At 34.9% G+C, this 57,671-nt stretch carries 53 protein-coding genes (2 of these 53 cut by a window edge); 27 read left to right on the top strand and 26 right to left on the bottom strand.

Annotated features, from left to right (window positions below):
• Positions 1 to 1,420: the 3' portion of an RICIN domain-containing protein gene (locus CLV33_RS02060; protein WP_170063954.1), read on the top strand. The gene continues 3,068 nt to the left of window position 1, outside the view; 1,420 of the gene's 4,488 nt are visible here — the last part of the coding sequence; its start codon lies beyond the left edge, outside the window; it ends in the stop codon at positions 1,418 to 1,420.
• 415 nt (positions 1,421 to 1,835) lie between these two features.
• Entirely contained in the window at positions 1,836 to 4,343 is a 2,508-nt protein-coding gene (locus CLV33_RS02055; RefSeq protein ID WP_105472500.1) for an Ig-like domain-containing protein, read from the top strand.
• Positions 4,344 to 4,452: 109 nt separating this feature from the next.
• Here the strand turns inward: CLV33_RS02055 and CLV33_RS02050 are convergent, their stop codons facing one another.
• Positions 4,453 to 5,619, bottom strand: a complete 1,167-nt coding sequence (locus CLV33_RS02050) for a fumarylacetoacetate hydrolase family protein (protein ID WP_211297526.1) — start codon at positions 5,617 to 5,619, stop codon at positions 4,453 to 4,455.
• A gap of 15 nt (positions 5,620 to 5,634) precedes the next feature.
• Positions 5,635 to 7,200: an aldehyde dehydrogenase (NADP(+)) gene (locus CLV33_RS02045; protein WP_105472498.1), complete on the bottom strand. Its 1,566-nt coding sequence runs from the start codon at positions 7,198 to 7,200 to the stop codon at positions 5,635 to 5,637.
• A gap of 373 nt (positions 7,201 to 7,573) precedes the next feature.
• On the opposite strand from CLV33_RS02045, the gene CLV33_RS02040 reads away from it, so the two are divergent.
• The 18 genes from CLV33_RS02040 (at position 7,574) to CLV33_RS01950 (ending at position 31,063) form a co-directional block, all read left to right on the top strand.
• On the top strand, positions 7,574 to 8,665 hold the full coding sequence (locus tag CLV33_RS02040) for a mandelate racemase/muconate lactonizing enzyme family protein (RefSeq protein ID WP_105472497.1): 1,092 nt from the start codon (positions 7,574 to 7,576) through the stop codon (positions 8,663 to 8,665).
• 16 nt (positions 8,666 to 8,681) lie between these two features.
• Entirely contained in the window at positions 8,682 to 9,443 is a 762-nt protein-coding gene (locus CLV33_RS02035; protein ID WP_105472496.1) for an SDR family NAD(P)-dependent oxidoreductase, read from the top strand.
• Between the two features lie 26 nt (positions 9,444 to 9,469).
• Entirely contained in the window at positions 9,470 to 10,630 is a 1,161-nt protein-coding gene (locus CLV33_RS02030; RefSeq protein ID WP_105472495.1) for a glycoside hydrolase family 43 protein, read from the top strand.
• A gap of 64 nt (positions 10,631 to 10,694) precedes the next feature.
• Positions 10,695 to 13,826, top strand: a complete 3,132-nt coding sequence (locus CLV33_RS02025; protein WP_105472494.1) for a glycoside hydrolase family 2 TIM barrel-domain containing protein — start codon at positions 10,695 to 10,697, stop codon at positions 13,824 to 13,826.
• 25 nt (positions 13,827 to 13,851) lie between these two features.
• Positions 13,852 to 15,165, top strand: coding sequence for a family 43 glycosylhydrolase (locus CLV33_RS02020; RefSeq protein ID WP_105472493.1), 1,314 nt, complete (start codon positions 13,852 to 13,854; stop codon positions 15,163 to 15,165).
• Positions 15,166 to 15,250: 85 nt separating this feature from the next.
• Positions 15,251 to 16,657: a glucuronate isomerase gene (gene uxaC, locus CLV33_RS02015; protein ID WP_105472492.1), complete on the top strand. Its 1,407-nt coding sequence runs from the start codon at positions 15,251 to 15,253 to the stop codon at positions 16,655 to 16,657.
• A 69-nt stretch (positions 16,658 to 16,726) separates the two neighbouring features.
• Positions 16,727 to 18,025, top strand: a complete 1,299-nt coding sequence (locus tag CLV33_RS02010) for an MFS transporter (RefSeq protein WP_105472491.1) — start codon at positions 16,727 to 16,729, stop codon at positions 18,023 to 18,025.
• 58 nt (positions 18,026 to 18,083) lie between these two features.
• A complete protein-coding gene (locus CLV33_RS02005; RefSeq protein WP_105472490.1) occupies positions 18,084 to 19,562 on the top strand; it encodes a tagaturonate reductase in 1,479 nt (492 codons plus the stop codon).
• A 5-nt stretch (positions 19,563 to 19,567) separates the two neighbouring features.
• Positions 19,568 to 21,175 carry a UxaA family hydrolase gene (locus CLV33_RS02000; RefSeq protein ID WP_105472489.1) on the top strand — a complete coding sequence of 536 codons (1,608 nt, stop codon included), beginning with the start codon at positions 19,568 to 19,570 and terminating at the stop codon, positions 21,173 to 21,175.
• 398 nt (positions 21,176 to 21,573) lie between these two features.
• The gene (locus tag CLV33_RS01995; RefSeq protein ID WP_105472488.1) at positions 21,574 to 22,410 is read left to right on the top strand and encodes a DUF932 domain-containing protein; all 837 of its coding nucleotides are present in this window, start codon (positions 21,574 to 21,576) and stop codon (positions 22,408 to 22,410) included.
• A 254-nt stretch (positions 22,411 to 22,664) separates the two neighbouring features.
• On the top strand, positions 22,665 to 24,461 hold the full coding sequence (locus CLV33_RS01990) for a ParB/RepB/Spo0J family partition protein (RefSeq protein WP_105472487.1): 1,797 nt from the start codon (positions 22,665 to 22,667) through the stop codon (positions 24,459 to 24,461).
• A 728-nt stretch (positions 24,462 to 25,189) separates the two neighbouring features.
• Entirely contained in the window at positions 25,190 to 25,543 is a 354-nt protein-coding gene (locus CLV33_RS01980) for a single-stranded DNA-binding protein (RefSeq protein WP_105472485.1), read from the top strand.
• A 76-nt stretch (positions 25,544 to 25,619) separates the two neighbouring features.
• Complete coding sequence (locus CLV33_RS01975; RefSeq protein ID WP_105472484.1) at positions 25,620 to 26,000, top strand: DUF6876 family protein; 381 nt, start codon at positions 25,620 to 25,622, stop codon at positions 25,998 to 26,000.
• Between the two features lie 4 nt (positions 26,001 to 26,004).
• The gene (locus CLV33_RS01970) at positions 26,005 to 26,202 is read left to right on the top strand and encodes a hypothetical protein (RefSeq protein WP_105472483.1); all 198 of its coding nucleotides are present in this window, start codon (positions 26,005 to 26,007) and stop codon (positions 26,200 to 26,202) included.
• 328 nt (positions 26,203 to 26,530) lie between these two features.
• The gene (locus CLV33_RS01965; RefSeq protein WP_317045147.1) at positions 26,531 to 26,983 is read left to right on the top strand and encodes a BfmA/BtgA family mobilization protein; all 453 of its coding nucleotides are present in this window, start codon (positions 26,531 to 26,533) and stop codon (positions 26,981 to 26,983) included.
• A gap of 4 nt (positions 26,984 to 26,987) precedes the next feature.
• Positions 26,988 to 28,025, top strand: coding sequence for a MobB family relaxase (gene mobB / locus CLV33_RS01960; protein ID WP_105472734.1), 1,038 nt, complete (start codon positions 26,988 to 26,990; stop codon positions 28,023 to 28,025).
• Between the two features lies 1 nt (position 28,026).
• Complete coding sequence (locus tag CLV33_RS01955; RefSeq protein WP_105472482.1) at positions 28,027 to 29,622, top strand: type IV secretory system conjugative DNA transfer family protein; 1,596 nt, start codon at positions 28,027 to 28,029, stop codon at positions 29,620 to 29,622.
• 55 nt (positions 29,623 to 29,677) lie between these two features.
• Entirely contained in the window at positions 29,678 to 31,063 is a 1,386-nt protein-coding gene (locus tag CLV33_RS01950) for an RNA-binding domain-containing protein (protein WP_105472481.1), read from the top strand.
• Positions 31,064 to 31,078: 15 nt separating this feature from the next.
• On the opposite strand, the gene CLV33_RS01945 is transcribed toward CLV33_RS01950, so the two are convergent.
• The 9 genes from CLV33_RS01945 to CLV33_RS01905 are packed head-to-tail and all read right to left on the bottom strand — an operon-like array spanning position 31,079 to position 38,276.
• On the bottom strand, positions 31,079 to 31,441 hold the full coding sequence (locus tag CLV33_RS01945) for a hypothetical protein (protein WP_105472480.1): 363 nt from the start codon (positions 31,439 to 31,441) through the stop codon (positions 31,079 to 31,081).
• 5 nt (positions 31,442 to 31,446) lie between these two features.
• Complete coding sequence (locus CLV33_RS01940; RefSeq protein WP_105472479.1) at positions 31,447 to 32,277, bottom strand: DUF4138 domain-containing protein; 831 nt, start codon at positions 32,275 to 32,277, stop codon at positions 31,447 to 31,449.
• Between the two features lie 4 nt (positions 32,278 to 32,281).
• Positions 32,282 to 33,214 carry a conjugative transposon protein TraM gene (gene traM, locus CLV33_RS01935; protein WP_105472478.1) on the bottom strand — a complete coding sequence of 311 codons (933 nt, stop codon included), beginning with the start codon at positions 33,212 to 33,214 and terminating at the stop codon, positions 32,282 to 32,284.
• Complete coding sequence (locus tag CLV33_RS01930; RefSeq protein ID WP_105472477.1) at positions 33,195 to 33,818, bottom strand: conjugal transfer protein TraK; 624 nt, start codon at positions 33,816 to 33,818, stop codon at positions 33,195 to 33,197. Before CLV33_RS01930 ends, traM begins: the two co-directional genes overlap by 20 nt.
• Positions 33,819 to 33,834: 16 nt before the next feature.
• Positions 33,835 to 34,677: a hypothetical protein gene (locus CLV33_RS01925; RefSeq protein WP_105472476.1), complete on the bottom strand. Its 843-nt coding sequence runs from the start codon at positions 34,675 to 34,677 to the stop codon at positions 33,835 to 33,837.
• Between the two features lie 2 nt (positions 34,678 to 34,679).
• Complete coding sequence (locus CLV33_RS01920) at positions 34,680 to 35,261, bottom strand: conjugal transfer protein (protein WP_105472475.1); 582 nt, start codon at positions 35,259 to 35,261, stop codon at positions 34,680 to 34,682.
• 10 nt (positions 35,262 to 35,271) lie between these two features.
• Positions 35,272 to 37,683 (bottom strand): TraG family conjugative transposon ATPase, encoded by a 2,412-nt coding sequence (locus CLV33_RS01915; RefSeq protein ID WP_105472474.1) that lies wholly within the window; start codon positions 37,681 to 37,683, stop codon positions 35,272 to 35,274.
• Positions 37,670 to 37,954 carry a hypothetical protein gene (locus tag CLV33_RS01910; protein ID WP_105472473.1) on the bottom strand — a complete coding sequence of 95 codons (285 nt, stop codon included), beginning with the start codon at positions 37,952 to 37,954 and terminating at the stop codon, positions 37,670 to 37,672. The genes CLV33_RS01915 and CLV33_RS01910 overlap by 14 nt, the downstream gene beginning before the upstream one ends.
• Before the next feature lie 34 nt (positions 37,955 to 37,988).
• Entirely contained in the window at positions 37,989 to 38,276 is a 288-nt protein-coding gene (locus tag CLV33_RS01905; RefSeq protein WP_105472472.1) for a hypothetical protein, read from the bottom strand.
• Between the two features lie 199 nt (positions 38,277 to 38,475).
• On the opposite strand from CLV33_RS01905, the gene CLV33_RS01900 reads away from it, so the two are divergent.
• A complete protein-coding gene (locus CLV33_RS01900; RefSeq protein WP_105472733.1) occupies positions 38,476 to 39,126 on the top strand; it encodes an N-acetylmuramoyl-L-alanine amidase family protein in 651 nt (216 codons plus the stop codon).
• 75 nt (positions 39,127 to 39,201) lie between these two features.
• Here the strand turns inward: CLV33_RS01900 and CLV33_RS01895 are convergent, their stop codons facing one another.
• From CLV33_RS01895 to CLV33_RS17465, 4 genes are all read right to left on the bottom strand, one after another.
• A complete protein-coding gene (locus CLV33_RS01895) occupies positions 39,202 to 40,227 on the bottom strand; it encodes a CBASS cGAMP-activated phospholipase (protein ID WP_105472471.1) in 1,026 nt (341 codons plus the stop codon).
• The gene (locus tag CLV33_RS01890; protein ID WP_105472470.1) at positions 40,217 to 40,699 is read right to left on the bottom strand and encodes a hypothetical protein; all 483 of its coding nucleotides are present in this window, start codon (positions 40,697 to 40,699) and stop codon (positions 40,217 to 40,219) included. Before CLV33_RS01890 ends, CLV33_RS01895 begins: the two co-directional genes overlap by 11 nt.
• Positions 40,696 to 41,934, bottom strand: a complete 1,239-nt coding sequence (locus CLV33_RS01885) for a nucleotidyltransferase domain-containing protein (RefSeq protein WP_105472469.1) — start codon at positions 41,932 to 41,934, stop codon at positions 40,696 to 40,698. The genes CLV33_RS01890 and CLV33_RS01885 overlap by 4 nt, the downstream gene beginning before the upstream one ends.
• A gap of 115 nt (positions 41,935 to 42,049) precedes the next feature.
• Positions 42,050 to 42,205: a hypothetical protein gene (locus CLV33_RS17465; protein ID WP_170063953.1), complete on the bottom strand. Its 156-nt coding sequence runs from the start codon at positions 42,203 to 42,205 to the stop codon at positions 42,050 to 42,052.
• A 283-nt stretch (positions 42,206 to 42,488) separates the two neighbouring features.
• Here CLV33_RS17465 and CLV33_RS01880 point away from each other — a divergent pair, with 283 nt between their 5' ends.
• The 3 genes from CLV33_RS01880 to CLV33_RS01870 are packed head-to-tail and all read left to right on the top strand — an operon-like array spanning position 42,489 to position 44,198.
• Positions 42,489 to 43,004, top strand: coding sequence for a hypothetical protein (locus tag CLV33_RS01880; protein ID WP_146109700.1), 516 nt, complete (start codon positions 42,489 to 42,491; stop codon positions 43,002 to 43,004).
• Positions 43,001 to 43,402: a hypothetical protein gene (locus CLV33_RS01875; RefSeq protein WP_105472467.1), complete on the top strand. Its 402-nt coding sequence runs from the start codon at positions 43,001 to 43,003 to the stop codon at positions 43,400 to 43,402. The genes CLV33_RS01880 and CLV33_RS01875 overlap by 4 nt, the downstream gene beginning before the upstream one ends.
• Positions 43,389 to 44,198: an ImmA/IrrE family metallo-endopeptidase gene (locus tag CLV33_RS01870; RefSeq protein ID WP_105472466.1), complete on the top strand. Its 810-nt coding sequence runs from the start codon at positions 43,389 to 43,391 to the stop codon at positions 44,196 to 44,198. The genes CLV33_RS01875 and CLV33_RS01870 overlap by 14 nt, the downstream gene beginning before the upstream one ends.
• Position 44,199: 1 nt before the next feature.
• Here CLV33_RS01870 and CLV33_RS01865 read toward each other — a convergent pair whose 3' ends face one another.
• From CLV33_RS01865 to CLV33_RS17460, 6 genes are all read right to left on the bottom strand, one after another.
• Positions 44,200 to 45,318, bottom strand: coding sequence for an exonuclease/endonuclease/phosphatase family protein (locus CLV33_RS01865; protein ID WP_105472465.1), 1,119 nt, complete (start codon positions 45,316 to 45,318; stop codon positions 44,200 to 44,202).
• Between the two features lie 12 nt (positions 45,319 to 45,330).
• On the bottom strand, positions 45,331 to 45,987 hold the full coding sequence (locus CLV33_RS01860) for a P-loop NTPase family protein (protein ID WP_105472464.1): 657 nt from the start codon (positions 45,985 to 45,987) through the stop codon (positions 45,331 to 45,333).
• Positions 45,971 to 46,618 carry a hypothetical protein gene (locus tag CLV33_RS01855; protein WP_105472463.1) on the bottom strand — a complete coding sequence of 216 codons (648 nt, stop codon included), beginning with the start codon at positions 46,616 to 46,618 and terminating at the stop codon, positions 45,971 to 45,973. The genes CLV33_RS01860 and CLV33_RS01855 overlap by 17 nt, the downstream gene beginning before the upstream one ends.
• 6 nt (positions 46,619 to 46,624) lie before the next feature.
• The gene (locus CLV33_RS01850) at positions 46,625 to 46,906 is read right to left on the bottom strand and encodes a helix-turn-helix domain-containing protein (RefSeq protein WP_105472462.1); all 282 of its coding nucleotides are present in this window, start codon (positions 46,904 to 46,906) and stop codon (positions 46,625 to 46,627) included.
• Between the two features lie 267 nt (positions 46,907 to 47,173).
• Entirely contained in the window at positions 47,174 to 48,010 is an 837-nt protein-coding gene (locus CLV33_RS01845; RefSeq protein ID WP_105472461.1) for an RteC domain-containing protein, read from the bottom strand.
• Between the two features lie 265 nt (positions 48,011 to 48,275).
• Positions 48,276 to 48,692 (bottom strand): helix-turn-helix transcriptional regulator, encoded by a 417-nt coding sequence (locus CLV33_RS17460; protein ID WP_170063952.1) that lies wholly within the window; start codon positions 48,690 to 48,692, stop codon positions 48,276 to 48,278.
• 588 nt (positions 48,693 to 49,280) lie between these two features.
• Between CLV33_RS17460 and CLV33_RS01835 the strand changes: the two genes are divergently transcribed.
• Positions 49,281 to 50,261, top strand: coding sequence for a D-cysteine desulfhydrase family protein (locus tag CLV33_RS01835; RefSeq protein ID WP_105472459.1), 981 nt, complete (start codon positions 49,281 to 49,283; stop codon positions 50,259 to 50,261).
• A gap of 1 nt (position 50,262) precedes the next feature.
• Here CLV33_RS01835 and CLV33_RS01830 read toward each other — a convergent pair whose 3' ends face one another.
• The gene (locus CLV33_RS01830) at positions 50,263 to 51,477 is read right to left on the bottom strand and encodes a site-specific integrase (protein ID WP_105472458.1); all 1,215 of its coding nucleotides are present in this window, start codon (positions 51,475 to 51,477) and stop codon (positions 50,263 to 50,265) included.
• A 539-nt stretch (positions 51,478 to 52,016) separates the two neighbouring features.
• Between CLV33_RS01830 and CLV33_RS01825 the strand changes: the two genes are divergently transcribed.
• A complete protein-coding gene (locus CLV33_RS01825; RefSeq protein WP_244906364.1) occupies positions 52,017 to 52,481 on the top strand; it encodes a hypothetical protein in 465 nt (154 codons plus the stop codon).
• Between the two features lie 336 nt (positions 52,482 to 52,817).
• Positions 52,818 to 53,585 carry an SDR family NAD(P)-dependent oxidoreductase gene (locus CLV33_RS01820; RefSeq protein WP_105472457.1) on the top strand — a complete coding sequence of 256 codons (768 nt, stop codon included), beginning with the start codon at positions 52,818 to 52,820 and terminating at the stop codon, positions 53,583 to 53,585.
• A 130-nt stretch (positions 53,586 to 53,715) separates the two neighbouring features.
• Here the strand turns inward: CLV33_RS01820 and CLV33_RS01815 are convergent, their stop codons facing one another.
• The 4 genes from CLV33_RS01815 to CLV33_RS01800 form a co-directional block, all read right to left on the bottom strand.
• On the bottom strand, positions 53,716 to 54,738 hold the full coding sequence (locus tag CLV33_RS01815; RefSeq protein WP_211297525.1) for an HAD family hydrolase: 1,023 nt from the start codon (positions 54,736 to 54,738) through the stop codon (positions 53,716 to 53,718).
• A gap of 75 nt (positions 54,739 to 54,813) precedes the next feature.
• Positions 54,814 to 55,872 carry a PCMD domain-containing protein gene (locus CLV33_RS01810; RefSeq protein WP_105472455.1) on the bottom strand — a complete coding sequence of 353 codons (1,059 nt, stop codon included), beginning with the start codon at positions 55,870 to 55,872 and terminating at the stop codon, positions 54,814 to 54,816.
• Between the two features lie 13 nt (positions 55,873 to 55,885).
• Complete coding sequence (locus CLV33_RS01805; RefSeq protein WP_105472454.1) at positions 55,886 to 56,605, bottom strand: autotransporter outer membrane beta-barrel domain-containing protein; 720 nt, start codon at positions 56,603 to 56,605, stop codon at positions 55,886 to 55,888.
• Positions 56,606 to 56,832: 227 nt separating this feature from the next.
• Positions 56,833 to 57,671, bottom strand: the 3' portion of a protein-coding gene (locus tag CLV33_RS01800; protein ID WP_105472453.1) for a carbohydrate porin. It continues 487 nt past the right edge of the window; the window shows 839 of its 1,326 coding nt (coding positions 488-1,326); its start codon lies off the right edge, out of view — the gene reads right to left on this strand; the stop codon is at positions 56,833 to 56,835.

Raw genomic sequence — 57,671 nt, 5'->3', positions numbered from 1 at the left:
TGTACGCGCTTATAATGAATTCGGGCATTCACTTTACAGTGATGAAGTAACTGCTCAAACACTTTATAGAATTGTGAAAATAACCAATCTTCAAGGTAATTTTGATTTACAAGCTGTAAACGATAATGATGGAGGTAATGTAAACAAAGGAACTGCAGGAAGTAACAACAGACAAACTTGGATTATCAAATCTGAGCCAAATGGTTATATTTCATTTGAAAATGAATCCTCTGGTTTCTTTCTAACTAAGGCTTCAGATAATAATGCCATCCAAAAAGCTTACACAGGTGCCGATAACCAATTATGGAAACTAAGCAATACGGGTGATGGCAGTTCTTATTACATTAGAAATAAAGATGGTAATCAAGCTTTGGAGGGTAATGGATTCACTAGTGGGGCCAATGTGCAAATAGGGGCCATCAACTTTTTTGCGAAACAACGCTGGACATTTAAAGACTTAAATGAACTTGAAGTAGTGACCTTGACGAATGAGCAGGATGGCTTATATGACTTAACGGCGGTAGATAATTCAGATGGCGCCAATGTAAATAAAAAAACACCCGAAGCAAATGAATTGGGGCAATGGAAAATTGCCTATGCTAAAGGAGGGTATTATACCTTGCAAAATATGTCTTCAGGATATTACCTGACTGCAACTGGATTGGTCGACGATTCAAATGCATTTCAAGCAGCTTTTGATGGAACTGATGCGCAGTTGTGGGAAAAATCAGGCTGGAGCAAAATTACATTGAAAAATAAATTAAGTGGATTAGTGTTGGATGCAGACGGCTTTTTCAGCGGTGCCAATACACGTGTGTTTCAACAAAATTATTTCGACCGCCAGAAGTGGGCAAAAAAATCAATTTATGCTAGCAAAATTCCTGAAAATTTAACGGCTAGTAATAATAATGGTTCGGTTAATATGTCTTGGGAAAGCTCAGATTTAAAAACGGTAGGGTACCATGTTTATAGATCTACGGTTTCAGGAGGGCCCTATGTTAAAATTAATAACAGTATTGTAGAGTCCATGGATTTTGTAGATAGCGATATCGAATCAGAAACTACTTATTACTATGTGGTTGTTTCCGTAGATCGTTTGGCAAATGAGTCTGTTTACAGCAATGAAACTTCTGTAAGCACCCCTATTTTAGGAATTGAAGATGCGGATTTGATACAAAAAAATCGAAAGGATTTAAAGATTCTTCCTAATCCTGCAAATGATTATTTTGAAATACTTACAGATGCCAAAATTTTAGATGTGAAAATCATTAATATAAATGGTCAGATTTTGATAGACAAAACCTATTCAAAAAATGATAAAAACACTCGCATTGATGTGAGTGCATTACCTTCAGGTTTATATGTGGTTATGACTCAAACCGATAATGCTGTTTTTAGAAAAAAACTGGTCGTGGAATAGTTGGCCAAGGTATATATATTAAAATCAAAGAGGCTGCATTTTAAGACAGCCTCTTTTTTATTACGCTTTCTATATTATATTTTTTTTAAAAAACAAATCAAAAGGTACATCTAAGATGATTATTACCATAAAAAATTAGGTGCCCAACTAGTACTGTAAACAAAATAGGTCAATTATCTGCCAAGATAATTCTACTTGATTATGGGCTAATATCATAATTTTACGGCTTTAGCTATTGGCGTATGTAAGATGAGGGATTTGTTATGTATGTAATTTCGAAATGAATAGATATCGTGAGCAATACTTACTGTTTTACGTAGGCTTTGAATTAACCTCGAATTGAATTTTTGACAATGCAAATACTGCTAATATGATAGATTCAATAGATTTCTCTTCAATATAAACAAAATTTAAAATGGAAAAAATTTCAAACTTTATTATTTATTCGTTCTTAGTACCTATTGTATTAATTACAATAAACACAGTTTCAGCACAAACAGTACTTCCAGATGTGAGTAATGTTAACGGAGCTTATATTGATGAAAGCGGTATTTCTAATATCATCTATGTCCGTCAGAACGGTGGCAACAATGCAAACAGTGGCAAAAGTTACAATGATGCCAAAAAAACAATCACTGCAGCGTTTGATGTTGCATTAAATGATTTAGATGCTGGCATAAAAACAAAAATCCTTATTCATCCTGGTATTTATCGTGAATCTTTAGGGACTGTAGATTTTTCGTTAAATAATAACCGAAGACATACACCCTTGGTAATAGAGGGAACAAACGAGGCTCAGGTTGTTTGGAGTGGTGCCGATGAATATGCTCCAAACACATGGACTAACCTAGGAAATGGTGTGTATCGACACAATTGGTCTTATGATTTTGGAAATTATACACCAACATTTGGACCAAAAGCAGAGGTTGCAGTTCGTAGGGAATTAGTAGTGGTTAACGGAAATATGATGAGACAAATCCCTCTTGAACGATACAACATCACTGGCGGGGGTAATTTCTTTGGTAATATAGAACCCATATCTTATGAATATTATGGATTTGATGACCCGGCAACAAGTCTGAGTGACTTTTCCTTTGGTGTAGCTGAAAAAGATGAAAATGGAAATTATATATACGTAAAGGTTCCTTCCGGATTCGATTGGTCATCTGCAAATATAGAGGTAGCTACCCGATATACACTCGGCAAGTTTGAGAAGAAAAATGGCTTGGTTTTTAGAAAAATAACTTTTAAGAATTGTGCAAATAATCATGACGATTTTGGAAATGTGGGGGCTTTGCGTTTTGGAGATTCCTATAAATGTATCAATATAAAATTCGAAAATTGCACGTTTACTCAAAATAGTGCCAATGGCCTAAAACCAAATGGAAGCCATTGGACTTTGCGATCATGTAAATTTAATTATAATGGTAACAATGGTATCAGTTCCAGCGTAAGCAAAAACTTGTTGATAGAAAACTGTGAATTCAATTTTAATAATTGGCGAGGGTATGCCTTTGGAGATCGTAAGGGCGGTATTTCTTGGTATCTGGCAGGAGCCAAAATCCACGACTGTGATGGTGTGATTGTAAGAAGTTCCAAGGCTATTGGAAACCATTCCAATGGTCTGTGGTACGACGTACATGTAAAAGACGTTCTAACAGATAATTTTATTTCATTGTATAACCGACATGGTTTAGCAATAGAACTATCTAACGGTCCTTATTTGATTAATCGTTCGATTTTAGCATACCAGTTAAATAACCCGTTGAACTATAGCATCATCGGAGACGCAAACCTTACTAATTCAATACTCTTATCAAACAGTACCCAACGTGGAAACAATGGAAGGGATGGTGCGGCATTGGCTATCCAATGGTATGACAGAACCGATAACCATGCAAGTAAAGAATTGGTTTTGGCAAAGCCATTTATTACAGAAAATAATATTATAGTAAAAGAGAATAGTACCGATCCTGGTCAAACGATTTTTCAGGATATTTGGCCTTCTGGTAGTAAAACTGAAAATTATGAATATAAGGGCATTGAGAATATTTATTATGGTGCAAAATCTAGTACAGCTTTTCACTCTAGTGGTTACGGCTTTAATCCTGGAGGAGATGGTGACCTAGATTGGTGGAAAACTGCCTGGAAAGTAGAATCGGACAATTCTACTTGGCAGGATCCAAAAATTGCAGATGCACCCAACGGAGACTTTACTTTCGAAAACGCAAGTCCTGTAAAGCCTAAAGAATACTATTTTCCTCAATATAAACTACCCGAGGCAGTTGCTAATGAGATTAATGATTTTTTTACATGGACAACTTGGAATGATAAAACAGGATCTATTCCTTCTGGTTTTACTGGTAATATTGCACCTTCTGTAGCAATTGATTTTGAGACTCTTTACCATGACCAGATTGTTGAGAGTGATACAGATTTGAATATCAAAGTAGCTGCTTATGATGATGATGGAACAATATCGCAAGTCGAATTCTATGATGGAGCTACACTATTGGGAACAGATAGTAGTGCTCCCTATGAGTATATCTGGGTATCTCCACCAATTGGTACAAACTCCATCACCGCAAAGGCAATAGATAATAGCGGTGCCTCAAGTAGCCATAGGGTAACTTTTGAAGTCGTAGATAGTTCGTTATCTACTGGTTCTATAAAGCCTCTAAATGATTCATTAAAAATTATTCCAAATCCTACCAGCTATAACGTTGAAATTCTAACCGAAGCAAGAATACTAGAGATTAAAATTGTTAATTTAACAGGAAAAACTTTACTTTATAAAGATTATTTAGAAGGTGTAAAAAAACCTATTCTTGATGTTAGCGAACTCCAAACTGGTTTATATCTTGTTGTTGCTAGAACAAATAGTGGTGTTACCACAAAAAAGCTAATTGTAAACAGTAAATAGGTAGCAAGTGATAGGTGCGCAATAAAAACTATTTTGGTTTATAAATTTAAATAAAAAACCCGATATAGATTATGCTATCATCGGGTTTTCTTTGAATCTAAAAAGGGGGTTAGCGTCTGCTTTTTAAGTATTTGATAAACTCTAACGTCCCATATTCCCATTTAGGAATTTGATGGCAATGATTTACCCAATTTTGCAGTGTTCCTAGATGTTTGGAACGGATAGTTACAGCATCTCCTATGTGATGTGTAAATCCTTGTCCTTTGGCATTTCTGTCTTTAGTTGGCGCAAACATAGTGCCGCAGAATAAGACCAACCCGTCAGGATATTGATGGTTTTTTCCAATGGCTTGGTTTACCAATTTTTGTGGAGACCTGCTTATTTTGGACATATGGGAACTTTGTTTGAGATGAAACGCATCGGTTCCAGAAATCTCTATGTCAATAATTTCATTTTCCAATGTTGATAGCGTGAAGCTTTCATCAAAAAGACGAAACATAGGGCCTATGGCACAAGAGCCATTTTGGTCTTTGGCTTCGCCTAATAAAAGCGCACTTCTGCCTTCATAATCACGTAAATTGACATCATTGCCCAAAGTAGCTCCTATGATTTGTCCATTATTGTTAACCACTAAAACAACTTCTGGTTCTGGGTTATTCCAATTGGAATCTTCCAAAACACCCACTTGAGCGCCATATCCAACAGCAGAAAGTGGTTGGGATTTTGTGAAAATCTCAGCATCTTTTCCGATGCCAACTTCAAGATATTGCGACCAAATGCCTTGATTTTGTAACTCTATCTTTAAAAGCTCGGCAGCTTCTGAGCCTGGAACAATTTTACTTAAATCTGTTCCTATTTTTTTGATGAGCGTTTCTCTAATTTCAAATGCTTTTTCAGGATTTCCTTGTGCTTTTTCTTCAATAACCCTTTCTAATAAACTGTCAATAAAAGTTACGCCACAAGCTTTTATGGCCTGTAAATCGTTGGGTGCTAAAAAGTAGGGAACGTTTTCATCTTTATTTGTATAGATGGAATTTTGTATAATGTCTTCAAGATTACCTATACTATCAAGTGTGTGCGTTTTTTTTAAAATCTGAGGGAAATCAGGGCAATTTATCAATTCTGCTGTGGCATCATAAAAAGGAGATAAGTCATAAACCTTTCCGTCTTTAGCCATCACCACATGAGGGCCAGCTATATTGTTATAGGAATTGGATGAAGGCACAAAACACCTTCCTATCCAAATGCCATCCTTTGCATTATTAGGAATAATCATTTTATTCATTTTAAATTAATCTATAGAATCAGTGGTGTATTTACCATTAATAAGACGCATAATGCCTCTTGTGTTTTTATTTTGAAGTGCTTCAGGCAGGTTTTCTTGAGGTGCAGATTGGTAACAAACCACACGACAAAAGCGTTCAATAGCAGTTGTGCCCACCGAAGTTTCTTTACTGAAAGTAGAAGATGGGTAAGGGCCTCCATGATGCATGGCATGGCAAACTTCTACGCCTGTTGGAAACCCGTTATAAATAATGCGTCCTATACTTTGCTCTAAAATATTCTGAAGTTCAAAAGCATCTTCATCATTATCTGTATGGATGGTTCCAGTTAGGTGTCCCGTAAGATTCTTAGCTGCTTTTTTCATGTCTTCCATATTCTCACATGTAATAACTAATGCGGCAGGACCAAATATTTCTTCCTCAAATTTTGGGTTTTCAATAAAATCGGTAGCTTTAATGGTCAATATGGCTTTTTTGTCAGCTTGAAGCAACGTATTTATTTTCGAATCAGATTGTAAATGAGAAATACTATTTTTAAAACTATCAGCAATATTTTTATTTAAGAAGTTGCCAATTGTGGTCGCTTCCAAAGCAGTATTTAATGCCTCTAAAAAGGGTTTTGTAGATGAGGTTGTGGGAACAAAAATCAATCCGGGTTTGGTACAAAACTGTCCAGTGCCTAAAGTGATGGATGCTGCTAAATTTTGAGCTATTGTTGTGGTGTTTTTTTCTAAAGCATTAGGTAAAACAAACAAAGGGTTCGAACTTCCCATTTCTGCATATACAGGAATTGGTTTTTCTCTGGAAGCTGCTAAGTCATAAAGAATACGTCCCACTCTGGTGCTTCCTGTAAATCCAACGGCTTCTAGTTTTTCTGCCTTAACCAAAAGGGTGCTTAAATCATTTGAAGCGCCTTGTAACATGCTAAAAACACCTAATGGAATATCGCATTTTTTCATAGCTTCTACTACAGCTCTAGTAGAAACTTCGGTAGTAGCGGGATGGCTTGGGTGTCCTTTTAAAACAACCGAATTTCCTGCGGCCAAAGCTGATGCTGTATCACCCCCTAAGGTTGAAAATGCCAATGGAAAATTAGACGCTGAAAAAACAGCAACAGGCCCCAGCGGTCTAAAAACTTTACGGATATCTTGTTTTGGCAAAGGGGTGCGTTCTGGAATGGCAGTATCTATCACGGCTTTTTGCCAGCTTCCGTCTTTAACCAATGCTGCAAATGCTCTTAATTGTCCGCAGGTACGTCCTAATTCTCCTTTTAATCTTGGTAAGCCTAAGCCAGTTTCCAAATCGCAAATTGGTAAAAGTTCTTCTTCTGCGTCTTCTAAACAATCTGCAATACAATTTAAAAACTCAGCACGTTTATCTAAGTTAAAATCTTTATAGGCTAAATAGGCTTCGTACGATGCATTTACCGCCGATGTTATTTGATGTTCATTGACTTCTTGTATTTCATAGAGTGCTTCATGGGTTACGGCATGGTAAGATTTAAAAGTTGATTTTTCACCTGCTGTCCATTTTCCTGATATAAAACTGTTTCCAGTTATTTCATTGATTTTCATAAAATAAAATTTATATTTAAAATCGTTTTTATTTTGATTATAATTATTTACCCAAATCTAACGTGGGTATTTCAGAATGTCTAATGTTTTAAGCCCAATAACTCCCATTTTTTTGCTTTATTACATTTCCATAAAAGTGGATAAACTATAAATTTCTAGGTTTTGTGAGTATTTCACTTTTTGGAATTAAGTCCAACTAATTAAGTCCAATAGGGTTTTAAAAATAAATATTTTCTTTTCCATAGCCTACTTTGGTCAATATAGTGTTTCTAATAGGTCAAATAGTGTAAATTACTCTGTCGTGGAGTTTGTAATTTTGATTTTCCCTATTTGTGCTTTGTCACAACAATAGAAGTAATAAAAATTAAAAAAAATGACAGTAAACAAAGACATTAGCATCCGAGATGCAAAAATATATACTGCCAAAACGGCGTTGAAAAAACCTATTTCAGATGCCACTCATACGCTCAGCGAAATTTCATTTGTAATATTAAAGATACAGCTGGAGAACGGTATTATTGGCGAGTCGTATTTGCTGTCTTTTCAGTATTCGCCTAATGCAATAATAGGGGCTTTAAAAGATGTACTTCCTGTTATAAAAGGGTTCAAGGCCAACGAAACTGGAGTTGTTTACAGAAAGCTTGATGATTTAGCAGAATACTTTGGTAATCAAGGTCTATTAAGATGGGCACAAGCTGCCGTAAATATTGCTATGTGGGATGCTTGGGGGAAATACTTAAATCAACCCATACAGCAATTATTGGGAACTCATAAAGAAAAAGTATCCATTTATGGAAGTGGAGGATGGATTTCTTATACTGTTGATGAATTAATAGAAGAGGTTACCAATTACGCAAATCGAGGTTTTAAGGCTGTAAAAATAAAGGTAGGTTCTCCTAAAGTGAGTACGGATATAGAGCGTTTACGATTAGTTCGTGAAGCCGTGGGGCAAAAAGTTGATATTATGATGGACGCCAATCAGGGTATGGACTTGCCCTCTGCAATAAAATTGGCAAATGCTGCTAAAGATTTAAATATTAATTGGTTTGAAGAACCTGTGCATCATCAGGATTTCCAGTCTTATCAAATTTTAAAAAATCAAACTGGTATTTCGTTGGCTATGGGCGAGCGTGAATATGATACATTGCCATTAAGAGAGTTGGTAACACGCAATGCTTTGGATATTTGGCAACCCGATATTTTAAGAATAGGCGGTGTAGAGGCTTGGCGAGAAAGTGCTGCCTTAGCAAAAAGTTTTCATTTGCCTGTGCTACCGCATTATTATAAAGATTATGATGTGCCTTTGCTTTGTACCATTTCAAATGGTGTAGGAGCAGAGTCTTTTGATTGGGTAGATCCATTAATAGATAACCCAATGTTGGTAAAAGATGGTTATGCTATGCCGCATGATTTACCAGGCTGGGGTTTTAATTTTTTAGATGATCATTTAACAGAAATTAAATAAATCAAAACAATTACGTATGTCATTACAAGCATTTTCATTATTAGGAAAATTAGCACTTATTACAGGAGGCGGCACAGGTATTGGTTTGGGTATTGCAAAAGCAATCATTGAGGCAGGTGGTAAAGTGGTTATTACTGGAAGACGCGAAAAAATTCTCCAAGATGCCGTTACAGTGTTGGGTGAAAATGCCTATTATCGAATAAATGATATTACTGATAGAAAAACATTGCCATTATTGGTAGAAAATATTGAAACCACCATTGGACCTATTGCTATTTTAATAAATAATGCAGGGATTCATTACAAAGGTTATGCACAAGATACCAGTGATGAGGACTTTGAACGCATTATACAAACGAACCTCATAAGTGTTTTTAGTTTAACCAGAGAATGTGCCAAATATATGCTAAAGCGTAAAAGCGGTTCAATTATTATGATTAGTTCCATGACCGCATTGTTTGGAGTAGATAAGGTCATTGCATATAGTGCTTCCAAAACAGCTTTGACGGGATTGGTGAATTCTTTAGTAACGGAGTTTTCCAAAAACAACGTAAGAGTAAATGCCATAGCACCCGGATGGATTGAATCTAATATGTTTTTAAATGCCATCAATAAAGATGAGGCAAGAAAAAAACAAATAACAAATAGAATAGCCATGGATCATTTTGGAACTACTGAAGATATAGGCCATGCAGCAGTATTTCTAAGTTCAGAAGCAGCAAAATACATTACAGGTGTTGTGTTGCCCGTAGATGGTGGTGCCAATGTTAATTTTTAATTAGTAATTATATAATAAATTAAAATATGAATCGAATTTTTCAGTTTTTAAGCATTGCTTTTTTATTTGTCTTAGTTTTCAATTCCTGTAATAAAAAAGAAGAAAAAGTGCAAGAAAGTAAAATCATATCTGGTGCTATTTGGAAAGATAATAATGGCGTACCAATTAACGCACATGGGGGCGGCATGCTTTATCATGATGGTGTTTATTATTGGTATGGTGAACATAAAGTAGAAGGGTTGGTAGGGAATACTGCTCAAGTTGGTTTTCATTGTTATTCATCAACCAATTTGTACGATTGGAACGACGAGGGCATTGTGTTAAGAGTAGTTGAAGATGACCCAGATCATGATATTGCAAAAGGCGTAATCATGGAGCGTCCAAAAGTCATATACAACCAAAAAACTAAAAAGTTCGTGATGTGGTTTCATTTAGAGCCTAAGGGTGTTATGTATGATGGTGCAAAAACAGCCATTGCAATTGCAGATAGTCCTACAGGTAATTTCAAATACGTAAGAAGTATGCGTCCTAATGCCGGACACATGCCTTTAAATGCAGGCGATTTAATTGAAAAACCAATACACCCGGTGGCACTTTCTTATAGGTTTGGAGGGTCGGCTATTCCGTTTAGTACAGATTCGCTTAATTTGGTAAAACGTGATTTTAAAAACGGCCAAATGTCTCGTGACCAAACGTTGTTTGTGGATGATGATGGTACGGCTTATCACATACATGCATCCGAAGAAAATGCAACACTTCATATTTCAAAATTAACAGACGATTACACGGATACCACTGGTGAGTACGTACGTGTTTTTCCAGATCGCTTTATGGAAGCGCCAGCCATTTTTAAAAAAGACGGTAAATATTACCTTATAGCCTCAGGCTGTACTGGTTGGGCACCTAACGCGTCTCGTTCTGCCGTTGCAGAAAATATATTTGGTCCTTGGCAAGAATTGAGCAATCCTTTTAAAGGTGAGTTGGCTTATATTTCTTATGATTCACAAGGTAATTATGTGCTTCCTATAGCAGGAAAAAAAGACGCATTTATGTATATGGGAGACCGATGGAACCCTACAAACCCTATTGATGGGCGGTATGTTTGGTTACCAATAAAGTTTGATATTGATGGCTATCCTTATGTAGATTATTTACCAGAATGGGATTTTAGTGAATATGAAAAATAGATTGCGTTAAATGGTGTAAACCTTTAAACATTTAATTAATTAAAATTAGTTTAAAAATTTATAGATGATGAAACAAAATTCAGTAATAGTGTTCTTGATGCTTTTATACTTCAATGGATGGAGCCAAACAACTGTTCCAAATAATGCGAGTAGAAATGAATGGGAAAATCCGAGTATTATTGATAGAAATAAAGAAGATGCCCACGCTGAATTTATACTTTATGCTAACGAAAAGAAAGCGAAACAGGATAAACCAGAAGCATCCAAATTTTATAAAAGTTTAAATGGTACCTGGAAATTTGATTTGGTTAAAAAACCAACAGACCGACCATTAGATTTCTATAGACCCGACCTTGATGATAAAACGTGGAAAGCTATTAAAGTGCCATCTAATTGGGAAGTAGAAGGTTTTGATATACCAATTTACACCAATATTGTTTATCCATTTACCAAAAATCCACCCTTTATAGATAATTTTTATAATCCTGTGGGGAGCTACAGAAAAACGTTTAAAATACCTAAAAACTGGAATGAAAATGAAATTATTTTACATTTTGGTTCTATTTCTGGTTATGCCAAAATTTATTTGAATGGAAAGGAAGTGGGGATGACCAAAGCTTCAAAAACACCAGCGGAATTTAATATTACGTCATATTTGCAAAAAGGAGAGAATTTGTTGGCTATACAGGTTTTTCGCTGGCATGATGGTAGTTATTTAGAAGATCAAGATTTTTGGAGATTAAGTGGAATTGAAAGAGATGTATATCTGCAAGCCATGCCAAAAACAACCGTATGGGACTTATTTGTAAAAAGTAGTTTAGATGCCACTTATTCAAACGGAATTTTAGATGCTACTATAGACTTAAGAAAGTTTCAGGGAAGTAAAATAACAACTCCCAATGTAAGCTTTAAATTATATGATGAAGGTAAACTTGTATACAAGGAAACGAAATCACAGGTAAAACAAAATCAGATTGTATTTAAAACGACATTAAATCAAATAAAAAAATGGAGTGCAGAATTTCCAAATTTATACCAATATACCGTAACGCTTTCCAATAATAATGGAAATGAAATTGCTGCACTTAGTGGAAGAACAGGGTTTAGAAAAATTGAAATAAAAAATGCCCAGTTAATGGTAAATGGAAAAGTCATTTATGTAAAAGGAGTAAATCTTCATGAGCATCATGGTGAAAAAGGCCATGTTCCTGATTCAAAAATGACTTTAAAGGATATTCAGCTAATGAAACTAAATAACTTTAACGCCATTCGAATGAGTCATTATCCTCACGCTAAAGAAGTGTACGATTTATGTGATAAATATGGGTTATATGTAGTCGATGAAGCCAATATTGAAACCCATGGTATGGGTGTGTCATTACAAGGTCCTTTTGATAAGTCAGTTCATCCAGCTTTTTTACCAGAATGGGTGCCAACACACATGGATAGAATTGAGAGAATGGTAGAACGTGATAAAAACCATCCATCTATTATAATTTGGTCTATGGGTAACGAATGTGCTAACGGCCCTGTGTTTTTTGATATTTATAAATGGATTAAAAATAGGGATAAAACACGATTTGTTCAATTTGAACAATCAGGAGAAACCGATTTGAATACAGATATTGTTGCACCAATGTATCCGCCATTCGAGCAAATGACAAATTACGCAAACTCAAAACAAGATCGACCATTTATTATGTGTGAGTACTCACATGCTATGGGAAATAGTAATGGGAATTTCCAAGAGTATTGGGATGTTATAGAAAGTAGCAAACACATGCAAGGTGGTTTTATCTGGGACTGGGTAGATCAAGGTTTGAAAGCAGAAACAAAGGATGGTCGTATGTTTTGGGCTTACGGAGGTGATTTAGGAGGGGAAGACATGCAAAATGATGAAAATTTTTGTGCCAATGGCTTGGTAAGCACCGAAAGAATTCCGCACCCAGCTATGGAAGAAGTGAAAAAAGTATATCAAAATATTGGATTTAAACTAATAAACGATAATAAGTTAAAAGTGACTAATAAGTTTAATTTCACAAATTTAGATACTTATACATTTCGTTGGGAGTTGGTTGCAGATGGTGCTAGTGTTGCTCAAAAAACATTTACAGTTTCAGTTAAACCTGAAGAAAGTAAGACTATTTCTTTAGAATTTCCTGATTTAGGAAACAAAGAATATTTTCTGAATGTTTATGCCTATACCAATAAATCCTCAGGGTTAATCCCAGCTAACCATGAAATTGCACGAGAACAATTTAAAGTAGGGAACCAGACGTTTTTTAATTTAAATGATAGGTTGCCTGAGGGGAAACTCACTTATAAAACTAAAAACGAGAAACTTATTTTTGAAGCCAAAGATGTAAAAGGTGTTTTTAATTTAAAAACGGGTGAATTAGAACAATATCATTTCAATGATGAAACATCAAATCTAATAACGCAGTTTCCGCAGGCTTATTTTTGGCGAGCACCAACAGATAATGATTTTGGAAACAAGATGCCAGAAAAATTAGGGGTTTGGAAAGCAGCAACTTCGAAAAAAGCTCTAGTAAAAGATGTAAAAGTAGGAGCATTAACTAATCAAGGATTACCAATTACAATTACTTATCAATTACAAGAAGTAGATGCGCCTTATACTCTAATATATCAAATTCTTAATAACGGTGCTTTAAGGATTACAGCTTCAATTGATATGAATGGGAAAGAGCTTCCTGAACTTCCAAGATTTGGTATGCGAATGGAATTGACAGGAGCCTATGAAAATTTAGATTATTATGGTAGAGGCCCTTGGGAAAACTATTCAGATAGAAATAGTGCTGCGTTTATTGGTAGGTATCACGATAAAGTTAAAAATCAATACACATGGACCTATATCCGACCACAAGAAGCTGGCTATAAAACGGATACACGTTGGTTAACCCTTACTAACAAGGCAAATAAAGGAATTCGAATTCAAGGGGAAAAACCTCTAGGATTTAGTGCCTTGAACATATCAACAGAAGACCTAGATCCAGGTTTAACTAAAAAGCAAAGACATCCTACCGACTTAAAACCACAGGATAAAGTGTACTTACATGTCGATTTAAAACAACGTGGTTTAGGCGGAGATAACAGTTGGAAAGCTTTACCTCATGATGCTTACAGGTTATTAGATAAAACTTATAGTTACACCTACATACTGTCTTTAATAAAATAAGTTATTCTTAAAAAAAGTACTCAGAATGAAAAATATTTTGCTTTTGTTTTTAATTAGCGTGGTTTATATTGAAGTTAACGCACAAAATCCAATTATAAAAGATTTTGGTATGGCAGATCCGCATATTTATATTTTCAATGAAAAGGCTTATCTATTTTCAACACGAGATGCCGATTCAACAGCCAAGGATTTTATAATGCCCGATTGGCATATTTGGTCTTCTGATGATTTAGTAAATTGGCATTATGAACGTGTAATCAAACCATCTGAAACCTATATGGGAAAAGGTTCCACCAAATGTTGGGCGACGGAAACGGTTGAAAAAAATGAGAAATATTATTTTTATTTTTCTAACGGAAATGAATCTACTGGCGTTATGGTTGCAGATAAACCTGAAGGGCCATATAAAGATGTTTTAGGAAAACCTTTGTTAGCTAAAGATTTAACGCCAGGGTTAGAGTACGACCCTACAGTTTTAGTTGAAGAAGATGGAACTGCTTATATCTGTTTTGGTTGGTATTTAGGGAAAAATGAAGATATGCGCTACTACATAGCTAAATTATCGGATGATATGATATCATTGCAGGAAAAACCGAAAGCAATTGTATTAAATAAAGAAGGTGGTTTTTATAATGACAAGCCCAATCTGCACAAATTTAATGGAAAATATTATTTGTCAGCAGGATCTTTATACGCTATATCTGATACTATTTATGGTCCTTATGATTATGTGGGCAACTCAGGAAATGGTAACTATGGGTTAACACGCCAAGCTCATGGAAATTATTTTACTTGGAAAAACCAATGGTTCCATACTTGGTGCAAATTTCATTTGGATTCTAATATTAAATTCAGGGAATCTTACATTACCTATTTGCATTATAAGGATAATGGCGAAATGGTTGATGACATCAATTTTTTAGAAAAACATTTTGCTACAGGTGTTGGAAGATATGATGCGAATTGGGATAAAATTGAAGCTGAATGGTACATGAAAGCAGGGAAAGTAAATAAGGCAGAATCTCCAAATGGAAGTTTTGAAATACAGAAAATTCAAAATGGAGGGACGCTTTATTTCCCTAATATAGCAAACCTTTCAGATAAAGAAACCATCCAATTTTATGTGTCCGCTACAAAAAAAGGCAGCATTGAAATTCGAGATAAAAATGAAACAGGAAACATTTTAGGAATTTGTAATGTCACAGGTACAGGTGGATTTAAATCGTATAAACTCTTATCCTGTGATTTGGATGGTCTTAAAAATGTAAATGATATTTGCTTCGTTTTCAAAGGAAAATCAACAGATATTTTACATTTAGATTGGTTCAGTTTTAAATAAACTTATTTAAACTTATAACCGGTAATCATACTTTCTTGTTTTTAAGTATTAATAATAATCAATAAAATAATTTAAAAGATATTAAATGAGTTCAACAAAATTCATCCACGATAACTTTCTGTTGGAGAACCAATATGCAGAAGAGTTATACCACAACTACTCTAAGAGTCAACCAATAATAGATTATCACAACCATCTACCGCCTCAATTTATAGCAGAAGACAGGGCCTTCAGTAACATGACCGAAGTCTGGATAAATGGCGACCATTACAAATGGCGTGCCATGCGTACCTTGGGTGTCAATGAGGATTTTATTACGGGCAAGGCTTCTGATAAGGACAAATTTCTGAAATGGGCCAAAACAGTGCCTTACACCATGCGGAATCCGCTTTACCATTGGACGCATTTGGAATTGGCCAGGTACTTTGGTATTTATGATTTGCTGAATGAAAAATCTGCCGAAAGCATTTGGGAGCAAACCCAAGAAAAATTAAACAAAAAAGATTATAGTTGCAGGGGCTTGCTCAAAAAGGTGAATGCCGAATTGGTCTGCACCACAGAAGATCCAACGGACTCTTTGAAGTACCACCAACAGTTGGCCAAAAGTGATTTCAGTGTCAAGGTAAGCACCGCATTCAGGCCTGACAAAGCGATATTGATTAGCAATGACGGTTACAATGATTATATGGATACTCTGGGTAAGGTATCAGGAATGGCCATGGATTCATTCCAAGACCTGTGCGGAGCACTAAAAAACAGAATTGAATATTTTCATACGAATGGTTGTAGGCTCTGCGATCATGGGATAGACCAAATTTATTTTGAAGACTATACCGAAAGCGAGGTAAACGCCATTTTCAAAAAGAAACGGCAAAATAAGGCGATTACCAATGAGGAAGCTTTAAAATTCCAAAGTGCTGTTTTGGTGTTTTTGTGTGAAACCTATCATGAATATGGTTGGGTCCAGCAGTTTCATTTGGGCGCCTTAAGGAACAACAATGCCCGAATGCACCGTATCTTGGGGCCAGACACGGGCTGGGACTCTATTGGTGATTTTACACAGGCACAAAAACTGTCCGCTTTTTTAAACGCGCTGGATGGCAAAGATAAATTGACAAAAACCATTATCTATAATCTAAACCCGGCAGATAATGAAGTGATGGCCACTATGATTGGCAATTTTAACGATGGCAGCGTAAAGGGCAAAGTACAGTTTGGTTCTGGCTGGTGGTTTTTAGACCAAAAAGATGGCATGACCAAGCAATTGAACGCCTTGTCAAACATGGGCTTGATCAGTTGTTTTGTAGGTATGCTGACAGATTCCCGAAGTTTCCTGTCGTTCCCAAGGCACGAGTATTTCAGGCGCATCCTTTGTAACCTTTTGGGCGATGAGATAAAAAGGGGCGAACTTCCAAAAGAAGAAATGGAATGGATTGGGAAAATGGTTGCGGACATTAGTTATTTCAACGCAAAAGAATATTTTGATTTCTAATAAAGTTTGATATTAGAACAATTTAAAAATAAATACCACTACTTAATGTAAGTATCAAAAACCTTAATAATGGATAAAAAGCAAAAAATAGGAAATTATAGATATAGAATTTTAGCACTCTTAATGTTTGCAACTACTATAAACTATTTTGATAGGAGCATTATTGGTGTAATGGCTCCAACATTGGAAAAACTGTTCGGATGGACCAATAGTGATTATGCCAATATCATGATATCGTTTAAAGTGGCGTATGCTATTGGTATGCTTTCTATGGGAGGCTTAATTGACCGTTTAGGCACTAAAAAAGGATATGTTTTATCTATTGGTCTTTGGAGCTTTTTTGGTATGTTGCACGCTTTGGTTCGCCCAGGGTGGAGCGTCATAGGGTTTGCTGCAGCCAGGTTTGGATTGGGTTTTGGAGAGTCGGGTAACTTTCCGGCAGCTATAAAAACAACGGCAGAATGGTTCCCTAAAAAGGATAGGGCTTTTGCTACCGGTCTTTTCAATGCAGCCACAAGTATTGGTGCTATTGCAGCACCTTTTGTAGTTGGTTGGATTGTGCATGAAGATGGGAAAAACTGGCAGATACCTTTTTTAATTACGGGAGCGCTCAGTGCACTATGGGTGTTTCTTTGGTTTAGAATGTACAAAAAACCAGAAGTACATCCTTCTGTTGGTAAAGAAGAATTGGCCTATATCCAAAGTGATTCAAGTTCTGAAAATGAAGAAAAGTTGCCTTGGAAAAGTGTCCTTGGTAAACGCCAGACTTGGGCATTTGCCCTAGCAAAAACTACAGACGCCGTTTGGTGGTTTTATCTTTTCTGGGGAGCTAAATTTTTGGCAGAAACTTTTGATGTAAATATCCACAATATTGCACTGCCGTTCTTTGTGATTTATATCATGGCAGATGGAGGCAGTATATTGGGAGGCTATCTTTCAGGCGTTTTTATCAAAAAAGGATGGACCATAAACAAAGCAAGGAAAATCACGCTTTTAATTTGTGCTTTGATCATATTGCCAGTAGCATTTGTTGCTATAACAGACAACAAATGGTTGGCCATTTGTCTTATCGGTTTAGGTGCGGCAGGGCACCAGGCTTGGTCTGCCAACATATTTACTTTAGCATCAGATGTGTTTCCTAAAAAAGCAACTGCATCAGTTGTAGGAATTGGAGGAATGATTGGTGCGGTAGCAGGTATAATTGCAGATTTTGCATTAGGTTCCGTACTGGACGAAGCTGGTAATTCAGGGTATTTTTGGGCATTCCTTATTGCAGGGTCCTGCTATTTGGCTATCCTCGGGTTAGTACATTTGTTAATGCCAAAAATGACTCCTTTAGATGAAAATCTAAATTTGATTTTGGAATAAAATGTTTAAAATAATAGGTTATTTATAAGAATTCTTAAAAAGATTTATACAAGGTAAAATGAAAAAATTGAACAGAAAAAACTTGGGACTGGAAACAAAACCGCCCATCAAAATATTACAATTCGGAGAAGGTAATTTTTTAAGGGCCTTTATAGGATATGCTTTTCAAGAACTGAACAAAAAAGTAGGTTTCAATGCAGGTATTGCCGTGGTGCAACCCATTGATAGAGGCTTGGTAAAGATGCTGAACGATCAAGACGGGCTCTACACCTTGTTTATGAAAGGCGTTAAAAAAGGAGAAGAGATTCAGGAAGTTGAGCTCATTTCCAATATTGTGAAGGCCGTGGACCCTTATGCCAACTTCAATGATTATTTGAGTTTGGCAAAAGAACCTTCGTTGGAATTCATCATTTCAAACACCACCGAAGCAGGCATTGCCTATGTAAGTTCAGACACTCCGGATATGCAGCCACCAAGTTCGTTCCCTGCAAAACTAACGCTGCTTTTGCATGAACGGTTCAAGCATTTTAACGGTGAAGCCAGCAAAGGTTTGGCAATCATCCCCTGTGAACTCATCAATTACAATTCAGATACGCTTAAGGACATCATTTTAAAATATATTGAAGATTGGAAATTGGGCAATGATTTCAAAGTATGGCTATTGGAAAACAGCACCTTCCACAATACCTTGGTGGACAGGATTGTGCCGGGCTATCCTAAAGATGATATTGAGGCCTATAATGCCCAATTGGATTATCAAGACAATTTGATAGTAGCTGCCGAAACATTTCTGCTTTGGGTCATTGAGGTCGATGATGCTTTAAAAGCAAAATTACCTTTTGAAAAAACCGGTCTAGACGTGAAAATTGTGAATGACATGCAGCCCTACCGCACACGAAAAGTACGGATTTTAAATGGTGCCCATACCGCCATGGTGCCTTTTTCATTGCTTTATGGAAACAAGACCGTAAAACAATCTGTGGACAACCCATTTACGGGCGGGTTCATAAATAAAGTGGTTTTCAATGAAATCATTGACACTTTGGAAATGGACAAAAAGGAACTGAACGATTTCGCCGATGCTGTTTTTGACCGTTTCAGGAATCCGTTCATTGTCCACAACCTGTCAAGCATCGCTCTAAATTCCATTTCCAAATTTGCTGTAAGGGTATTGCCCAGTTTGTTGGAATATGTAAAAATCCATAACAAAGTGCCAACCCACCTGACCTATGCATTTGCCTGTTTGATACGTTTTTATAAAGGTATCTGGAAAGGCGATACACTGCCTGTACAGGACAGTGAGGACATTGTGGCCAAGTTTTCGGAAATCTGGAAATCCAATGATTCTTCAGAAATTGCAAAAAGCGTATTGGGCATCCAAGACTACTGGGGCGAAGATTTAACAAAAGTCAAAAACCTAACGGAAGCTGTTGCCTTGGCGTTAAAAGAAATTGAAGCCCATGGCATTGAGCAAGGGTTTGCCAATTACAGCCATAGTATTTTGAATTTACACAGCAGTAATACTGTTACAAATTAATTGTTATGCAAAAAAAACTCATAAAAGTAAACACTTCGGATAATGTAGCCGTTGCTTTGGTAAATCTAAAAGCAGGAGACGTGGTTTCTTTTGAAGGAAACGATATTGCTATAATTTCTGATGTTAAATCGAAGCATAAAATAGCTTTGGAAACCTTTGAATCCGGTGACAGGATCATCATGTACGGCGTTTTGGTTGGAACGGCCAACCAGACCATTGAAAAAGGCGATGTGCTGACCATTGATAATGTGAAGCATCAAAGCGATAAGGTGTTCGGCAAAACAGAATCGTTTCATTGGACGGCTCCAAATGTCGATAAATGGAAAGACAAAACTTTTATGGGCTACCACAGGCCAGATGGTCAAGTGGGCACTGAAAATGTGTGGTTGTTTTTTCCGTTGGTGTTTTGCGAAAACCGAAACATTGAAATATTAAAAGAGGTTTTTGAAAAAGAACTGTTGAAGCAGAAGGTAAACCCTCATCAAATGTTGCTCCGCTCCTTGGTCAGTGGTGAGGAAGAAACCGAAGTGGCCTCAACAACGCCCGATGTGTTTGATAACATTGAGGTGAAGTTTATAACCCACCCAGGTGGTTGTGGTGGTATCCGTCAGGATTCAGAGAGCCTTGCCAGGTTATTGGCAGGTTATGTGAACAATCCCAATGTGGCAGGTGCCACCGTGTTGAGTTTGGGCTGCCAAAACCTTCAGATAAGCATTTTTAAAGAAGCGTTGAACAACGTCAACCCGAACCTAGACAAACCGATCCTTATTTTTGAACAGCAGCAAATGGGAACGGTGGATGAAATGCTATCGGCAATCATTAAAGAATCATTCGAAGCGATTAAAAAGGCGAATAATATAAAACGCCAACCAGCACCTTTATCAAAATTAAGGGTAGGGCTAGAGTGTGGTGGTTCCGATGGGTTTTCAGGCATATCTGCCAACCCAACATTAGGGGCGGTTTCAGATATGTTGGCGGCTTTAAACGGCACAGCTATTTTATCGGAGTTCCCGGAATTGTGCGGGGTAGAGCAAGAACTGGTCAACAGGTGCGTGGAAGATGAAAAAGGCGAAAAGTTTTTAAAATTAATGAATGCTTTCGAAAAATCTGTTATCGATGCTGGGTCTGGGTTTGACATGAACCCATCGCCAGGAAACATCAAAGATGGATTGATTACCGATGCCATGAAATCGGCCGGGGCTGCCAAAAAGGGCGGGACTTCCCCTGTGCAAGATGTATTGGATTATGGGGAATATGTGACCAAACCGGGGCTAAACCTTTTGTGCACCCCAGGAAATGATGTGGAAAGCACAACGGCCATGGTGGGTTCTGGTGCCAATGTGGTGCTGTTCACTACCGGATTGGGAACACCAACAGGAAACCCCATTGCGCCCATTATCAAAGTATCTTCAAATACAGAACTGGCCAAAAAAATGCCGGACATCATTGACATTGAAACCGGTGCCGTGATTCGTGGTGAAAAGACCATAGAGGAAATGGCCGATGATATGCTAGGCTTCATCATTGAGGTGGCAAGCGGCAACATTAAAACAAAGGCAAGGTTGCTTAACCAAAATGATTTTATCCCTTGGCGTAGGGGCGTGTCACTTTAAGAAGAATTATAGTTTCTTTTACCAAAAAGAAAAACCACTCAAGCATTTGAAAGGTCTATGCAATTTTATTACGTACGTTAATCATTGAATAGGATAAAAAATCATAGAAGTATAAAAAACTTTACATTTTCGTCTGATTATTATTAACCGAATCATTGAATATGTAGAGTTGGGATTTTTTTGTTTCTAATATCAAACTTTGAAATAGCGTCCGCTAAAAAAGAGAGTTATTCATACAATATAACCGCAAGTTAAACTCGTAAAATACACCCATCAAAAGACTACGGCATAAAGCCAACGCTTCGTCCGCTACTTATTTATTCCGTTTCCTTTTGAGCTGAGATTTTAGCTTCCGTTTGGTTCTAGCTTAAATATTGTTTAATCTAAAATCAAATATTATGTATTTAAGTAATTTACAACAAGATGAGATTTTTGTTTCTTCAGAAATGAAATCCTTAAAAAGCCTCACGCAGATGGAATCTCGTAGAGGACTTGAAAATGCCATTATATCAAATGGTAAAATCGTGAATGTGGTATCGAATAGTTATGGCCATATTCCCAATCAATTGTTCTTCAAGAAAGCAGAACAGATGCTTTTGGATGCTGGACTAAATTATCACAAACGAAGCGTTAATAGAAATGATAGGTCTTTCATAATAGACTTTATCATTGAAGATAGCAACCAGTTCAAATTAAAGAACAAAGAAGATTTAATACTGCCCATGCTACGTTTTAAAAACTCGTATGATGGTAGTGAAAAGACTTCCGGACATTTTGGTTTTTACAGGAAAGTATGCTCAAATGGACTACACGTTTCACAAGCAGCAATTGAGTTTTCCATAAAGCACAGCAAAAATAATACAGAGCTTATCATGCCAAGGATGAATGGTTTGTTCGATAAATTCCTGAACAATGAATTTTATACCATCGTCAAGAAATTTGAAAAGATGAAGGATTTCAAAATCATCGACACCAAAGAATTTGTAAAAGCAATTTTGGATAAATCAAAACTGTTCAGATATGAATGTAGTGATAAAAACGAAGAGCCTTCAAAGAAATCCCGTGAAGTTCTTGAAACCTTGAACTACGAAGCACTATTGCTAAATGAGGAACCTAATTTATGGTTAGGTTACAATGCCTTCAATTCCATGTTACACAATACATTGAAGAAGACATTTTCACAACAAGAAAAGTGGGATAAAAAACTATTCAATGAAATATATGAAATGGTTTAAAACCTGATAATCAAAGGTTGCTCTAGTACCTTAAAACTAGAGTTTTTTTTGATTCATACTTTATTTCTGTTAAAAAAGAGATATCTATATCAATATTGGTACAAAGATAAACTCGCAAAATATTATCATCAAAAGACTACGGCATAAAGCCAACCCTTCGCCCACAACTCATTTATTCCGTTTCCTTTTGAGCAGAAATTTTGCCTTCCGTTTGGGTTCTGCAAAAATATTGTTTAACCTAAAATTTAAGTATTATGACAACAAAAGCGAGTACTGCAAGTAAAAACGGAAAGGCAACAACCACCGTTAAAAATGAAGTTAAAAAGAAGTTGACACAACAAGCCATTCGACTTCAAGTTCAAGAGCTACCTATCGGAAGGATTATTCCAGATGCAATGCAACCAAGAAAATCCTTTAATGAGGATGCGCTCAAACAACTTTCTGAAAGCATCGAAGAACACGGTGTCCTGCAACCTATTACGGTCCGAAAATCTGGAAAGGATTACATCATTGTCATGGGAGAGCGCAGGTATCGTGCAAGTAAATTGGCAAAAAAGAAAACCATTCCGGGTATCGTTAGGGAATACGATAATAATGATGTTCTGGAAATTCAAATTATCGAAAATCTGCAAAGACAGGATGTTGAACCTACTGAAGAAGCCGAAGCTGTAGCATTCCTGAGCGAAAAATATGCGCCAATAGAGATTTCTAAACGGTTGGGAAGAACGGAAAATTTTGTAAGGCAACGTTTAAAATTGGCAGGTCTAATTGAAGGTTTTAAATTCTTTGTCCGTAATGGCGACATGACAATTTCATTAGGTGTAGGTGTTGCGCTTTTCGAGCCAGGGGAACAGCAAATGATGCTGGAAACCATGGGAGAAGATTTTAATGCACATCAAATCAATCAGATGATTAAAAACCAGACCTATGATTTGGAGAATGCACCTTTCAATGTATCCGATGAAAAATTGATTACAAAAGCTGGTGCCTGTACAACCTGTCTGTTCAACGCAGCTAATCAAGGTAATTTGTTTGGCGATGGTAAAATGGTGTGTACAAAATCAGCCTGTTATGAAACAAAGAAAAACAAGTCATTTTTGAACTTAATTGAGAAATCGAAGAAGGAGAATGTGTTGTTGATTCCTGAAATTCGTAAATATTGGGCAACTGACGACAATAATCAGCTCATTATATCGCAATTGGAAAAAAAGGGATTGAAAGTCTATCTTCTGGATGATGTCGAAATAATCGAAGAGCCGATTGAGCCTACAATAGAAGCCATTAAGACAGAATACCAACATTACGACTATTCTGAAGATGAGTTGAAAGCTGAACTAGAAGAATCGGTTGATAATTACAAGGAAGAATTGGAAGTGTATAATTCCGCAAAAGAAAATGGATTCGTAAAAGGTATTATGTTTCATCCGAAAACATATGTTCACAAAGCAGTTTTTGTGAAGCTAATTGAAGATTCAAAAACTGAAAATTCTACATATTCGGAACCGTTGGCAAATAGAAAAATGGCAGAGTGTTCGCCAGAAGAGCAAATTGTTAAAATCAACGAAAGAGAAACACGAAAGCGACACATCGAGCACAATAGGGAATTTGAGGACATAGTTCAGATGATTCGTGAAACCGATTATATTGAAAAGAAGAAAGCACTTTCGGTAGATGAAATGGTGGCTTTTTCATTAACTTTATTTGAAAACAATGTGGACTATGTAGGTCGACAAAAACACTTTTTGAAATTATTATGCAACACATCCAAGAAGACTGATGTAGAAACTGTCGAGAACTTCAAAAAGAATTTCAAAAAGGAAACCTTTTATAAGTTGATTCGGTATATCCTTACCAAGCAAGTACATTTTGGAGAAAGCAATCACGTTAATAACTTAACGAACATTTCATTCTACAATGCGATGCAAGGCTATTATAAAACCAAAATTGCCAATATTGAAAAGGAATATGTAGAAGAAAGAAACAAGCGTGAAGTACGTTTGAAAGAGCGCATAGGAAATCTTGAAGCGAAAATTCAGGAATTAAACGACTAGCTTTTGTTGTTGGAAGTAAGGGTCAGCATTCATGCTGGCTCTTATTTTTTTATATAGTCCTTCGTAAAAATGAGTAAGTAGAACCTTTTCAATCAATATCAGCGCAGAGGTAAACTCGTAAAAATCATCCCACTCAGCCCATTCCCCTACATTCCGCCGAAAGCTTCATTCCGGTAAAAGCGCTTCATTATCAAAGTCTTGGACCCAATCCGCACTTTTTACTTTCCATTCCGTTAAACCTTTCCGTCCCGATAGCTATCGGGACGGAAAGGAACACTTTATTCCAAGTAAAAAGTGCGGATCAAGTCCGCCAAATAAGGAAAAATGTATTTGTCATTGTGTTCCACTTCCTATGATTTTGTATTTCACAAAGACTTTAGAATCACTTCCGTAATCCAACACCGTCATACCTTTTTTTGACAGCAAAATAACAACATTCAGCTTTGAACGACAGCATAACCAGGCTCGTGCCTCGCACTTTTTATATGTCTAAACAAAGCTGAATATTGGAGCGCACCAAGCAACAAAAAGAAGGTAACAGCGTCGGCTCTATGGGAAGTAAATCTAAAATGAATCTTATGAAATCTTACAAAATCAATAAAAAGGAAGCGGAACAAAAGTTAAAAAAACAAAAAAAGGAAAACGCTCTGGATATAATAAGTAAATCAATAAAAAAGCCTTTCTGAATAGTTCAGATAGGTCAATATTAATCTTTAAATTTTTTTATTATGAGTACTCTAAAAAACAAAGTACAGTTAATTGGCAACGTAGGAAACGAGCCAGAAATCACAAACCTTGAAAGTGGAAAGAAAGTTGCAAAATTTTCAATCGCAACCAATGAATTTTATAAAGATTCCAATGGAGAAAAAGTGACGAACACCCAATGGCACAATATTGTAGCATGGGGAAAGATTGCCGAAATCGTAGAGAAATTTGTAGGCAAAGGAAAAGAAGTAGCACTAGAGGGAAAATTAACTTCACGCTCTTATGAAACCAAAGCCGGAGAAAAAAGATACGTTACCGAAGTGGTCGTGGATGAAATCTTGCTTTTAGGAATTAAAGGCGAAAACGCTACTGAATAACTGAAAACTAAAAGAGAGCGTTTCTGTGGAAAGTGGCGCTCTCTTTTTCATTATTAACTTATAAAAAGAAAAAACAATGAAAGATAAAGTTAACAAAATAAAAACCGATTTGCAACATTTTTGCGGTACAGAAATGTTCTTTAAAATCCCATTAATTGGAACTCGTTTTACTGACGGATTAAAATATTTAGCCAACGAAGCAGAATGCTTTTGGCTGATTACAGATGCATCCGTAATTGCTAAAAGTCTATCAAATAGAAGTCATTTTATTACCATTGATTTTAAACGACTTTCTGAAAAAGAACAGTTTGAAAAACAATGCGAAGCTATCATTAATTATAGTGATGGGAATTATAATATTTTAGAGACGCACAGGTATAATGTAACCGATTTCCCATTGGATGAATTGAGGTTGTATTTTGTAGATAATACATTGATGTTACCAAGCGAATATTAATACGATGGTATATCTGAACTATACGAACCTCGATAACGAAACCCAAGAGCGATTGGTTTCGGTTTCCAAAAAAGATGTTGAACATAAATTTGGAAATGATTTGAGACGCTATGCCCAAAAACATCGTATTGATTACGATACACTTTTGGAAGAAGAAGCTCTAAGAAATTTATATTCTTATGACTATGTTTTTAATATTTAAAATTGAATTATTAACTATAGACCTTTAATTATTTAGAGGTCTTTATTTGGTTCTTCTATTTTATATTCTACAACAAAAAGAGCGGTTTGTTAAAGATACTTTTAAACTTCAAGAATAGCACTCTTAAAAAATCTGATTTTAATTCGTATTACCGAAAAAGCCATTACATTTTTGGATGTAATGGTATTTTTTTGTCCAGCGAGCTGGACGAAAAGGAATAGCAAGAGGGTAACACGCTAGCGCGATGTTTCGATTTTCAGTTTTTTCAAAACCCTAGTAAAATCAACACCTTTCGGCGATTGATTGTTTTGATATTTGAATATGTAACATGGTTTTTTCAGAAAAAATCCTCGCAGCCCAATCAAAACAACAAATTTTTTCAGAAAAAATGGATAAAGGATATGAAAAAGAGCGATTTGAGAAGCTCGGGATTAAAACTTCAGTAGCAGAGCGTTTTCGAGTGTTTTGTAAAAAATTATCTAAATCACAATCGATGACTTTGCTTCTGATGCTGGACTTTTTTGAGGACAATGGCATTTCCCCAAATGAAACTTTGGGACCAAATATGCAAACATTGGAGAGTGAAATTAAGAAGCGAATAAATGCTGTAATCGCTATAATAAAAGACATAGAAAAGAACCATGATAAACCCACAACTGCAATGTTGCAATCTTTGTTTATGGAGTTTGAACCAAAGCAAGAAAGGTTGATTTTAGAGAAAGAGGTTGAAGAGAAGGAAGTACTAATTGTAGAAAAAAATGATTCAAATAATCAATTATAATATTATGTATATCACAATCACAGCTCAAAAATTAGGAGGGGATTATTCACAAAGTGCTGCGGATTTTGCTGAGTATCTGGAGAAAGAAAATCAAGGTTTGGAGCAAGAAGATGTGGAGCATTTTTTTAATCAATATGGAGATGAAATTCAAGCCAAAGACGTGGTAAAAGAAATCGATGGCAATACGGCTAAACTCAAAAAGAAAGAACCAAAATTTTATTCAATAACAGTTAGTCCAAGTAAACATGAATTAAAAAAACTACAGAATAATTCTGAAGATTTAAAAAAATATACCAGAGCCATAATGAGAGATTATGCAGCATCTTTTAATCGTGAAATTAATGGTAAATCAATAACCGTTGATGACATTAAATATTTTGCGAAAATTGAATATCAACGCACATTTAAAGGCACAGATAAACAAGTAAAAGAAAACCAACCTTTTGCCACAAAAATACTTCAACTAAAAACTGATATTCGGAAAATTGAACAAGGTCAATTAGATGGGAATATAAAGAAAATGAAATCTCAAATTAGCAAACTCGAAGCCGAAGCACCACATCAGTCCCGAAGCTTCGGGAGAAAACGGATTGTTCAAGGCATGAAAAAAGCAGGTAATCAAAGTCATATTCATATTATCGTGAGCCGAAAAGATGCCTCAAATTCTGTGAGTCTATCACCAGGATCTAAATACAAAGCTTCGGAGGTTCAGATGCATGGTAAAATTGTAAAACGTGGTTTTGATAGAGATGCGTTTTTCACTAAAGCCGAAAGCACTTTTGATAAAACTTTTGGCTACAAACGCAACTATGCAGAATCGTATAAATCTAAAAAAGATTTCATTAAAAATCCAAAACTGTACTTCACAACATTATTAGGATTGCCGGCAAGTGACAAAGCCATTGCTTTTAATATTATTTCTAAATCTGGATTACCCATATTGAATATTCCAACTAGTCAGACACAGCTAGCCTTAAAAGCAATTAGAACCTTAAAGCGCGGTGTGGATGTGGCAATTAAATCTGGATCAATAGGGATATAACATGGAAATACAAGAAGTCACATTTACGATTGGGTTATTATTTGGAATGAGCTTAGTGTTCTTAAGCCTTTTTAGAATGACGCGATATGCTTTTTTTATAAATCTACTTTTAATTGTAATTTGTTTAGGACTACTTTTTAAATTGAGTCCGTATTTAATGCATTGGGTTATCCAGTTGCTTTATATTGGTTGTCCACTTTTACTGATTAATACAGTTTTATATGTTTTTCTTCATAAGGAAAAAGATATTTTAGATTTCAATAATAAGTACCAAGTTCATTTTAAAGTAAAACAGGGAGATTTCAAAATAAACAACATCAAACGAGGCGCTTCAGTTATTGGTTCTGCAGGAAGTGGGAAAACAGAAAGCGTGGTTTTTAACTTCCTTCAGCATTTCAGCAAGCATAAATTTTCCGGTGTGATTCACGATTACAAGAATTTTGAAATCACAGAAATGGCATTTCCTTTATTTGAAAAAAATGAAATTGATTTCAAAGTAATTTCATTTGATAACATTCATGAACGAGTAAATCCGATAGCACCAAGATATATGGCCAATGAAGAAAGCGTAAATGAAGTCGCAAGAGTGCTAATTGAAAACCTTTTAGAACAAAGAGAGTCTGGAAGCATAGGGACAACCAGATTCTTTAATGATGCTGCAGAAGGATTAATTGGCGGATTGATCTGGAAACTCCGGTCTTCATATCCTCACCTCTGCACATTACCACATTTAATAGCCATTTATCAATTTCTGGACACTGACAGTCTCATTGCTTTTTTGAGTTCAAACACCACATCCAGAGCGATGGCAGATGCCTTTATAAGTGGTAAGGATTCCGACAGGCAAACCGCAGGAGTAAAGAGCACTTTGGCCAATGCGCTCAAAAAAATAAGTACGCAACGTATTTTTATGGCTTTATCCGCAGATGATGTTCCGCTGAATATAAATAGTCAGGGCAAACCTTTAGCGATTTCAGTAGTCAATAATCCGAAATACGAGACTGCTTATTCGCCAATTATAGCAACTATAGTTCACACCATTACCAAACAAATGAGTGTAAGAAACTCAAATGCTTCGTTCCTATTAATGGAAGAGGCACCAACTATTCGGCTTTTAAACATGCACAGAATTCCCGCCACATTACGAAGTTACGATATTGCTACAATTTATGTGATACAGGACAAAATACAGAATGATATGATGTATGGCGATAAGGCGAGTAAAGCAATTTTAAGTAATTTATCATATCAATTCTTCGGAAAGGTAAACGATCCAGACACAGCGAAATATTACGAACGCTTTTTTGAAATCGTAAAAAAAGAAACCACAAGCGTAAACAGAGGTCATAATCTTAATTTTGATACGCGAATTACAACAGGAGAACGTGAAGTCGCTAAAATTAGAGCTGATGTGTTTTTCAGACTTAAAGAAGGCGAGTTTATTACGTTCGCTGATGGAAAGGATAGAAAAGTACAATTTAAGCTTCCTAAAATAGAAAAGCGATTACCAACAAAACAGCAAGACTATTCTGATGCCGACTTACAAGCTAATTTTGATAGGGTTTATAAAGAAGCAAAGTCAATATTCAAAAATTAATATCAGTATCTTTATAGCGTAATTAGTTAGAAATAACAAGACCATTTCAATTTTCATGACCGAGACCAATCGTATAGAATACAAGCAAGAGCTTACCGAAGGATTAGAAAAAGAAGTCATTGCTTTTCTGAATTATCGTGAAGGAGGAATTATCTATATTGGTATCGATAAAGCGGGAAATACTTATGGTTTGGCAGATTCAGATAGCGACCAATTAAAGATAAAGGATCGACTGAAGCACAATATTAAACCCTCGGCATTAGGCTTATTTGATATTGTTAGTGAAGAACGTGAGGGTAAGGATATCATAAAAATCATTGTAGCAAGTGGACCAGAAAAACCATATCATTTAAGAAAATATGGTATGAGTGAAAAGGGTTGCTTTATTCGAATTGGGACTGCTGCAGAGCCAATGCCCCAAAACATGATTGAGACACTTTTTTCTAAACGTACTCGTAATTCCATAAGTAAAATTAAAGCAACTATCCAAGACTTGACGTTTAGCCAACTGAAAATATATTATGAAGAATCTGGCTTTAAATTAGGTAATGCATTTGCTAAAAATTTGGAACTGCTTACAGAAGATGGTGCATATAATTACGCAGCTTACCTTTTGGCAGATAAAAATAATACCTCTGTCAAAGTTGCTAAATATTCGGGTACAAACCGAACGGATTTAATAGAAAGTAATGAATATGGCAACGAATGTTTGGTAAAGGCTACCAAACAAATTATAGATAAAATCGCTGTTGAAAATAGAACAGCCACAAAAATTACTTCTAAAGAGCGAAAACAAAATCACCTTTGGAACCCTATTGCATTGCGAGAGGCTATTATTAATGCATTTGTGCATAACGATTACAGCAATGAGGTGCCTCCAAAGTTTGAAATTTTTTCAGATAGAATAGAGATTACATCTGCTGGAGGTTTACCAGAAGGATTAAGTCAACAAGAATTTTTTGAAGGCTTTTCAGTGCCTCGTAATAAGGAACTGATGCGTATATTTAAAGACTTGGAGTTAGTGGAACAATTGGGCTCTGGTATTCCACGTATCTTAGACCACTATGGTAGGGAAAGTTTTAGTTTTTCAGAAAACTTTCTTAGAATGACTTTTGTCGCTAAAGAACTTACTGTTAAAGTTGATGATAATGTAGATAATGGAGAAGGTGGTCAAATAGGTGGTCAAATAGGTGGTCAAATAGGTGGTGTAATAGATAAAGAAGGAAATAATAAAATAGATGCTCTAGAAGAATTAACGCTTAGGCAAAAAGAAATTATTAAAATGATAGCATCTGATAATAGAATAAGTCGTTCTGGTATTTCAGAAGTTTTACATATTAATGAATCTGCTATTCAAAAGCACCTTAATAACCTCAAAGAAAAGGGCTATTTAGAGCGCATTGGTGGCACTAGGGGCTATTGGAAGATACATATCAAATAACCGTAGGGCATTATCCTAAAAGGGTGTTTTTTCATTCATCTGTTTTTCAGTAACCAACCATTTACCATCTACTTTTATAAGCTTAAAAGTTTCAGATTTATTATCATAAGAAGTAGAAAACTTTACCCAAGCCGTATCTTCTTTAACAGTTTCTTCAATGAGTTTAAAATTTGAATTATCATCAGTTCCTGGAGCAATTGTAGCTTGAATAGACATGAACGAAGCGTAACTTTCTGCTGTTGTGTGCTTTTTTAGTTTAGAGTTATCGTTCTTATAAAAGCTTTCTACAACAATTTTAGCGGTATCGGTAGGCGACAATTGAGATTGTGTGCATCCCATAAGTAACAAAATCAATAAATACAGAATCATCTTTTTCATAATATTTAATTTGGGTTATTAATCGTTTTATCAGATATTTTCAATTTAACATTGCGTTCGCCATTTTTCTCATTGAGCTCTAATAAAACCAAACGCTCGTTACTAATAGAGAATTTGGGAACTACATAAACCAATTTGGTTATTTGAGCTTCTTTAATCCGTGAGGGCATGTTATGGACGAAAACTGGAGCTAAATTCAGGTTTTGTAATGATTTTTTCTTGCCTTTTTTTCTGGTTTGGATAGTTAGATTTAAGAAATTTACATCATAATCCAAAGACGATTTATTTTCAACAGTTATCACAAAGTATAATTCCTCTTTGTCGAAAACAATATTTTCAATCTTTAGAATAATACCATTATTACGCTTTTTGAGCTTGCCAACGCGTTGTCTTCTTTTTACTAAATATGAGCAAAATCGTTTATAGTAATCAGATTTAAAATTTAAGCGTTCAACTGAATTATCTTTTTTATTTACATTAGATATTGGTCTTTCATTACCAATGGATGCTGAGTCTGGAATAAAGTAATTTAGCTTTTCAAGTTGCTCCTTATATTTTACAATATACGAAAAAATTGAGCCATTGTTGTTGATTATCAGTAAATTACTTTCACTTCCTGGTGTAGATTGTAACAAGCCAAAATACTGTTCTTTTTCTCTATTATAGGTAAAAACAAAATTTTCAGACCCCGTAATACCTTGTCTAATGGGGTTAGGGAAGAAGAGTGCAACATTTTTATGTTCGTTGGCGTAAATGGTGTCTAAAATGATTTGTGATTGTGCTTCAACGAAAGCTGTAACCAAAATAAAGCTAAATATTAGTATTAGATTTTTCATAGGATTATTGATTTAATGAAGCTTTTAAAATGAGTTTATAATTATTAACTACCGAAACCTTAACACTGCGATTACTGCGTTGAAAGATTCTCTTAACACCATTTACCTGTGGCACACCAGCTATATTTATATCATCTACAACATCTTCAATAACTTCTCTTTTAGCATCTGCTCTAAAACTGTTTTCAATATAGATGCCTTCACTTCCATCTTGTAAATCGAAAGCTTTGAGTTTTACTACTTGATGTAAAATATTTTCAATCTCTATTAGAACCCGGTTAGGTTTAAAACTTATAAAACCATAAATAGGTGTATTTTTGGGAACGATTCGATTGTTGATTAAGGCGTCTTTAATTAATCGCATTCTTAAGCGATAGTTTGTTCTTACAGTTTGGTTGCCATCAACTGTAACACGAATCACCGAGTCTGTTGTTACTATATTAAAGCGTGGATTGGTTTGCGGATTTGAGGCAAAAAATAGCTTATGCTCCAGTCCAATCTCTCTGGCTTCAACACTAAGGTCAACTTCATGTATAACGCTATCTCTGTCTTTTGGTTTTGCGATTGCAAACTTTGAATTAGGGTTTCGATACTGATTTTCGGTATAGTTTATTTTACCATAACGATAAATACTATCAACTATGCGTTGTTTTTCTTTCTCAATCAAATTTGGATCATAATAGCCCAGGGAATCAATAAATTTTTCATCATAAATACTCGGAGCATTGCTTTCTTTTACTTCCTTTAAGTCATTTATGGCATCTAATTTCGTTGAATAATCTTCCTGTTCTTGTTTCAGTTCAGGTACTAATGTTTGTTTTAGTTCATTGTTCTCTTCATCATTATTTCTTGTTACTATAATGGTATAGGCGATAATGAATATTAGAACGATAGCCAATACCGAACTAAAGACAATTTTATTCTTTTCTAGTTTCATCTGATATTTTTTTTAAAGTGTTTTCAAAATAATTTGTGATTAATAAACCGTGTGTGTTTTTAGGATAATTACGGTCAACAACAATAAGATTTCCTGTGGAAACTAATTCGTAAGTATCTACCACAGTGCCTCGATTAATTTCGAAAATAGTGGTGGTTTGGAATTGGTAAGGTTCAATTTTTAGGTCTAATTGCGATTCTATGCTCAGTACTTTTTGTATCAATGAATATTGCAATAACCTATTGTAAACTCCGTCAGCTTTTTTCTGACGATACAGGTTATCTACAGAACTGTTACCAAGCCATAATGCCTTTTCTAAATTCTTTTCGTAATTACTTGCATCTATATTGTAGAAATAAGAATGAAACAATTCTAGATGCGCCAGTGCTTCAACTTTAAAATTCTCTTTTTGTACTACCCATTTCAATGGAATAACAGTACCATCAGTATTAATTGCAAAAGCGCTATTAAGTGCTTTTTTATGAATATCATAAACTATCCATCCAGAAAACGCACTAGAACCCAGAGCGCAAATAACCACGGCAAGCACGATAAATCGGTTTATTTTTAAAACGGTATATATGTTTTTGTATGATGTTTTCATGAAGCGTAATTAGAATTTAAGAAGTGAAAAGTCTTAGAGTGAATGATACAGCTCGTTTGTACAATTTGAATTTTAGAAATACAATAAAGACCACAGAGCCTAATTGAACTACTGGAGCGAAAAAGCGACTGCCAACATCGGTCCCGAATAAATTAACCCAGAAATTAGTGTTTATCTCTGTGTAGATGGCGTTTATAAATACGTTGACTAAAAAGAAAGCTGGCACAAGCATATAAACAGCGGCATATAATTTGAAAAACGTATAAGCCATGGATCGAAATTTTTCAAATACAGCAAGACTAATTATAAGCGGGAAAAAAGCTTGCATGATTCCTAAAAGGAAATATCGTTCGGCTAAAAACAACGGATAGATAAAAAGGTCTAAAATCCATAATCCAAGACTAACGATAAAAGCAATGATTTTCCAGCCATAAAGGGGTGTAACCAAAGCGTCATACAATAATGCCATTGCTTTTTTCGTGGCTTCTATAACACCTACATCTTCCTCAATTGGAATATCCTGCATTTGTAACGGAAGGAGTGCAGGTGCGGTATTTCTATATTGAGATTCTATGGCAACAAGTAAACCATCAAAGAAACCTAGAATTTGAGTAGAGAAAATAACCAATAGTACAATCGCAAAATTCTTTGCTAATTCTCCAGGACTTAATCCCCAAGTATAACCGTCTTTATCTGCAATGCCTTCATTATATTTTTTAAGGATGTTCACAAGAAAAAAGAGCACAGCGAGTGTTTTCATTCCAGCTATCGTGTACTGTGAAAAATCACTGTTTTTTATAGTTTGAAAAACAGTATCGATGTACTCTAATCCTATCCCTAAAAATAAAATTGCGTTCATTATCAGTAGTTTGTTTCTCTATTATTGATTTTATCCTGCATTTTTCTAAAAGCGATGATATCTCTATAACGACTTACCTTTTTATTGATTTCTGCCACCATTTCATTAGATTCAGTTTCCTTTTGCTTTAAAATGCCAGCACGTTCTGCATCCGTCATTTTTAAAAAATCACTAGACAATATCTGTTCTATAAAATTCATGCTGTCTATTGAGTTTTCAATAATAGAATTAAATGAGTTGGATATTCTATTTACTTCATCAGCTTTGATATAAGGCGAGTTTAAAATCTCTCGTAAATCATCCCTTACGATATTAAAAAGTGTTTGATTGTTTTTAGCTAATTCCTTTACTGCTTTTAACTGCCGTATGGCATTATTCACTTTTTCAATATTATCCTTTTGAGTTTTTAAAAACTGTACCGTTTTTAACAATTGTGAGGTCTGTTTCGCAGATTCTACGAGCGATTTAGCAAGCCCTATAAAATTTGTATTGTCATAAACTGGCATGCCTTGAGCCTTAGCAAGGTTAGGTAATAAAAAAGCGAAGGCTAGTGCAAGTACTAATGTTTTCATTTTTGTTTTCATAATTTTTGTTTTAAGATGAATATTCAGTTTTGATGTATTCGTTAATTGCTTTTTCCATATTTTGGTGTTTTTCGTAAAGTGTCATAATCGCTTCATTTTCTGCACCATCGGTGAGGTAAGCTGCGTAAACCGCTTTTGGTACTTCTAACCGGAAAATGTTACTCTCTTTTCCAATCTTGATAAACATTTCGGTATATTTTTTTGGTCCAGTAAGATTGTTTTTTATGGATTTTAATTGGTTCAAGTCGTGGCTAGAAAGATTAAGTCTTTTAACCAGTTCGTCATAACCTTTTTCATTATTCAGGCTGTAAACCACTTGTGTGTTTTCAAGAATACTTGCGGATGTTGAATTGTTTGGTAATTGATTAATAGATTGTAGAATGATACCAATCGCCCCGTTTTGTTTTCTAATAGCTTGATAGTAGAATTCTACACTTTCAAGTACATTTTCAAACTTTAGCTGTTTGGCAAACTCATCAAATAAGATGATGCCTTTTTCTGCTCGATTCTTCCAAATGGTTCTTTGGATGGCAGATTTAATCAACTTTAACATTACAGACAGGATTTCCTTGTTGTCCTTTACTTCGTCCAGTTCAAAAACAATCAGTCGTTTATCTTCAATTTTATAGGTTTGGTCTTCGCTGACTTCAAATAGAAAACTATATAGACCATCGCCAACATACTCAGACATCACGTGTAAGAAGCTCGTAACATTAAAGTAGTCGGGATGGATTTTTAAGGCGCTCAGAAGATTTTCCTGGTGCCTTTCTATATAATTGTAAAAGCCTTCGAGTGAATGATTTTCAGAAGTATTGCTATAATACTTACGAAGTATTTTTTTAATGGAAACCGATTGCGCTTTGGTCACTTTTAAGTCTGAAGCAAACAATTCAAACAAGAAGACCGATAGATCTTCTAAGCGTTCTGGTGTCAGGTCATTTTTATTGCTGATGTAAAAGGGATTGATGCCTAGATTCTTTCCGCTTTCATATCGTAGTACGGTATATTTTTCAGGATAGAGTTTTGCGAATTTGGTGTAAGAACCACCCAAATCTATTATAACTAAACGAACACCACTTTCAAAATATTGGCGCAGAATGTTATTCGCCAAAAATGATTTGCCTTCGCCAGTAGGTGCGAAAATGGCAAAATTTCGAGCTTTGATACGCTTCTTTTTTTCATCCCAAACATCTTTTAAAACTGGAATGTTATGTTCTCTGTCATTAAAGATGATGCCTGTTTTATCCGATTTGTAGTTAGTGTTATTTATAAACAAGCAAAGCGCATGCTTTAAATCAGTTACGTATAAATCAGTGTTCGAGAAATTGGAAGAAAAGCAGCAGTAACTATTTAGTATATAATTTTTGCGTTCTTCGCCTCCTGGATAGTATGGAATAATATCAATTTCCTTAAATTCTGTTTTAATTTTAGAAGTTATTTTATCTAGTTCTTTCGCATCTTTAGACCAATACACAATATTGAGATGACCACGTATGATTCGTGAATTATCATCTGCATTGATTTGGTCCAAAATGTGCTGAATTTTACCAAGTACGACTTTATTCTGTGAACCAAAATTGGAACTTTTGTTGAGTTCCTCTATTTTCTTATCGAGTAGTTTGCGCCATTTCTGTTTGTCATCAAAATAAAGAATCTGGTTGACAATATGGTTTTCATTAAGTGTAAGCCCTATTCCATCGATAAATCCTTGATGAAATACAAAATCGTCTGAAGTAAATTTTTCATTGGTTTTACTGCTTTGTACACTTTCGCCAAAGCAAAGTTCGCTATTGATGGCAAGCGCATCAAAATGATTTTCGCCTATATTAACACTTTTCTTTTCCAGTAGAATATCGGTGTCAAATCCTTCGTTGAAACCGTTGAAATAACTATTCGTTAATTGCTGAATTTCTTCTGATTTTAATGGAAGAAATGTCATTTTTCGACTATTATTTATAAAGGAAACCGAATCGCTTACCGAGTTAGCAAAGCTTTTAATGGTATCGTCCAGTTCCTGTAAAATCCCTTTTGAAATTTTTCTGAAGGGATTGACGTATTTATGGTTGTTGAGTGCTTTGTTTTTGGTTAATATGAAAAACAAATAACATATATGTTCGATGTGTCCACGACCTTTAAAATGTTTGTGTGTGGCTTTTTCCAAAAAGGTGTTATTCGGAAGTTGTTCTGAAGAATATGATTTTTTTAGATAGATGTCCTGTTTATGGACAACCGTTCCAATAGGTAGCGATTTCAAAGCTTGAAACCAAGTACCATGTATATCCTCAAAATCCTTTTCGGATAAGGAATAGATTTCCGGTAGGTTTCCTTTGTAACATAAAATCACATTACCATTGTTGGCAAATACCATATTCTCTTGAATATCTACAATAGGTTGATATGCCGAAATGTTAATCTTGTTCATAATCAAAGCCGGAATTTCTTTTGTTGCTTATAATTCTTGGAAAGGCTTTAGCCATCTGAAAAAGCTGTGGGTTGTTGGTTATGCGCGTCAAAGCAACATATAAGGTTGCATTGAAAATAAATATGCCAATGATTAATCCGAAACTGAATGAGAAAATGATGATTAGCAACGATGCCAAAATTGAAACCATCATTAAGGCAAATAAGGAAATGGGCAAACCGAAAATGACTGCCTGTTTCCTTATATTTTTATAGACTTCGTATTTCTTCATAAAGTTGTTTTAATAAAACCCTTAATGCGGGACATTACACTACGATGGATATTAGGTAAGTGAAGATGCCTACTACTGCGCCAGCAATAAGAACAAACACAAGCACACGAGTAATCCCTTTTTTAAGGTCTGCATTCTCGCCAAAGAAATGACCAGCGTTAAATAAGAATCCGATAAGGAAAATAACGCCCAGAATAATTGGGAAAATGGTTCTAATGGTATTGGAAACATCATTAACAGAATCTTCAATACCACCAATTTGTGCAAAGCTTGAAACAGATGTTAGTAATAGTACGAGAAAAGCAAAAATTAATTTTTTCATAAGGAATAGATTTTAAATTATTTAGTATCCGTGCAGTACGCCATATTTTTCCGTCTGCTATAATTTTTGTGAAATCTATTATGAAATGAAGATGAAAGAAGAAAATATCTAAATTTTAACGCTACTTGATGTTAAACTTTTGAATATTGTTAAAGAAGCGATTGTTTTCTTGAATATTGTGAAATCTAAAACGATAATTATGAATACATTAAATCAAATTGCACTTTTACTATTTTGGCTGTCTTTTTTAAGCCATGCTTATGCGCAAAATCCTAAGGGTCAAGTAAGGGAGCCTATTGTAGTAATAGATCCTGGGCATGGTGGAAAAGATGCTGGAGCAATTTCCATACATGGTATAAAAGAAAAAGACATTGTAATGGATATAGCCTCTAAAATGGTTGAACTAAATCACAAGCTTTATAAAAAGTCTTTGAAAGTCTATCTTACTAGATATACAGATACGTTAATATCTTTAAGCGATAGAATACAGCTATCTAAAAAACTAAAAGCAGATGTGTTTATCTCCTTACATTGCAATCAAGCAACAAATAAGTCGGCGGTAGGAACAGAGGTATATGTTTATCCTAAAAACGAAGTACATGATGAAGCTTCCGTTTATTTAGGGGTTGTGATACAAAAAGGATTGACGGATTTACTCAAAATTAAAAGTAGAGGTGCAAAATATGATAATTTTCAGGTGTTACGAGATAATAATAGCAATGCAGCAATTCTTTTAGAACTTGGGTTTTTATCTCAAACTGATGAGGCTATATCTCTATCTCAACAATATTCTCAAAATGCTATTGCTTTGGTTATACTTCAATCGATTATTAAATTTTTGGGATTATGAAGGAGTTAGGGATTACAATAATGAAGAGTTTGAAGGAATTGCTTAAGGGGTTCTTTGGTGCAGTTTTTTTATGGTTTAATAAAAATGATTTTCAAGAATAAGTGTTCGGTTATGCTGAAATTCAATAGATGCCAATTCTGCGAAGTTCTTAATTTTGATTCTGTCACATTCATCCATTTCAATATTATTGTCTTCATTCAACAAAACATCAATACGGTCATAGACAAAGTTTGGATTGCCTTTTTCACTTTTATCGATTCCTTGATAAAGTAGGCTTATATAATTTGCAACCAATTGTGATTGACTTTGCATAAACAAGTCAATAAGTCTCTTTCTACTATTCTTTACCATCCAATAATGCAAACCCCATTTTTTACGGGAATTACCATCGGTAAATTTTTTATATCCAGTACCAAGAGAAAGAATTTCGAGTTGGGACATTTCGACTTTAAAAGCTTTTAAGGCTTCTAAAAGGGCTACTAGAGTGGGATTATTTGCCATTACACCACCATCAACCTTATTGACGAAATTTTTCTTTGTTCCATTAAGGTCAATATATTCAGATGTATAAGGGTTAAAGTAGGTTGGTGCGGCAGAAGTGGCCATTGCAGCCTGATAAGCTGGAATATGATAATCTCGCTCAAATGCGGGATGATATTTGGTCTTTAACACACTTGGGTTGCCTTTTATCAAGTCATAGATTGGAATGCAAACATCTGTTTTGCAATCGTTAAGCCTTGGTTCAACTCCATTGTTTGCATCTTTGAATTTTTTACGAACAAGATTTTCCAAAAATTCTCTTTCGTGTGCCGAATTACGGATTTGCCCAATAAAGAAAGACTTTTTGCTGCCAAAAATTTTTCCAGCATTATCTAAATAAAGTTGATATATTTCTTTTGCAGGTATGCCTAAAGCTAAAGCAATGGCAATAATACCTCCAGTTGATGTCCCAGTGATTAAATCGAAGTGCTGATAAATTTGGTTCTTACCATCAGAGCGATTTTTCAATTCGTCTTCTAAAAGTGTTAAGAACAATGCGGGGAAAACACCTTTAATGCCACCACCATCAATCGACAATATTTTAAACTTTTTATTCTTCATTTACCAATGTCTCTGTGTTATCTTCATTTGGGTACTCATTGTGGCCACCACCTAACCATTTGCCCTCCGGTAGCCATAATTCGTAGTAATACAGCCATTCGCTTACCCAAGGTATTATTGTGTCAATAATGTAATTGTGTGCGTTCCACTCTTTTTTAGAGGGTGAGTAAAGGCACAACTGCTGTTTTTGGCTATCATATACGTGAGGTAATTTTGTTCTGTTCTTTGCTAGTTCTAAGGTTTTACTGATAACAAAGATTTTGACCCACTTGTTTTCTGTGTAAATAATTTTCACGTCGTACAACTCACTTATGGCAGTTGGACGTATTTGAACAACTATTTCAAAATTATCCCATCCACTTTTTAAGACCTTGATTTCTGGAAATTCCGTTCTGATTCTTTTCAGTTGTTCAGTCGATGGAATTCCTTTTAGTTTTCTCTTGCTGTTAGCCTTAAAAAATTTACTGCTCATACATTACCTTCAAAATTATGGTTTGGTACTGAAGTGCCGACAGTTCCTAAAATCCCTGTTCTACTTGCCATTTTTCTTAATCCTGATTCCCTTAGAATTCTATTTTTTTCGCCATAAGCCGAAAAGGCTTTGTTAACAACCTTGTCGCCATATTGTGCAGAAAATGATTCATTCAATCTTTGCAAGCCAACTCCTTGGCTATATTTGATTGTTTCAAGGTCTTCTTCCAATTTATCCAACCATTTATAAAAGTATTCCTCTTTCTGGGGAACTTCACTCCACTTGTCCGCAAAATTTTCTTCATCATTAACAGGATTGCTTACCCATCTTTCATATAGACCTGTCTTTGGGTTTAGTTTTGTTTCAATAAAGCCACGCATTTTACTTACAATATTGACATAGGTATCGAGGATATTTTCACTTCTATCGTAAGCTCTGGCTGCCAAGGTGGTTATTATTATGGAAATAGGTCTGTTTTCACTATCGAACTCATCCGAGGAAAACATAATGTCCCTGTGCCGTTTCAACAACTGAATTGCACGTTGCAATGGCAGCTTGTCTTTTTGGTATGGTTTTACTGGGTCAACAGATTCGCTTAGAGCGAATATTTTGGTTGAACTGTATATTGCTCTTTGATAAAACCATTTGGCATAACCAAAAGGATTGCTTTTCATCCACCATTCCGTGTTCGTTTCGGTAGAGTAGTTATACTCTTCCTTATCGGTTAAGCGAATTGCTAGCTTATTGGTCTCTATGTGTTGGCTATTGTTAAAGGATTCACTAAGTAGAACCGTAAAGTTCTTATCTGATATGGACGGTAAAATATCCATATGATAGTTTGCATCGTCCGAATATTCAAGTGTCCAGCATCTTCTTCCACCATCCTTATCCTTAATCATTTCTTCATAAGTAGAGTGGTCTTTAAGTCTATCTCCGACTGCATCTTTTAAATGTTTTTGTGTCCAATTAATAGGTTTCCCATTCAGTTTGCAAACTAGGTCAATGTCAATATCATCCTCATCGTTGATAGGCTTGATTATTGTGCCCAACATAAACGAACCTTGAGGAAGTATTCTTGGTTTATAAGGATAAAGGGGTGACCCCTCTTTTGATAACCACTTTCCGACGGCTTCGTAACTTTTTACAGCTTCATTATATTGACTTTCTGAAATATCAAGTTGCTTTCCCAGATTTTCCAAAATTTCAACTACTTCATTTTTGTATTCTTCAGTCATAGTTATATTTTTTTATTTTGTTTCAACTTTTAAGCCAATCATATTTTATGTCAGATTGATCGTTTATTATTTTGATTGTGGCAATCCTGAATTGCAGAACCGCCACAATCATCTGCTAATTGGACTGCTCCAACAATGCAGCTATGCCACTTATAACAACAAGAGTTGCAATACTGAAAACTATGGCTTTGGCCACATCTCCACGTACATTGACACAATTGTCTTTATGACATACACTTAGCTCTCCTTTAGAGAAATTAATACTATTCATAAAAATGAATTTTATGGTTAAACAATCTCCATTCAGAGCTGTGGAGTTCCGCTCATTTTTTATGCCTTTTAATTAAAGGCTTTTGTCGCATCAATTTTTTATATTGTGCCTTCAATCTTTATATGCTTGCCTTCTTATCTTTTTTGCCACTTGATGGCAAATTATTTTAATTGGCAAGCATATTATTACTAGAACATCTATCTATATGGATAAATCGAGCAAAGAGATCGCCGAGGTATTTAGTAGCTTCACCAATGACCAATTAAGTCACCTCGTTTTAAGAATGAGGGCCTTCGCCAAGAAAAGGCTTGGTGATTATAATGACAATCACGAAGGGCAACAAAAGTTGGATTTTGTTTTTAACGTTTTTCAAAAAGCACTTACCGATATCAGGAAATGGGATAAGGACAATTGTGATTTCGAGAATTTCCTTTTCGGTGTCCTGAAAAGTGAGATTAGTGCATATTATGAAAAAGTAAAAAGACGAAAACCAACCGAAGAAGTGGACGGCTCGGACGAATCCTATATTCTCGATTTACCTGTTTATTCAGAGGAGGTTGGTCACAACGACTTATCGTTTGATGAAATTGACAACAAAAAACTAAAAGAAAACTATGTTACGTTACTTAAAGATTCAGGGGCATCGGACTTAGAGATGCTAATATTTGAATGTTGGAGCGAAAACATCTATAAGCCGAGCGAAATCTCAGATTTCTTGGAAATAGATACCGCCGAAGTTTACAACGCCGTTAAAAGGCTTGAAAGAAGAAAAAGAAAACTAAACAGTCAAATAAGATGAGCAATTTAAAAAATAAAATAGATAAGGGAATTACAGAATTTTATCTGAATTCCGATATAGAATTGATAAAAAAATCCCTAGAGGAGGAGGGTGTGGATGTCGCTAAGGAAAGTGCGGAAATATCCAATTTTTTGAAGCGATTGAAGTTTACCCAAACCGCTATAGTAACTCAAGAAAGCCATCAGGCATTGCTTGATAGGATTGTAGGAAAATTTCAAGATGCTATCAACCAGAATTTAGAAAAACCTATTGCTACCTTAATAAATTTAGTGGAAACAAAACAAATGTCTGTACAGTTTAGAAATTTGGATAAATTAACCCCAGACGAAATAAAAGAAATCATTAAAGGTAAAAACTTGGTTGACCTGATGGACGAATTAGATAATGAAGAATTATAGATATAATAAAGGTTCTGCTGCTGCAAGAGATTTATTGGACCAAAATGGTTTTGAAAGCCTTTTGGATTTTTCTTTGGAATTATTTGCAAGCGGTCTTGGAGCAACTGTCATCGAGAAGCCTTTACTGAATTCTGATGGACGAATAATTTTTGGTAAAAAGCATACGGTAATCGAAATCAACCAAAATATAGAGTTTGAGCAACGCAAAAAATTTACTTTAGCCCACGAAATAGGACATTTTGTACTTCACAAAGGTATTGACATTCATAACGATACTGAAGCAACTACTTCTTGGTTTAACAATAAGGAAAAACAGGCAAAAAGTGGTCGAGTAGAATGTGAAGCCAATCAATTTGCTTCAGAATTATTAATGCCAAGTCATCTATTCTTTGAGAAGCAAAAAGGGAAGAAGTTTTCGCCTCAACTACTTCGTGATTTGGCTGAATTTTTTGGGGTAAGTATTACGGCAATTGCTTTCAAATATTTTGAATTGGGGGACCATCCAATTTGTCTTTTTCACTCTCATAACAAAAAGGTGAGTTATTGGAAATGGCCAGAGGGATATCCTCATTTTATTATCGATAGAACAAAACTTGAACCTCCGGAAGATTCTGTTGCTATGGAATTCTTTGATAAAGATAAGATATATCCCAAAAACCAATCAAAGCAACAAATTTGGAAATCTACTTGGTTCGATTTAAAAGATTGGGAAGACGACAATGATTTTAAATTCTATGAATACTGTATTGTTTCTAGTGTATATAATTCTGTATTAAGCGTTGTGTGGGAAGAATAAACTATAATTCTATTTTCCCCCAAACCAAAGGATGCTCACTAGCAGCCAAATTCTTGTTAGAAACGGTTTTATAAATAGACCAATCAGGTCGTTTTTCAGGCCACATCGCTTTGCGATTTAAGCCGCTATCCTTCATTTTATGAAAAAGGGCAGGAGAGAAGAACATATAATCTTTCTGCTTAATGTTGACGCCCATTCTATAAGCCCCCATTCTGAAGTATGCCGCATCGTTTCCCTTATCAATATCCACTTCAAAAGAGAGATGTTTTGTTATGTCTTTTAGGTCAGTATTTTGAATTATTGGCGATAAAGAATCACAATAAGATGGCGCATTAAATGTGCCTGCAATGAGGACATTGGTTTTGCCTTCAGCTATGAGTTTCTTATAAATTTCGGCGATTTTAGTAATTTGTTTTTTTCTTATAAGATGAGATTGATTAATATCCTTCGTAGGTTTTTGTAGATAAGTATTTAGCAACCAAATGGTCTCTTTTGAAGGTGTTTTGATTTCATATTCGATAAGGTTTTTGCCATCATCATTGATTATGTCGTTAATATTATGAGTCCTAACAGCTTTGAGATTGTAGCCTTGTCGCAAGGCTATTCCCATTTCTAGGCCATTCATGTCATTGCCTTGAATCACAAAAGACTGTTCATAAGGTTTGAAGTCATATTTTGGTAGAATGAGTTGATTGAATTCCTCAAAAGACGCTCTATCCTCAATTTCTTGGAGCAACAAAATATCGGGATTAATTGCTGCGATAACCTGGGCTTTGTGATCTGTAGCTTTAGGATGAATTGGTAAGGTTTGCAGTTCGATCCAACCATTCCAATTTGTAAGGTTGCTCGCTTTGTTTTCAATAGAATGGCTTAAACCTTTCATGTATAAATACCCTGCTTTTCGGCGTAAAACCGCATAGGGTCTTGGGCTTGATTTTTCAAAACCAATTAAAAATGATAATTCCCTTATGCGATTTTGTTGGTGCAGTGATTTATGAGTTTTAAGCATTAAAGTATCGAGTTCGTCTACCCAATCGGTGAAGTTCTTACCAAATGGCTTTTCGAAAAGGCTTTTGTCTTTGTGAAACAGGTTTTGAACGTTAAAGGTTGCTATTTTCATGATTTCTAAATTTTATTTTCGTTTGTCGCTAGTGTCTTCATCAAATGCTACGAGGTTGAATAATTCTCGCATACGGCTGCGAACTCTATTGCCGTATAAATTTTCTAATTCTTCGGCATTTAGGTTTGTAGTTGCGTGTGTTTTTATGTTATGGTTTGTAAAAAGTTCATGACGTGAAAGCAGTATTTCACCCATTACGTTACAGTCTTTTCCGTAGTGCCTTCCAATGGGCTCAACACCCAAATCATCAAAGCAAAAAAATTGCCTGCAACCATAATCTTCGATGGTTTTGTAGCCAATGTGATTAAAACCAAACACTATGTTTCTGCATGGTATTAGTATATATGGTTTTTGCAACGGAACAATAAATTTTAGCAGTATCATAAGGCTAGTTTTACCACAGCCTACTGGTCCGGAGAGCAAAATTCCTTTATTAGGGTCAATCTCATGTTTTTCGCAATTTTCTTTGTCTTTTATAAAGTAGTGGCAGAGTTTTAAAATGATTGGACGGTCTTCTTCATAGATTTTAAATTTTTTCCCAAAAAGTAATTTACCCTTAGCATCTAGGTATATTAATATCTTTTCGAAGTCGTAAACCACTTCATTGCCATTAAATTTGCCAAGAGAATATTCTTTGTGTTCTTCTACTATTTTACAAGGGTTGACCATAATTTTTACGTTTACTTGTTTTTAGGTTGTCCTTATTTTGGGATAATTCATCAATTGTTTCAAATTCATCAGCTTTTATCATCCAATTACTTGCTGTTGCATGCCAATCTTCAATTTTTATTTTACCACCAATTTTCCAGCCAATGGATTGATAATGGTTGTAAAATTTTTGAGCTTCCCTTGCAGGCCAGTTGTTATTTTTAAAAAAATTAATGACTTCAATTTCATTTTTTGGTAGCTTTGTTTTATTAATGTTTACTATTTGTTTATTAATGTTTTTATTAGATACCAGTACTTGGCCAGTACTTGTTTTATTGTTCGCCATTACTTGGCCAGTTGTTGTCCCAAAAATGGGCATGCTCACTTTGCTACTTTTATAAATATTATGAGAGGGGATATATTTGATGTATTTCCAATTGTGTAAATCTTGCATACAGCGATGAAATGTTGTTTTGGAACCAATTTTTGAAAACTGCATAACTTCCTGCCGGTTTATATAAAACACTTCAGAAAAACGTGTTATGTTCCAAAGCTGAAATAATGCCATATAAAGGCTAACATGTGTAGGGTTTAATCTTGAGTCCTTCACTATCATTTGAAATGCGGCACTTAAATGTTTTATATAATTCATACATCTTTAATCAATTTTGTGATGTACTCTATTTGCGGTCATCACTTTTTGAATTTCATCAGCTTCGTAAAAAATAATATTTCCCATTTTTGTATAAGGAATGGTGCCATTATCTCTAAAACTTTGCAATGTGCCAGGACTTATATGTAATAGGTCCATAACTTCTGAAGATTTGAGGTATTTTTTAAGACCAGACCCATTGTGTTTTATGAGTATTTTTTTAATAGCATTTAGTAATTCTATTTTAAAATCCCTGAGATCGTCTGTGGTGATAATACTTGTTGGCATAACTAATTTTTTAATGGAAAAGGACTATCTTTTTTTAAATTAAATGACAGCCCTTAACCTGATTTGACTTTCGTTAGACAAATTTGATAAGCTTTGATGATATTTAAGCAGTAGTTTACCCGTAGTCGGGTGAAAATTTAACAGTATTTAGAATGGTGTAATTTGTAGTGTTTTAATGAGCTTAATGCCGATTTTGAGCCAAAGAATAGAATGATTAATACATAAAATAGCAAAAGCAGGAGGTAAACCGAGTACGGTGTTTTTTTATTATTCCTCAGTACTATTTATGTATGATAATAGCCCTTCGGATAAATCGTCTAGGAATTTAGTGCGACTAATTTTACGAGTTTTAATTTCAGCAAATGTTTTGTAGTAATCACCTAATTGAAAATGAAATACTTTTTCTAGTGCAGAAGCGATGTCTTTGATGTCTGATTTTCCATTATTTATAACTCGATTATGATGCAGCGCGTAGATTAGTTCTGTTAATGCTGTTTTAGACGAAGTCCATTCAAGTTCAGGTTGATATGGTGGTGTTGTACTGTTGTTATTATTTGCCTTTTCAATATGCGAGAGTTTGTCTTGCAAATAATTTATAAATCGATGATAAGCTTTTAGTTTACCAAAGAGTAGATCGTAGGGCGTGCAGAAATCTGGGTCTTGAAAATAAAATTTTGATGATGTTATTGGGGTTTGGTCAAGGTAATTTCTGGTAAAGTAATGTTCGTCTAAATGAGTGTGTTTTGATTCAATATATTGAACAAAATCCATATTGTAAAGGAAGAAACGATTTAGTTTCCCTAATTTCTTTTTTAAAAATTTACTTTGCTCAGTTCTATCTGCTTTAGGAAATTGAATTTCGAACGAACGTATTTCAGAATAATATATTAGCTGTGAAAAAGGAACTTGTTTGATGGTTTTAAAAAAATATATCTCATGTTGAATTGAATCAAATTCAATTGTGGCTATTGTTTTTCTATAAGTATTAAGAAGATTTCTGCAAATGATAATAGATTTGTTTGAGCGCTCTATAATTCCTGTTGAACTATATTTTATTTCCTCTAATTGCTTAAGAAGTTTATTGTTTTGGGCTTCAAAATCCATTTTGCTTAGTAATTAGAAAATAGAAATTACCGTTAAGAATCTAAAATTAAAAGGGATTATACAGTTGAAAGTTGTGAGAGAAATAGGATGCCTTCAATTCTTAATATTTTTAAATGCCTTCTCTGTGGACTTGCTATTTTTTTAATACTTTAATATGATGAATAATGACGAGACATTAAAATAAAACCTGTGTAAATTTTGTGTATATTGCCTGTGTACTTTTATTCACATAATTAGATAAGCAACGTTTAGCTTCATTTCAGAGCTATTCATTAAATTTATCTATAAACTCTTCTTTACTAGAAACATTAGATTTTACAAATAGATTAGAAGCATGTTTCCTCACTGTGCCATAAGCAATAAACATATTATTAGAAATTTCTTTATAGCTTTTTCTTTTTAATATTTGAATAGCAATCTCGTTTTCCCTGTTGGTAAAATTATACTCCTTTCCAATGTTTCGCTTTAATATGTAGGTGTTTTTTAATCTGTATAAATAGCTGTTTATTTCCATTGTAGTTACTAAAAAGAATGCCATAGTAACTAGAGGTTGGGTAATGGGTTGAAAATCTCCAAAATACGTAAGCAATGGCAATAGAATAATGGATAGTATAGAGGTGAGACCCAAATAGGTTTGGATTTTAAAATAACGCTGTCTTTTAACCTCTTTTTTTATAGTCATAAAGAAGTAAACTAAAAATGTTACAGATAGAAACGTTGGAAATACCAAAAATAGACTTCTTGCAGAATTTAATGAATTGGTAAAGTAAAACGGTAAAATAAAAAGAAAGACAAAAGTGAATGAAAGCAACCAGATAAGATTTTTTATTTTAAAAAATCTATTTGGGGTAATTATGTTGAATTCCTTGTAAAGGTACCATACTAAATAAATACACATTATTATCGAGATGCTGTAGGTTATTATGTATTGAATAAAGAGCGGCCCAGGTAAAGATGTATCAGGCAGTAACCCATTTAACAGATTATATAATAGAAAAAGGATAGCAAGTATTAGATACCTAAATGATGTGTTATTAGATTTGTTTTTATTGAAAACTATTTTAAAAGATTGAAATATAATTGTAAACCCTATTACAATACACATGAACAACACTATCCAATGCATTGAAGATGAATATTCATAAACTGGGGTAAAATGATATTCTTGTTCTTGGGATAGCATATAAGTGATTGATTAACAAAAAAGTACATTCTACTTTTATTACTTATAAAGATACTATATATTAGTATGAATTAAAAACAGGCCAAAATGCTACCAGAAAAATATTCACTCGGATTTTTCCCAACACCATTGGAAAAATTAGAAAATTTGTCAAAAAAATATCCCGATTATAATTTGTTTATTAAGCGAGATGATAATTCAGGATTGGCCTCGGGTGGAAATAAAGTAAGAAAATTACAATATTTTATTTATGACGTATTAGCTAAAGGATTTGATACTGTTATTACAGCAGGAGCACAACAATCAAATCATTGCAGGCAAACCGCAGCTGCTTGTGCCAAGGTAGGATTAGAATGCCATTTACTGTTAGGGGGTAAAGCACCCAAAAATTACAATGGTAACTTGTTACTTTCTCATTTATTAGGAGCTAAAATTCATTTTACTGGAGATAATAGAAAAGGGGAGGATATAATTAAATTAAAGCAAGATTTAGAAGCACAGAAAAGAAATGTTTATGAAATCCCTTATGGTGGTTCAAACTTGCTAGGAGCTTATGGCTTTGTAGATGCAGTTAAAGAACTAGAGCGTCAACTTTCAGAAAATGACTTGAAAATCGATTACATTTTCTTTGCGTCAAGTTCTGGTGGAACTCAAGCAGGACTAAAGCTTGGCATAGATTTATACAATCTTAATATTAAACTAATACCAATTAGCATAGATAAAATTGGTTTAGGAGATAAAACATTAGACGATGCAATTTTACAGATACTTCATCAAGGTCAAAAAGAATTGAGTATTCAAAAAACATACTCAATTAAAGATGCGACACTTATTAGGGATTATGATAAACCTGGTTATGGAGTAATTACTCAAAATGAAAAGATGGCCATTAGGCAATTGGCTCAAAGTGAAGGTATATTGTTAGACCCTGTTTATTCTGGAAGAGCGTTTTACGGCATGATAGACCATCTTCAAAATAACAAGATTGAAAAAAACTCTAATGTGCTCTTTTGGCATACAGGAGGATTACCCGCAAATTTTTATTATTCTGAAGAGCTTTTAAAATAACTTAAAAGTTGATTACACTTTCCAAAGCATCATCAGCTTCTGTATGAATGAAGTTGGCTTGATAATTAATTGTGGTTTTTAAATCACTATGACGATACAGTTTTTGAAGCATTAATGGATGGATGGTATCTCTAGCAATATTTCCGAATGAGTGGCGAGCAATGTGCATTGTTACTTTCTTGTTTATTCCAGCTTTAAGAGCAATAGACTTTAAGTTCTTGTTAAATTTTTTATTAGCAGTTTTTATCTTATTGTACAAGTCTTTAGCATCGTCAAGATCAGCTTTTTTTAATTCTGGAAATATAAAGTCATCATCATTATTCCTATTGCAAATATATTCCTTTAAAATTTTATTGATTTTTGAAGGTATTTTGAGAGAAAGTAATTTGGAGTTTTTACCCATTCTGTAGTGTAACCTATCATCGTAAATTTGAGACCATCTAGTTTTCAGAACATCTGAAACCCTCATGCCTGCAAAATAAAAACTGAAAAGCCATACATTCAATGAATGACGTTCCACGTCAGATAGACTATCTAAGTTCTCGATGACTATTAATTCTTTTTCTGAGAGTCCAACTTTGACAGTTTCTGGAAATTTTATTTTGAATTTACCAGAACCAAAGCAATAAAGTTCTTTACTTACAACCTTATCTTTAATCGCTCTATTGAATAACAGCCGAATAAAAACCATGACATTCATTGCAGTAGTTTCTGTAAGAGAACAGTTGCCTTTTAAATATATTTTAAATTTTTTGAGAAACCGTTCATCGATTTCTTGAAAAGTTAGATGCCTTACTTTGCAATATTTTTCAATATAACTAACCCAAGCTGAATCTGTAGAAAGACGATTCATTTTTCCCTCTACTTTGAGAGATTCTAGGTGTTCATCAGCAAAATCAAAAAATGTTAGGTTTGATGTGGGTTTGTAAATCTCTTTTTTAATTTGATTTGCAGAAGCATCTTTATTGTTGGTTTGTAGAGTAATAAGACCTTTCCGAGCTTCAGATAATTTTGACGTTATGAGGTTATTTAAACCTTCAGAATTCGGATGGGATTTTTTTACTTCATTATTTTTTGAATCCCAATACTCTAAATCTATATAATGACCTAAAAGTTTGTATGTAGAGCGTCGATTTTTAGTTATTCGAATTGCAAGTGGATAAAGCCCTTTGGTGTTGGGCTTTTTACGTAGAACTATTTTTGCACTTGCTGACATCGTTGACCTGTTTTGCGAAAGTCAAATCAGGATATCATTTGATTAAGTACTTATGTAAAGATACAAATTATTATCTGCGTTTGGGTACAACATAGGTACAACAAATATTGATATCATATGATATTATATGACTTTAAAGAAAATTGACAAACACTTAAGTCATTGAAAATGAGTGTATTTGTGTTTCTTTGGTGCAATATACGCTAGACTTAGGATCTAGTGCCGCGAGGTGTGAGAGTTCGAGTCTCTCCGCCCGCACTAAAAGCCGAAGATTTGTCTTCGGCTTTTCTTTTTTAAACTTCTTATGTGTTTAAATAATATTATCTTTTCTTAGGTTAAGCTGGTACAGATACATAGTTCTTTTAGTAGGTTTATTACATTATTTTAGCTTGTAAAATGATTAGAAATTCCGCGAAATGCCCGGTAAGCGGTATTTCCCTAAAATATTTATTTAAACTTGGGAAATATGATTTGTAAAAACTTGTTTATTGGTTTTTTTATTGATTAGTAGATAGGGCTTAGGGTAAAATAATTTACAAATGTTAATTTGTATACTAATATTTTCTATATTTAGCAGCATTATAAAAGCTATTAATATGGGGATGTTTTACAGTTACGACTTAGTAGGGGCGAAAGTCTTTGTTTTTGACGAATTTATGGTAAACCAAATTGAGGAGGGTGTTGTAATAACACCAAAAGATAATGAGATCTTACGTCAAATTATTGATAAACATTTTACCAATAAACCTGTAATTTACATCTCTAATAGACATTTTTCTTATTCGGTTGATCCGCTTACCTATTTGGGGACTTCAAAAATTCATAACCTTTTGGCAATTGCAATTGTTTCTGATAAACCTATAGCTCGCGATAATGCACTATTTGAAAGTAATTTTTATGATAAACCATTTGAAGTTTTTGAAACCTTGAGTTTAGCCATGGAATGGGTTCATAAAATTATACTTCATGAGTATAAGGAGGTTAAACAGCTAAAACAAGGTTAACATTAAGACGCAGTAAACAATCTTGTATGCTCTGCTTTACATAAATTTTAAGAAGAAAACCCTTTGTTAGTTTTAGAGGTGCTATATTCGTTTTTGCTTATTTTAGATTAAGGCGTTTGATAGTTTGGGACTGATTTAATTTTAATGGTATAACCAGCAAATTTTAAGAAGTTTTTTTATCAAGCTAGATATAATTTTGTTGTTTATATCATCTCTGTTTTTTATTTTGTAGACTAATAAAATTAATGTGTTGTGAGTGTTTTTAATACCTCAAAACTAACAATATCTTACGGCAGATAAACCCCCGATTTTTTCGGAAAAAACAAATATCAATTTATGAAAAGACTTAACAAAAAAACTGCAATTATTACAGGTGGATCTGGTTCCATCGGAAAAACTACAGCAGCTAAATTTTTAGAGCAAGGCGCCAATGTTGTACTAGTAGATCTTAACCAAGAAGCATTAGAAGAAGCTCAGAAAGAATTAAATGCTGGCGATCGTGTAATTATTGTAAAAGCAGATGTTACTAGTGCCGACGATACTAAAAACTTTGTACAGAAAGCGCTTGACGCTTATGGTAAAATAGACATTGTATTTGCAAATGCTGGTATAGAAGGCAAAGTGGCGCCTATTATAGATTTTGATGATAAAGTTTTTGATACCGTTATGGCTGTAAACATTAAAGGTGTCTACCTGTCGATTAAGCACTCCATCGCAGCACTTAGAGATGCTGGAGGTGGAAGCATTATTATATCTTCATCAGTTACTGGGTTGCAAGGTGTACCAAATGCCGTTGCTTACAGTACCTCTAAACATGCTACTGTTGGTTTAACCAAATCTGCGGCTATGGATTTAGCAAAGTATAAAATCCGTGTGAATTGTATTAACCCTTCACCAGTAGATAATAGAATGATGCAATCGCTTGAGGAAGGTTTCGCACCTGGCGATGCCGAAGCTGCTCATGCCAGATTAACAAGCCAAATACCATTAGGTCGTTATGCAGAACCTTATGAAGTAGCCGATTTGGTGTTGTTCTTAGCTAGTGATGAAAGTAAGTTCATAACAGGAACTACAAATCCAATAGACGGAGGAATGTTAGCTTGATAGCATTACAAAAGAGTATTATTAAGCCTTCAACCGAAACACATAAGTTTTTAGGTTGAAGGCTTTTTTTTAGTCTACTAATAAATGAATAGATTACAGAAATACACCAATCTTATTAAAATATACTGTTTTATTTTTCAAAGGAGAAAACGGTATTCCAATCGTTTTTCATATTGGCAATGGTCCAGTTTTTTGCCATGGCCTCATCAAGCCCTTTATTGAGTTCTCCAATTGGTGAATCCCTATCGTAAGCCCATTCTCTTGTTTCATCCGTATGGTGCACATATAGTTTAAGACTTGGGTGGGTGTTAGCATCCGTATAGTGTAACATTTCTAAATCACCGTCAGAATTTCCGGCAGCAAAAATGGGTTTTTTACCAATATGTCTATAAATTCCAATAGGTTTGCCATCGCCTCTATCTGCTAATACCACGCCAGGCAACCTTATCACAGAGGCTTTGCCATCTGTATTGTCATATTGGGCTTCAACGGTGCTGCCAACAATGCGGTGTGAAGGAATACCATAGGTTTCTGTTGCCCACGCGCGCATAAAATCAATATCACCACCCGAAACGATAAAGTTTGTAAAACCATTGGCTTCTAAATAGGACATCAATTCAAGCATAGGTTGATACACAACAGCATTATAGGGTTGATTAAAACGAGGGTGTTTGGCAGTTGCCATCCAGGTTTTTACGGCTGACTTAAAATCTTCTGCATCGATATTGGCATGGCTTGCCATGGCTATTTTAAGAAGGCCTTCTTTTCCAGATTTTAAAACGCCCTCCATATCATCTTCTAAAACAGATTTAAAAGGTTCGGTGGTTTTCCATTCGGGATGCTCTGGTGCCAATACCTTAATTTGGTCTAATGCAAAAAATAACTGAAAATAAATAGGTTGTTCTGCCCAAAGCGTCCCATCATTGTCAAAAGTGGCTATACGGTCTTCTGCAGGTACAAAGTCTTGCGTACCTTCGGTTGTTACTTTTTTTACAAAAGCTATAATCTCATCTTTTGTTTTACCGTCATTCCATGAAGGTAATGGGTCAGAGACGCTGCTGGTTTCTTGTTCGGTTGTTGCAGTAGCGTTGTCTTGCTTACAACCATAAGTAAGAACGAATAAGCTTACTAAGACGATAATTTGTTTTTTCATTTTTATAATTTTTATCATTGTTTTCTATAATCAGTATTTTTTAGTAGTCCTTTAAATTAAGAACCGTTGGTGTTTCTAATACACTAATTCAAAATTATTTATCCGAAGCTCGCTGCCTATGGCACCAGTGAAAAAATCGCCCAAAGCGCTAGAGGAAAACACCACTGTAATGTGTGTTGGTGTATCTTCGGCATTGCCCCAAACCTCATCATCCCTAATATTAGCATATTCAAATTGAGGTAAGGATGAATCTAGTTCCCCATAAATAATATCTACCTCTAAGTTTGTAAATGTATCTACCTGCGTGTCGCTCCTAAACCAACCAGTACCTATTCTTTCAATAAGGTCTCCTTCCCTATTTTCTAGCAAAACATAAATATCGCATTGGTCTGAGCCGGGAATTACGTTTCCGTCCTCATCTTCATTAGACTCGCCAGGTATATAAGTGTAGTCTAAACGAAAGGCATTTGGTTTTCCCGAGAACGGTGTGCCAAAATCAATATTACTTCTAGGATCTGCAGGATTAGGAAAACCATCTGTAAATTTTCCTGTAAACAAGGTAGCGGCTGCCATTCTTACTAAAAGTGGTGCCGCAACACTGGTTAGATTAACAGCAAAGTCACCATTTCCTAAATCCTCTGGATTGGTATTTGCGTCGCCAGCAATGGCTAAAGCTCTATTGGCAGTGCCCCAAACCGTAGTGTCTTCACTTTCTCCTGGTTGTTGGTAATCGCCAACGGCATACCAAAGATCGAAATTGCTGTTTGGTAACTGCGGATTGGGTATGGTAGAAACCACGGTAACCGTCCAAATGGCAGTGGTGTTATCTTCTGCAGTCACGGTATATAGTACTGGATTTGTAAAATCTTGTGCTTCGCTTGGTAATGGCGAAATGGTGGCAAGATTTGATATCTCTATGTTGGAAGGTACGATGTTTTCTAAATTTACACCCTCAACAACAGGTATTTCTATTAACAGGTCGTCTGCATTTATAGTAGTTGTACCATCTTGCATGGGTAGTTGAAAAGCGGTAATGGCTTTAAATGAAGACAAACCGAATTTATCCTCCTCTATGCATGAATGAAGTGTTGCTAAACTTAGAACCAGGCATATTATAAATTTTATTTGTTTCATATCTAAAGTCTATTTAAAAGTAATAGGCGACTCCTAAACTTAATTCTAAAAGGTTGAGCTTTAAATCTATATTGGTGGTCTGGACTTTTTCTTGGGCATCGACATCGTTGTTTACTGTTTTTTCGTCAAGTCTTGCGGAAAAACCAGCAACACCTACCGTTGTTTCTAATGCCCAATTTCGATTAAAAAATAGCACAACGCCTGGATTTATACCCAACTGAAAATCTATAAAGTCGGTTTCTATTTTATTTACGTCGTTCATCATAAAATCGCGTTGTAAAGATTCGCCAAACGTGAAACCTAGCTGCGTTTGAACTATAATTTGAAGCCTTCCTTCGCCAATTGGTATGTATTGTCTTAGGTTTGGTAAGAAAGAAAAGCTTTGTTCCAACAAGTTAGATTGTACCTCCATATCATCTTGATCTAGGAATGTAATCACCTCCTTTGCCCTACCATAACCAGCAGAAAAGCCTAAGGTTAGGTTGTTTTTTATAGCAAAACCTGCATTGGCAGTTATCGTGTAATCGTATTTGTTCTGGTCTATAACCTGTCTTATCAACTGGTTTTCGTTTTCAGCATTTCTTTGGTCTAAGGAAAAGTTTAATGAACTATAAAATCTCCCTTTGTTAATTTTATAGTCAATTACTTCAAGGTTAATGCTATCTTGACAGTAAGCCCTTGTAGTGCATAAAATTAGTATGAGGCTGCAAGCCAATTGTAGTTTTTTGGTCATAGTATTAATTGCTAAAAATTTATCATTCGTTAATAAATGAATATTCTATAATATGATTTCTATTTTGAAAAGAATTGAACGCATATGGTTTTGAAATTAAAAAAAACAATTCAATAAGCTGTTTAAAACAACACCTTTTTAGTAGTTGTTGTGTAAATTGAAAAATTGATCAATTACTTTATAAGAATTATAATAGCATTTTATAAATCTTTAATCATATATTTTGTTTATAAGAATATACGCGAACGCAGACCAACAACAGGTATAAATGATGCATTGGGATTTAAAGCAGGATTAGCTACTAATTGAACATTTGGTGTGATTTGAAATTGGTGCGCTACTTGCCACCTGTAAAAAATTTCTGAAGTCCACTGGTCGTCCAAACCAGCACCAAAAGTCGTCTCGTTTGGTTTTCCCCAATTTAGGCCAACACCCAAAACATGGCTTCCCATGTAATAACCTACACCTGCGCTAACAGATGCTTCGTAAAGACTACCACCATCTTTGGCCCAACCACCTCTTAAAAAAGGCTCGTATTTACCTGCGAGCATTGTAGTTCCACCAGCACTGATTCCCCAACCACTTGGTGATCCGTAAAAATTACTTTCGTCAATTTGCCAAAGGGTAACGTGGAAATTGTTTACAAACGCCATTTCCTTACTTTTTACGATACCCAACTCAAAGGTTTTAAAGGTTTGGAAATCACTAAAAAACGTGTCAAAACCTTTAAAAATATCGGTTGCTCTTGCATTAGCGTCTGTAATACTGGCAATGGCATACACCTTGTCGGTTAACCATGCGCTTAGCATTACACCAAGCGTACCATCTGGCAAACCACCAATAGTTGCAGAGCCTACCGAAAAAGCTAAGTTGTTAAAGCTTTCCCACGGACTTGCCAATGCGTAAACGTCGGTCCAGTCCGAGCTATCTAAAAATCCTACATAACCCACAACGCTTCCGTTTGCGAACGATTGTCTCCAATACAAGTTAGTAGTTCTAAAACCTTGGTTGCTATATAATGGGTGTAAGGAACCAGCGTAACCAATTTCGAATCCCAATTGGGAAG

The organism is Jejuia pallidilutea (assembly GCF_002973595.1).
Lineage (GTDB): Bacteria > Bacteroidota > Bacteroidia > Flavobacteriales > Flavobacteriaceae > Jejuia > Jejuia pallidilutea.
The sequence above is the reverse complement of the archived record's forward strand: the minus strand, read 5'-3'. Positions and strand labels throughout refer to the sequence as shown.

Coding starts and splice junctions, on each gene's coding strand:
- CLV33_RS02000 (WP_105472489.1), top strand. CDS start 19,568: ATGCAAAAAAAACTCATAAAAGTAAACACTTCGGATAATGTAGCCGTT.
- CLV33_RS01855 (WP_105472463.1), bottom strand. CDS start 46,618: ATGAATTATATAAAACATTTAAGTGCCGCATTTCAAATGATAGTGAAG.
- CLV33_RS17460 (WP_170063952.1), bottom strand. CDS start 48,692: ATGACTATAAAAAAAGAGGTTAAAAGACAGCGTTATTTTAAAATCCAA.
- CLV33_RS01805 (WP_105472454.1), bottom strand. CDS start 56,605: ATGACCAAAAAACTACAATTGGCTTGCAGCCTCATACTAATTTTATGC.
- CLV33_RS01835 (WP_105472459.1), top strand. CDS start 49,281: ATGCTACCAGAAAAATATTCACTCGGATTTTTCCCAACACCATTGGAA.
- CLV33_RS01865 (WP_105472465.1), bottom strand. CDS start 45,318: ATGAAAATAGCAACCTTTAACGTTCAAAACCTGTTTCACAAAGACAAA.
- CLV33_RS02030 (WP_105472495.1), top strand. CDS start 9,470: ATGAATCGAATTTTTCAGTTTTTAAGCATTGCTTTTTTATTTGTCTTA.
- CLV33_RS01945 (WP_105472480.1), bottom strand. CDS start 31,441: ATGAAAAAGATGATTCTGTATTTATTGATTTTGTTACTTATGGGATGC.
- CLV33_RS01875 (WP_105472467.1), top strand. CDS start 43,001: ATGAGCAATTTAAAAAATAAAATAGATAAGGGAATTACAGAATTTTAT.
- CLV33_RS02020 (WP_105472493.1), top strand. CDS start 13,852: ATGAAAAATATTTTGCTTTTGTTTTTAATTAGCGTGGTTTATATTGAA.
- CLV33_RS01910 (WP_105472473.1), bottom strand. CDS start 37,954: ATGAAGAAATACGAAGTCTATAAAAATATAAGGAAACAGGCAGTCATT.
- CLV33_RS01940 (WP_105472479.1), bottom strand. CDS start 32,277: ATGAAAAATCTAATACTAATATTTAGCTTTATTTTGGTTACAGCTTTC.
- CLV33_RS01895 (WP_105472471.1), bottom strand. CDS start 40,227: ATGAAGAATAAAAAGTTTAAAATATTGTCGATTGATGGTGGTGGCATT.
- CLV33_RS01890 (WP_105472470.1), bottom strand. CDS start 40,699: ATGAGCAGTAAATTTTTTAAGGCTAACAGCAAGAGAAAACTAAAAGGA.
- CLV33_RS01815 (WP_211297525.1), bottom strand. CDS start 54,738: ATGAAAAAACAAATTATCGTCTTAGTAAGCTTATTCGTTCTTACTTAT.
- CLV33_RS01980 (WP_105472485.1), top strand. CDS start 25,190: ATGAGTACTCTAAAAAACAAAGTACAGTTAATTGGCAACGTAGGAAAC.
- CLV33_RS01915 (WP_105472474.1), bottom strand. CDS start 37,683: ATGAACAAGATTAACATTTCGGCATATCAACCTATTGTAGATATTCAA.
- CLV33_RS02025 (WP_105472494.1), top strand. CDS start 10,695: ATGATGAAACAAAATTCAGTAATAGTGTTCTTGATGCTTTTATACTTC.
- CLV33_RS01930 (WP_105472477.1), bottom strand. CDS start 33,818: ATGAAAACATCATACAAAAACATATATACCGTTTTAAAAATAAACCGA.
- CLV33_RS01825 (WP_244906364.1), top strand. CDS start 52,017: ATGTTAATTTGTATACTAATATTTTCTATATTTAGCAGCATTATAAAA.
- CLV33_RS01920 (WP_105472475.1), bottom strand. CDS start 35,261: ATGAAAACAAAAATGAAAACATTAGTACTTGCACTAGCCTTCGCTTTT.
- CLV33_RS01900 (WP_105472733.1), top strand. CDS start 38,476: ATGAATACATTAAATCAAATTGCACTTTTACTATTTTGGCTGTCTTTT.
- CLV33_RS01850 (WP_105472462.1), bottom strand. CDS start 46,906: ATGCCAACAAGTATTATCACCACAGACGATCTCAGGGATTTTAAAATA.
- CLV33_RS02050 (WP_211297526.1), bottom strand. CDS start 5,619: ATGATTATTCCTAATAATGCAAAGGATGGCATTTGGATAGGAAGGTGT.
- CLV33_RS01990 (WP_105472487.1), top strand. CDS start 22,665: ATGACAACAAAAGCGAGTACTGCAAGTAAAAACGGAAAGGCAACAACC.
- CLV33_RS02005 (WP_105472490.1), top strand. CDS start 18,084: ATGAAAAAATTGAACAGAAAAAACTTGGGACTGGAAACAAAACCGCCC.
- CLV33_RS01810 (WP_105472455.1), bottom strand. CDS start 55,872: ATGAAACAAATAAAATTTATAATATGCCTGGTTCTAAGTTTAGCAACA.
- CLV33_RS01845 (WP_105472461.1), bottom strand. CDS start 48,010: ATGGATTTTGAAGCCCAAAACAATAAACTTCTTAAGCAATTAGAGGAA.
- CLV33_RS02055 (WP_105472500.1), top strand. CDS start 1,836: ATGGAAAAAATTTCAAACTTTATTATTTATTCGTTCTTAGTACCTATT.
- CLV33_RS01880 (WP_146109700.1), top strand. CDS start 42,489: ATGAGGGCCTTCGCCAAGAAAAGGCTTGGTGATTATAATGACAATCAC.
- CLV33_RS01885 (WP_105472469.1), bottom strand. CDS start 41,934: ATGACTGAAGAATACAAAAATGAAGTAGTTGAAATTTTGGAAAATCTG.
- CLV33_RS01950 (WP_105472481.1), top strand. CDS start 29,678: ATGACCGAGACCAATCGTATAGAATACAAGCAAGAGCTTACCGAAGGA.
- CLV33_RS01965 (WP_317045147.1), top strand. CDS start 26,531: ATGGTTTTTTCAGAAAAAATCCTCGCAGCCCAATCAAAACAACAAATT.
- CLV33_RS02010 (WP_105472491.1), top strand. CDS start 16,727: ATGGATAAAAAGCAAAAAATAGGAAATTATAGATATAGAATTTTAGCA.
- CLV33_RS01905 (WP_105472472.1), bottom strand. CDS start 38,276: ATGAAAAAATTAATTTTTGCTTTTCTCGTACTATTACTAACATCTGTT.
- mobB (WP_105472734.1), top strand. CDS start 26,988: ATGTATATCACAATCACAGCTCAAAAATTAGGAGGGGATTATTCACAA.
- CLV33_RS01820 (WP_105472457.1), top strand. CDS start 52,818: ATGAAAAGACTTAACAAAAAAACTGCAATTATTACAGGTGGATCTGGT.
- CLV33_RS01870 (WP_105472466.1), top strand. CDS start 43,389: ATGAAGAATTATAGATATAATAAAGGTTCTGCTGCTGCAAGAGATTTA.
- uxaC (WP_105472492.1), top strand. CDS start 15,251: ATGAGTTCAACAAAATTCATCCACGATAACTTTCTGTTGGAGAACCAA.
- traM (WP_105472478.1), bottom strand. CDS start 33,214: ATGAAACTAGAAAAGAATAAAATTGTCTTTAGTTCGGTATTGGCTATC.
- CLV33_RS17465 (WP_170063953.1), bottom strand. CDS start 42,205: ATGAATAGTATTAATTTCTCTAAAGGAGAGCTAAGTGTATGTCATAAA.
- CLV33_RS01970 (WP_105472483.1), top strand. CDS start 26,005: ATGGTATATCTGAACTATACGAACCTCGATAACGAAACCCAAGAGCGA.
- CLV33_RS02035 (WP_105472496.1), top strand. CDS start 8,682: ATGTCATTACAAGCATTTTCATTATTAGGAAAATTAGCACTTATTACA.
- CLV33_RS01860 (WP_105472464.1), bottom strand. CDS start 45,987: ATGGTCAACCCTTGTAAAATAGTAGAAGAACACAAAGAATATTCTCTT.
- CLV33_RS02040 (WP_105472497.1), top strand. CDS start 7,574: ATGACAGTAAACAAAGACATTAGCATCCGAGATGCAAAAATATATACT.
- CLV33_RS01995 (WP_105472488.1), top strand. CDS start 21,574: ATGTATTTAAGTAATTTACAACAAGATGAGATTTTTGTTTCTTCAGAA.
- CLV33_RS01975 (WP_105472484.1), top strand. CDS start 25,620: ATGAAAGATAAAGTTAACAAAATAAAAACCGATTTGCAACATTTTTGC.
- CLV33_RS01830 (WP_105472458.1), bottom strand. CDS start 51,477: ATGTCAGCAAGTGCAAAAATAGTTCTACGTAAAAAGCCCAACACCAAA.
- CLV33_RS01955 (WP_105472482.1), top strand. CDS start 28,027: ATGGAAATACAAGAAGTCACATTTACGATTGGGTTATTATTTGGAATG.
- CLV33_RS02045 (WP_105472498.1), bottom strand. CDS start 7,200: ATGAAAATCAATGAAATAACTGGAAACAGTTTTATATCAGGAAAATGG.
- CLV33_RS01925 (WP_105472476.1), bottom strand. CDS start 34,677: ATGAACGCAATTTTATTTTTAGGGATAGGATTAGAGTACATCGATACT.